The organism is Pseudomonas sp. KBW05, assembly GCF_003852405.1.
In the GTDB taxonomy this organism is placed as follows: domain Bacteria; phylum Pseudomonadota; class Gammaproteobacteria; order Pseudomonadales; family Pseudomonadaceae; genus Aquipseudomonas.
The window spans coordinates 285,191-326,461 of sequence record NZ_QAJM01000019.1; the positions used below are offsets into that span (position 1 = coordinate 285,191).

Annotated in this window: 41 protein-coding genes and 5 tRNA genes (1 of these 46 running past the window's edge); 14 read left to right on the plus strand and 32 right to left on the minus strand. The window is 61.3% G+C overall.

The features are described from left to right. Positions 1 to 2,095, minus strand: partial view of a phosphoenolpyruvate--protein phosphotransferase gene (gene ptsP, locus DBR46_RS19730; RefSeq protein WP_124527513.1) — the 5' portion only. 764 nt of this gene lie to the left of the window's left edge; the window shows 2,095 of its 2,859 coding nt (coding positions 1-2,095); the start codon lies at positions 2,093 to 2,095; its stop codon lies off the left edge, out of view. Positions 2,096 to 2,388: 293 nt separating this feature from the next. Between ptsP and cra the strand changes: the two genes are divergently transcribed. Then, complete coding sequence (cra, locus tag DBR46_RS19735; RefSeq protein WP_124527514.1) at positions 2,389 to 3,384, plus strand: catabolite repressor/activator; 996 nt, start codon at positions 2,389 to 2,391, stop codon at positions 3,382 to 3,384. 2 nt (positions 3,385 to 3,386) lie between these two features. Continuing rightward, a complete protein-coding gene (locus DBR46_RS19740; RefSeq protein WP_124527515.1) occupies positions 3,387 to 4,163 on the plus strand; it encodes a TatD family hydrolase in 777 nt (258 codons plus the stop codon). Here DBR46_RS19740 and DBR46_RS19745 read toward each other — a convergent pair. The 5 genes from DBR46_RS19745 to DBR46_RS19770 all read right to left on the minus strand — a co-directional run bounded on the left by DBR46_RS19745 (position 4,110) and on the right by DBR46_RS19770 (position 10,544). Then, a complete protein-coding gene (locus tag DBR46_RS19745; protein WP_124527516.1) occupies positions 4,110 to 4,538 on the minus strand; it encodes a hypothetical protein in 429 nt (142 codons plus the stop codon). The two genes, DBR46_RS19740 and DBR46_RS19745, sit on opposite strands and share 54 nt — an antisense overlap. Positions 4,539 to 4,663: 125 nt before the next feature. Next, positions 4,664 to 6,694: a methyl-accepting chemotaxis protein gene (locus DBR46_RS19750; protein ID WP_124527517.1), complete on the minus strand. Its 2,031-nt coding sequence runs from the start codon at positions 6,692 to 6,694 to the stop codon at positions 4,664 to 4,666. A 241-nt stretch (positions 6,695 to 6,935) separates the two neighbouring features. Continuing rightward, entirely contained in the window at positions 6,936 to 7,772 is an 837-nt protein-coding gene (gene ampE / locus DBR46_RS19760; protein WP_124527519.1) for a regulatory signaling modulator protein AmpE, read from the minus strand. Beyond that, positions 7,769 to 8,332: a 1,6-anhydro-N-acetylmuramyl-L-alanine amidase AmpD gene (gene ampD / locus DBR46_RS19765; RefSeq protein ID WP_124527520.1), complete on the minus strand. Its 564-nt coding sequence runs from the start codon at positions 8,330 to 8,332 to the stop codon at positions 7,769 to 7,771. Before ampD ends, ampE begins: the two co-directional genes overlap by 4 nt. A gap of 43 nt (positions 8,333 to 8,375) precedes the next feature. Beyond that, positions 8,376 to 10,544 carry a DUF1631 domain-containing protein gene (locus tag DBR46_RS19770; protein WP_124527521.1) on the minus strand — a complete coding sequence of 723 codons (2,169 nt, stop codon included), beginning with the start codon at positions 10,542 to 10,544 and terminating at the stop codon, positions 8,376 to 8,378. 234 nt (positions 10,545 to 10,778) lie between these two features. On the opposite strand from DBR46_RS19770, the gene nadC reads away from it, so the two are divergent. After that, complete coding sequence (nadC, locus tag DBR46_RS19775) at positions 10,779 to 11,627, plus strand: carboxylating nicotinate-nucleotide diphosphorylase (protein ID WP_124527522.1); 849 nt, start codon at positions 10,779 to 10,781, stop codon at positions 11,625 to 11,627. A gap of 135 nt (positions 11,628 to 11,762) precedes the next feature. Here nadC and DBR46_RS19780 read toward each other — a convergent pair whose 3' ends face one another. The 4 genes from DBR46_RS19780 to DBR46_RS19795 form a co-directional block, all read right to left on the minus strand. After that, positions 11,763 to 12,068, minus strand: a complete 306-nt coding sequence (locus DBR46_RS19780; RefSeq protein ID WP_017737933.1) for a DUF6388 family protein — start codon at positions 12,066 to 12,068, stop codon at positions 11,763 to 11,765. 136 nt (positions 12,069 to 12,204) lie between these two features. Continuing rightward, positions 12,205 to 12,277, minus strand: a tRNA-Thr gene (locus tag DBR46_RS19785). A gap of 39 nt (positions 12,278 to 12,316) precedes the next feature. Further along, positions 12,317 to 13,723, minus strand: a complete 1,407-nt coding sequence (locus tag DBR46_RS19790) for an O-antigen ligase (protein ID WP_124527523.1) — start codon at positions 13,721 to 13,723, stop codon at positions 12,317 to 12,319. 35 nt (positions 13,724 to 13,758) lie between these two features. Further along, positions 13,759 to 14,172: a pilin gene (locus tag DBR46_RS19795; RefSeq protein ID WP_124527545.1), complete on the minus strand. Its 414-nt coding sequence runs from the start codon at positions 14,170 to 14,172 to the stop codon at positions 13,759 to 13,761. A gap of 202 nt (positions 14,173 to 14,374) precedes the next feature. Here DBR46_RS19795 and DBR46_RS19800 point away from each other — a divergent pair, with 202 nt between their 5' ends. From DBR46_RS19800 to yacG, 4 genes are read left to right on the plus strand one after another with little or no spacing between them, the layout of a single operon-like run. Next, complete coding sequence (locus tag DBR46_RS19800; RefSeq protein WP_124527524.1) at positions 14,375 to 15,583, plus strand: type II secretion system F family protein; 1,209 nt, start codon at positions 14,375 to 14,377, stop codon at positions 15,581 to 15,583. Next, positions 15,580 to 16,446, plus strand: a complete 867-nt coding sequence (locus DBR46_RS19805; RefSeq protein ID WP_124527525.1) for an A24 family peptidase — start codon at positions 15,580 to 15,582, stop codon at positions 16,444 to 16,446. Before DBR46_RS19800 ends, DBR46_RS19805 begins: the two co-directional genes overlap by 4 nt. Then, the gene (gene coaE, locus DBR46_RS19810) at positions 16,443 to 17,066 is read left to right on the plus strand and encodes a dephospho-CoA kinase (RefSeq protein ID WP_124527526.1); all 624 of its coding nucleotides are present in this window, start codon (positions 16,443 to 16,445) and stop codon (positions 17,064 to 17,066) included. The genes DBR46_RS19805 and coaE overlap by 4 nt, the downstream gene beginning before the upstream one ends. After that, positions 17,063 to 17,263, plus strand: a complete 201-nt coding sequence (gene yacG, locus DBR46_RS19815) for a DNA gyrase inhibitor YacG (RefSeq protein WP_017737928.1) — start codon at positions 17,063 to 17,065, stop codon at positions 17,261 to 17,263. Before coaE ends, yacG begins: the two co-directional genes overlap by 4 nt. Here yacG and DBR46_RS19820 read toward each other — a convergent pair. Both DBR46_RS19820 and DBR46_RS19825 read right to left on the minus strand, forming a co-directional pair. Then, a complete protein-coding gene (locus tag DBR46_RS19820) occupies positions 17,260 to 17,475 on the minus strand; it encodes a hypothetical protein (RefSeq protein ID WP_003171680.1) in 216 nt (71 codons plus the stop codon). The genes yacG and DBR46_RS19820 overlap by 4 nt on opposite strands. 65 nt (positions 17,476 to 17,540) lie before the next feature. Continuing rightward, complete coding sequence (locus DBR46_RS19825) at positions 17,541 to 18,230, minus strand: energy-coupling factor ABC transporter permease (RefSeq protein ID WP_124527527.1); 690 nt, start codon at positions 18,228 to 18,230, stop codon at positions 17,541 to 17,543. A 98-nt stretch (positions 18,231 to 18,328) separates the two neighbouring features. Here DBR46_RS19825 and DBR46_RS19830 point away from each other — a divergent pair, with 98 nt between their 5' ends. From DBR46_RS19830 to DBR46_RS19840, 3 genes are read left to right on the plus strand one after another with little or no spacing between them, the layout of a single operon-like run. Then, positions 18,329 to 18,958, plus strand: coding sequence for a DUF1780 domain-containing protein (locus DBR46_RS19830; RefSeq protein ID WP_016971624.1), 630 nt, complete (start codon positions 18,329 to 18,331; stop codon positions 18,956 to 18,958). Positions 18,959 to 19,012: 54 nt separating this feature from the next. Continuing rightward, positions 19,013 to 19,186, plus strand: coding sequence for a DUF3094 family protein (locus tag DBR46_RS19835; protein ID WP_016976295.1), 174 nt, complete (start codon positions 19,013 to 19,015; stop codon positions 19,184 to 19,186). A 60-nt stretch (positions 19,187 to 19,246) separates the two neighbouring features. Continuing rightward, positions 19,247 to 20,545, plus strand: coding sequence for an NAD(P)/FAD-dependent oxidoreductase (locus DBR46_RS19840; protein WP_124527528.1), 1,299 nt, complete (start codon positions 19,247 to 19,249; stop codon positions 20,543 to 20,545). Between the two features lie 50 nt (positions 20,546 to 20,595). Here the strand turns inward: DBR46_RS19840 and DBR46_RS19845 are convergent, their stop codons facing one another. The 9 genes from DBR46_RS19845 to rluD all read right to left on the minus strand — a co-directional run bounded on the left by DBR46_RS19845 (position 20,596) and on the right by rluD (position 27,519). Next, a complete protein-coding gene (locus DBR46_RS19845; protein ID WP_177414096.1) occupies positions 20,596 to 21,483 on the minus strand; it encodes a LysR family transcriptional regulator in 888 nt (295 codons plus the stop codon). A gap of 30 nt (positions 21,484 to 21,513) precedes the next feature. Next, positions 21,514 to 22,173, minus strand: a complete 660-nt coding sequence (locus DBR46_RS19850) for a cysteine hydrolase family protein (protein WP_256659342.1) — start codon at positions 22,171 to 22,173, stop codon at positions 21,514 to 21,516. A 251-nt stretch (positions 22,174 to 22,424) separates the two neighbouring features. After that, a tRNA-Pro gene (locus tag DBR46_RS19855) sits at positions 22,425 to 22,501 on the minus strand. 94 nt (positions 22,502 to 22,595) lie between these two features. Beyond that, positions 22,596 to 22,671 (minus strand) — tRNA-Lys (locus DBR46_RS19860). Positions 22,672 to 22,676: 5 nt separating this feature from the next. Next, a tRNA-Pro gene (locus tag DBR46_RS19865) sits at positions 22,677 to 22,753 on the minus strand. 9 nt (positions 22,754 to 22,762) lie between these two features. Continuing rightward, positions 22,763 to 22,838, minus strand: a tRNA-Asn gene (locus DBR46_RS19870). A gap of 301 nt (positions 22,839 to 23,139) precedes the next feature. Next, positions 23,140 to 25,704 (minus strand): ATP-dependent chaperone ClpB, encoded by a 2,565-nt coding sequence (gene clpB / locus DBR46_RS19875; protein ID WP_017737922.1) that lies wholly within the window; start codon positions 25,702 to 25,704, stop codon positions 23,140 to 23,142. A 130-nt stretch (positions 25,705 to 25,834) separates the two neighbouring features. Continuing rightward, the gene (gene pgeF, locus DBR46_RS19880; protein ID WP_124527530.1) at positions 25,835 to 26,560 is read right to left on the minus strand and encodes a peptidoglycan editing factor PgeF; all 726 of its coding nucleotides are present in this window, start codon (positions 26,558 to 26,560) and stop codon (positions 25,835 to 25,837) included. After that, a complete protein-coding gene (gene rluD / locus DBR46_RS19885) occupies positions 26,557 to 27,519 on the minus strand; it encodes a 23S rRNA pseudouridine(1911/1915/1917) synthase RluD (protein WP_017737920.1) in 963 nt (320 codons plus the stop codon). The genes pgeF and rluD overlap by 4 nt, the downstream gene beginning before the upstream one ends. Positions 27,520 to 27,668: 149 nt before the next feature. On the opposite strand from rluD, the gene DBR46_RS19890 reads away from it, so the two are divergent. Next, entirely contained in the window at positions 27,669 to 28,694 is a 1,026-nt protein-coding gene (locus tag DBR46_RS19890; protein ID WP_124527531.1) for an outer membrane protein assembly factor BamD, read from the plus strand. Positions 28,695 to 28,820: 126 nt separating this feature from the next. Next, positions 28,821 to 29,054, plus strand: coding sequence for a PP0621 family protein (locus tag DBR46_RS19895; protein ID WP_124527532.1), 234 nt, complete (start codon positions 28,821 to 28,823; stop codon positions 29,052 to 29,054). Here DBR46_RS19895 and thiO read toward each other — a convergent pair. The 5 genes from thiO to pilV all read right to left on the minus strand — a co-directional run bounded on the left by thiO (position 29,041) and on the right by pilV (position 32,353). Then, positions 29,041 to 30,150, minus strand: a complete 1,110-nt coding sequence (thiO, locus tag DBR46_RS19900) for a glycine oxidase ThiO (RefSeq protein WP_124527533.1) — start codon at positions 30,148 to 30,150, stop codon at positions 29,041 to 29,043. The two genes, DBR46_RS19895 and thiO, sit on opposite strands and share 14 nt — an antisense overlap. Before the next feature lie 62 nt (positions 30,151 to 30,212). Beyond that, complete coding sequence (locus DBR46_RS19905) at positions 30,213 to 30,614, minus strand: type IV pilin protein (protein WP_124527534.1); 402 nt, start codon at positions 30,612 to 30,614, stop codon at positions 30,213 to 30,215. An 11-nt stretch (positions 30,615 to 30,625) separates the two neighbouring features. Next, positions 30,626 to 31,156 (minus strand): PilX N-terminal domain-containing pilus assembly protein, encoded by a 531-nt coding sequence (locus DBR46_RS19910; protein WP_256659341.1) that lies wholly within the window; start codon positions 31,154 to 31,156, stop codon positions 30,626 to 30,628. A gap of 7 nt (positions 31,157 to 31,163) precedes the next feature. Continuing rightward, a complete protein-coding gene (locus DBR46_RS19915; RefSeq protein WP_124527535.1) occupies positions 31,164 to 31,871 on the minus strand; it encodes a PilW family protein in 708 nt (235 codons plus the stop codon). Then, positions 31,868 to 32,353: a type IV pilus modification protein PilV gene (pilV, locus tag DBR46_RS19920; RefSeq protein WP_124527536.1), complete on the minus strand. Its 486-nt coding sequence runs from the start codon at positions 32,351 to 32,353 to the stop codon at positions 31,868 to 31,870. Before pilV ends, DBR46_RS19915 begins: the two co-directional genes overlap by 4 nt. A gap of 193 nt (positions 32,354 to 32,546) precedes the next feature. On the opposite strand from pilV, the gene DBR46_RS19925 reads away from it, so the two are divergent. After that, entirely contained in the window at positions 32,547 to 33,128 is a 582-nt protein-coding gene (locus DBR46_RS19925; protein WP_124527537.1) for a GspH/FimT family protein, read from the plus strand. On the opposite strand, the gene ispH is transcribed toward DBR46_RS19925, so the two are convergent. From ispH to murJ, 6 genes are all read right to left on the minus strand, one after another. After that, a complete protein-coding gene (gene ispH / locus DBR46_RS19930) occupies positions 33,082 to 34,029 on the minus strand; it encodes a 4-hydroxy-3-methylbut-2-enyl diphosphate reductase (protein WP_124527538.1) in 948 nt (315 codons plus the stop codon). The genes DBR46_RS19925 and ispH overlap by 47 nt on opposite strands. Positions 34,030 to 34,208: 179 nt before the next feature. Continuing rightward, positions 34,209 to 34,646 (minus strand): peptidylprolyl isomerase, encoded by a 438-nt coding sequence (locus tag DBR46_RS19935; RefSeq protein ID WP_177325344.1) that lies wholly within the window; start codon positions 34,644 to 34,646, stop codon positions 34,209 to 34,211. 7 nt (positions 34,647 to 34,653) lie between these two features. Then, complete coding sequence (gene lspA, locus DBR46_RS19940) at positions 34,654 to 35,166, minus strand: signal peptidase II (RefSeq protein ID WP_017737909.1); 513 nt, start codon at positions 35,164 to 35,166, stop codon at positions 34,654 to 34,656. Continuing rightward, the gene (ileS, locus tag DBR46_RS19945) at positions 35,159 to 37,990 is read right to left on the minus strand and encodes an isoleucine--tRNA ligase (protein WP_124527539.1); all 2,832 of its coding nucleotides are present in this window, start codon (positions 37,988 to 37,990) and stop codon (positions 35,159 to 35,161) included. Before ileS ends, lspA begins: the two co-directional genes overlap by 8 nt. A 14-nt stretch (positions 37,991 to 38,004) precedes the next feature. Continuing rightward, positions 38,005 to 38,943, minus strand: coding sequence for a bifunctional riboflavin kinase/FAD synthetase (ribF, locus tag DBR46_RS19950; RefSeq protein ID WP_177414097.1), 939 nt, complete (start codon positions 38,941 to 38,943; stop codon positions 38,005 to 38,007). Between the two features lie 119 nt (positions 38,944 to 39,062). Continuing rightward, positions 39,063 to 40,601: a murein biosynthesis integral membrane protein MurJ gene (gene murJ, locus DBR46_RS19955; RefSeq protein WP_124527541.1), complete on the minus strand. Its 1,539-nt coding sequence runs from the start codon at positions 40,599 to 40,601 to the stop codon at positions 39,063 to 39,065. A gap of 254 nt (positions 40,602 to 40,855) precedes the next feature. On the opposite strand from murJ, the gene rpsT reads away from it, so the two are divergent. Continuing rightward, entirely contained in the window at positions 40,856 to 41,134 is a 279-nt protein-coding gene (rpsT, locus tag DBR46_RS19960; protein ID WP_003171647.1) for a 30S ribosomal protein S20, read from the plus strand. Positions 41,135 to 41,271 lie beyond the last annotated feature (137 nt).

The following is a 41,271-nucleotide window of genomic DNA, read 5'->3' on the forward strand; positions in this document are numbered from 1 at the left end:
CCGGCGCTTGTGGGTGGGCCATGAAAATCAGTTCGGTGCGCAGCAAGCCAATGCCTTCGGCACCCTGCTCCACCGCACTGGCCACACCCGCGCTTTCGCCGATATTGGCGAACACTTCCACGGCGTGACCGTCACGGGTCAGCGCCGGTTCATGGCGCTGGGCCGAGGCAGCTTGCAGGCGTTGCTCGCGGGTGTCGCGCTCGACAGTGGCCCGTTGCAGGGTCGCCGCGTCGGCGTCCACATGCAGGCGGCCGCGCTGGCCGTCCAGCAGCAACGGCGTGCCGGAGGCCAGCAGCAACACGGCGGGGCCCGCGCCCACCAACGCCGGAATGCCGAGGGCACGGGCGACGATGGCGCTGTGGGCCGTCGCGCCGCCACGGGCAGTGAGGATGCCGGCGACGCGGGCCGGATCAAGGCGCGCCACGTCGGACGGGCCGACTTCGTCCATCACCAGGATGTACGGCTCGCTGGGCTCGCGGGGGGTTTCGACGCCGCACAGTTGCGCCAGCACGCGACGGCCAATATCCCGCAGGTCGGCGGCGCGCTCAGCGAGCAAGGCGTCCTGCAACGACTCCTGCTGCTTGGCAGCGGCTTCGATCACGCTCATCCACGCGGCTTCGGCGCTTTCGCCTTGTTTGAGGCGGGTGTCGACTTCGTCGCTGAGTTCCGGGTCGTCGAGCATTTCCTGGTGGGTGATGAAAATCTCGCGGATCGCCTTGGCCTGGCTGCGTTCGATCAGGCCCTGGATATCGCGGCGCACATCGGCCAGGGCGGCTTGCAGGCGCTGGCGCTCGATGGCCGAGGACTCGCCGCGCAGCGGGTAGTCGAACACCTGTTGAATCTGGATATGCGCCGGGCCGATGGCGATGCCCGGCGCGGCGGCGATGGCCTGGAGCTGGCTGCCGCTCAGCGGTGCACTGAGCAGCGGTTCGATATCGACCGTGGCCGGTTGCGCGCTGACGGTCGGCAGCGGCTCGACCTCTTCACCCAGGCCTTCTGCGACGGCGGCCAACAGCGCTGGCAGCGCGTCGCCGGCGATTGTCGGTTCGGCGACAAATTCCAGCACCTGGCCACGGCGGGCGCCGAGGCTCAGCAGTTTGCTCAAGCTCTTGACCGAGACGGCGCCCACCGGGCCATCGACGATGCGCACGCGCAAGTCGCCGTCAAAACTTTTTGCCAATTGCGCGAGGATCTTCGCCGGCCGCGCGTGCAGGCCGTGGGCGTTGGCCAAGGTGATGCGTGCGCTGGGCCAGTCGGGCGGCAGTTCGCCGCCGAGCACTTCGAGTACGGCGCGGCTGCTGGTGGCGCGGCCCAGTTCCTGGCCACGGCCTTCGATCAGCAGGGCGCACAGGCGCTCCAGCAAGGTTTGGTGGGCTTCGCCAAGGCTGGCCAGGCAGAACAGGCCGTTGAGCGGCTGACCGAGGTAGCGCATGGGTTTGTCCGGGGTGACAAACGCCAGGCCCGGGCGCTTGACCGTCTGCTCGCTGTGCAGCCACCACAGGCCATCGCCCAGGGGCAACGCATCAACCTGCTGCAACACGGCGGCGAAACCGTTGCTTACACAGTCGGCCTGGCGCAACAGGCGCGCACCTCTCCAGACAAGCTCTTCGAAATCATCGGCCGACACGCCCAGGCTGATCATCTGCGCATCCAGCGCCAGTTCCTGCGGCGCGCCTTGCAGCAGTTTGAGCAAGGCTTCGGCGCTACCGGCGCGGCGCAGTGCCTGGCCGAGGTCGGTCTCACCGAGGGCGCGGGTCAGCAGTTGCAGCAGGCGCAAGTGTTCATCGGATTTGGCCGCAATGCCAATCGCCAGGTAGACGATCTGGCCGTCGCCCCAGTCCACCCCTTCGGGGAACTGCAGCAGGCGCACGCCGGTGGCAAACACCTGGTCGCGGGTCTCGGGCGTGCCGTGGGGGATCGCAATACCTTGGCCGAGAAAGGTCGAGCCTTGGGCTTCACGGGCTTGCAAACCGCTGAGGTAACCCTCGGCGACCAGGCCGTCGGCCACCAGTTTTTCAGCGAGCAGGTGCAAGGCAGCAGACTTATCCACAGCCACCTGGCCCATGGAAATCTGCTCGTGGGTGAGCTCAAGCATGCCGTTCTCCTAGTTAGTGCGATGGGCGCACTAGGTATTGTTTTGAATAAACAGTGTAATGGCGTTGCGTAATAGCTGACTGAGTAGTCAATTGGCAGTGGCCACTCAGTAGCGAAGATCGTAAAAATACGCTTGCTGAAACGTTTAATCTAGAATTTATGGCAGATTACGCGTTAATTGAGCATCCTTGAAGGACCACTCGGCACTTGAGCTTGGACATTGGTCGTGTGCAGTAATCGGTTACGATTGGACAAAATGTCGGGGCAAGCTCCAAAAAACAAGGAAATCCCGGTTTGAAACTCAGTGATATTGCACGCTTGGCCGGTGTGTCAGTGACCACCGCCAGCTACGTCATCAATGGCAAGGCCGAACAACAACGGATCAGCAACGCCACCGTCGAACGGGTGCGTGCCGTGGTTGAAGCCCATGGGTTTACGCCCAACCCCCAAGCCGCTGGGCTGCGTAGTCGGCACACGCGCACCTTGGGTTTTATCCTGCCCGACCTGGAAAACCCCAGTTACGCACGCATCGCCAAGCTATTGGAGCAAGGCGCACGGGCACGCGGCTATCAGTTGCTGATCGCCAGCTCCGACGATGACGCCAACAGCGAGCGCCAGTTGCTGCAACTGTTTCGCGCGCGGCGCTGCGATGCGCTGTTTGTCGCCAGTTGCCTACCGGCCAGCGACGACAGCTACCGCGAACTGCAAGCCAAGGGCCTGCCGGTGATTGCCATCGACCGGGTGATGGAAACCGCGCAGTTCTGCTCGGTGGTCAGCGACGACCGCCAGGCCTGCCAGCAACTGACCAGCAGCCTGTTGCAACCGCTGCCCAAGCAGATCGTGCTGATCGGCGCACGGCCGGAACTGAGCATCAGCCAGGAGCGCGCGGCGGGTTTCCGTGACGCGCTGCAGGGGTTCAGCGGCGAGGTGATCGTCGAACAGGGCGAAGCATTCAGCCGTGACTGTGGCCGACAGTTGATGGAGCAACTGCTGCAACGCCTGGGGCATTTGCCTGACGCACTGGTAACGACGTCCTACGTGTTGCTGCAAGGCGTGTTTGATGCGCTGCATGACTTCCCGCTGAAGTCGCGGCCCCTGCGCCTGGGCACGTTTGGTGACACGCAACTGCTGGATTTCCTGCCGCTGCCGGTCAACGCCATGGCCCAGCAACATCAGTTGATCGCCGATACCGCGCTGAAACTGGCCCTGGCGGCGATTGAAGAACAGCACTACCAGCCGGGCGTGCATGCCATCGGCCGGACCTTCAAGCAGCGTATCCGCGAGGCCTGAACGTGGAGCTGATCGACACCCACACCCACCTGGACTTCGCGGACTTCAACAGCGACCGCGGCGAAGTCCTCGCCCACAGCCGTGCACTCGGTGTGCGGCGCATGGTGGTGCTGGGGGTGTATCAGCAGAATTGGCAGCGGTTGTGGGATCTGGTGCAAGCGGATGAAGGTTTGTTCGCAGCCTTTGGCCTGCACCCGGTGTATCTCGATGACCATCGCCCCGCCGACCTGGTGGAACTGGGGGATTGGCTGACCCGCCTGCACGGCCATCGGCAACTGTGTGCAGTGGGCGAGATCGGCCTGGATTACTTTCTCGAACACCTGGACCGCGAGCGCCAGCAAAACCTGTTTGAAGCCCAGCTGAAACTCGCCGCAGACTTCCAACTGCCGGCGCTGCTGCACGTACGCCGCAGCCACGCGGCCGTGATCGCCACCCTCAAGCGCATCCGCCTGCCACGGGGCGGCATCATCCATGCCTTCGCCGGCAGCTCGGAGGAAGCCCGCGAATACATCAAGCTGGGCTTCAAACTCGGCCTGGGCGGCGCGGCCACCTGGCCCCAGGCGTTGCGCATGCATAAGGTGCTGGCGCAGTTGCCGCTGGACAGCGTGGTGCTGGAGACCGACTCGCCGGATATGGCCCCCGCCATGTACCCCGGCCAGCGCAATAGCCCGCAGCACCTGCCGGATATTTGCCGCGCCCTCGCGGAGCGTATGGGCATCGAACCGTTATTGCTCGCGCAGGCGAGTACACGCAATGCGTGCGAGCTGTTCGATTGGTAGCCGGCTGACGCTATGCAGGTTGAGGGTCATGCGTTGCCGGTAGCGGGCATAACGCAATACCAGGAAATGAATCAGCACCGTTACCAGCGAGATATTGAACTGCCCGATCACGCTGACCAGCCCCACCCACTCGGCCACCAACGCCACCAGCAAGGCCGCGCAGGTCAGGATGATCATGCTCGGGCGCACCAAGGCCCACTGGTTCAAGGCGCGGAACTGACACAGCTGTTTTTGGCTGACCAGCCTGAGACACGACTGGCAATACGTGCATTCAAAGGGTTCGTCGATGGCGATGGAATTTAATTGCCAAGGCTTTAGTTCAAACGTCATGTTGCATTGGGCGCAATGGCCTCGAATGCCGATTATTGCGGTCATCGCCGAGTCTCCCGAGACCGTGGTTAGATGAAACAAAATCTCACCAACTCAGGTCGCAAGGAAAGATCAGCAAGCAAATCAAGACAAACGCCACGCCTATCAAGATTAAATCCTACTCTCGATTCCTACACTCGAAATGCCCCAATCAGTTGCTTCAACTCAATCACCTGCATCGACAACTGCCGGCTGGCCGCTTCGGTCTGATGCGCACCGTGGGCCGCATGCTCGCCAGCGCGATTGATTTCAACGATGTTCTGGTCGATATCGTGGGCGACCGCCGTTTGCTGCTCCACGGCGGCAGCAATCTGCTGGTTCTGATCGACGATCATGCCTACAGCGCCGAGGATGTTTTCCAAGGCCTGCTGGACTTTTTCCGACTGCCCCACCGTGCCATTCGCCATTTCATGACTGCTGCCCATGGCCTTCACCGCTGCGGCCACGCCGTTGTGCAAGCGGCTGATCATCTGCTCGATTTCTTCGGTGGAGTGTTGCGTGCGCCGGGCCAGGGTGCGCACCTCATCGGCCACCACTGCAAAGCCACGCCCCTGCTCGCCGGCACGCGCGGCCTCGATGGCGGCATTGAGCGCCAACAGGTTGGTTTGCTCGGCAATGCTTTTGATCACTTCCAACACGCTGCTGATGGACTGGCTGTCGGTGGCCAATTGGTTGATGACCCGCACCGATTGGTCGATCTCCGAGGCGAGCCGCGCGATGCTGCCCTGCTGGGATTGCACCAGGCTGCGCCCGCTGACGGTTTCATCGTTGACGCTGTGGGCGCTGCTGACCGCCGCCGCCGCGCTGCGCGCCACTTCCTGGGCGGTGGACGACATCTGGTTCATCGCCGTCGCCACTTGTTCGATCTGACTGCGCTGGCCGGACACCGCGTGGTTACTCTGGGCCGATACCGTCTCCACCTGGCCGGCCTGGACTTCGACCTGGCTGACGGTGTGGCCGACGCGTTCGATCAGGTCATGGATTTTCGCCACGGTGCCGTTGAACACCTGGCCCAGCTCGCCCAGTTCATCGCGGCTATGGGCAACGAAAGTGACCGTCATATCGCCCGCCGCGACTTTGTCCATCATCGCGCCCAGGCGGCGCAGGGTGGTGCGGGTGGACGCGTAGAAGCCTGCGTACAGATAGAAGATCAGCAAAAACACCGCCGAGAGGGCGCAAACCAGCCCGATCATGTGCGTGCGGTTTTGCGCCAGCCGCTGCTCCAACTGCTGCCCGAGGAAGGTCAGGGTCGCCTCGTCGAGTTGGTAGGTCTGGGCCATCAGTTGGCTGACGTGGTCGTAGAACCCTTTCCAAGGCGCGTCGAGGGTTTCGGCCATGACCACCTGTTCTTCAAACAGCTCGCTGCCTTGCTTGAGGCTGGCATTGCTCGCCTGGGCCAGGCCATCGAGCGCGGCGTGGGCGGCCTTGCTGGAACCCAGGGCATCCTGCAATTTCAGCGCGTATTCGCCGTGGAGTTTTTCCAGTTGCTGCAGGAGTTCGTCAAAGCGCGTGCTGGAGGATGAGTTGAGAAAACCCTGGCCCAGGGAATACGCGCCCATCGCCCGGCCTTCGCCGAGGGTCTGGGTGACTTGCGGGGTGATACTGGTGATCAGCTCGGTGAGTTGGCGCAAATCGCCCTGGGGGTCGCGGCTCAGGCCGGACTGACTGGCAATCACCTGGCTGAGCATTTGCGCCTTGTTGAGCAACTTGCCGATCAGCGCGCTTTTGCTCAGCAACGAGGTTTCCTGTTGCTGGGCCTTGAAGGCGGCAATCAACTCATCGCGCTTGGCGTCAAACGCAGCGATTTGCTCGGGCTCGGTGGCCATCGCATTGAGGCTTTGCAGGCGGCTCAGCACACTCTGTTCCAAGGCGCTAATCTTGCCCTCCAGGTCACCGGCCTTGCCGGACTGGCCGAGGGTCGCGTTGATCTGCACCTGGTTGTTCAAGGTTTCGAGGTCGCGGCGCAGGGCCAGGCTGCTGCCGAGCAAATCCAGGCTTTGCAATTCGATGCGCGTGCCCTGGAATTCGCGCCAGGAGTCGCGCACAAGGTAATAGTTGGTGGCCAGCATCGGCAGCAGGAACAACACGCTGATCAGGCTGAATTTCATGCCGAAGCTCAAGCGATTCATCAGCGCGACGGCGGGATAGAGCAAGCTCTTCACAGGTGAACTCCCTTTCTTTTATTTTTATTGAGGCGCAGGGCAGCGGCAGAACGCCATCACCTATATAGCTCAATTTGAAAGGGAGTTTTGTAACGTAAGGTTAACGACCGCCAAGACACCACAAAACAAATGTGGGAGCGGGCTTGCTCGCGAATGCGTTGGGTCAGTCAACATATCCTTCGACTGACCCACCGCATTCGCGAGCAAGCCCGCTCCCACATTTTTGACCGCGTTCACTTGATTAGGGCAACACGGTCCAGATCGCAAAGCCGGCATACCACAGCACCGCCGCACGCAGCAGCAGTTCCCACAGCCGGTCCAGGCTGTTGATGCCGTCGGCGCCTACCACCGGTGGTGGGATTTCGGCGGCGACCAGGCCAACTTTCTCCACCAACTGAGCCGCGCTGATATCCCAACTCAGCAGTTCGTGGAGCATCACGCGGCTGACCGCGACGAAGTTGCCCACCAGGGCAAAGCTGGCCGCCAGCAAGCGCACCGGCAGCCAGTCAAAGGCATGGCGCAGTTGCCCGGCGCGCTCGGCCACCAGCGGGTTTTTACTGTGCTCGCTAGCCAATGCCAACAGGCGATACGCCAGTGCAGCAACCGGGCCCAGCAGGAAGTACCAAAAGATCACCGCAAAAAAGCTCTGGTACGCCTGCCACAGCAAATGCCCTTGAACGCGTTCGAGCAGTTGTTCGCCACTGTCGGCGCCCAGGTTCAGGTCGCGCTCAGCCACGTGCTCGGCGGCTTGCAGGTCGCCACGCCGCCAGGCGTCACGAAACGGCCCGAGCCCGGCCAATAGATCGCCACGCCCCAGGCTGTAGATCACCACCAACAGGTGTACCGGCAGGGCCAGCAGGCCGTAGGCCACGGGTTCCAGCACCAGCAGCAACAGCGCCAGCAATGCCACGGGCAGCAACACCAGCAGCACCAGGATCAGCCAAGGCTGCTTGCCCATGCGCGGGCTCGATTCCAGCTTGGCCAGCTCGCGCAGCCATCCACCATCGCGCTGCAACCGCTGGCGCAAGGCCGAGAATTTCTCGATCCACACTGCCAGCACCAATACCAGGAAACTCATTGTGCGTGTCCTCCATCCTGCAGGGCGCCGCGAAAGCGCGCCCAATCAAAAGCCGGGCCGGGGTCGGTCTTGCGCCCCGGGGCGATATCGCTGTGACCACAAATACGCTGGCGGGTAATGCCGGGATAAGCCGCCAGCAATTGACGGGTCAGGTCGATCAGCGCCGTGTATTGGGCGTCGGTGAACGGCAAATCATCCGTGCCTTCCAACTCGATACCCAGGGAAAAGTCATTGCACGTCTCACGGCCCTCGAAACACGAGACCCCGGCATGCCAGGCCCGGTCGATGCAGGACACAAACTGCGTCACGGCGCCGTCGCGTTCAATCAGAAAATGCGCAGACACGCGTAGGTCGGCGATCCCTTCAAAGTAAGGGTGTTCCGTGACATCCAGGCGGTTCTGGAAAAATTCCTGCACCTTGCCGGTGGCAAACTGCGCCGGTGGCAGGCTGATGTTATGCACCACCAACAGCGAGATTTCGCCGGCGGGGCGCTCGTTGAAGTTGGGCGAAGGGCAATGACGGATGCCCTTGCACCAACCGCTGAGGGGGTCCAACTGCATACAGGGTCCTTGAGCGTGACAAAGTGTGACCAGTATGCCGCGTTCAGCCCTGTGGTTGCGATGGTTTGCCGCGATTGAGTTGGCGCAGGTTGCCCAACACCGAGGCCAGCGCCCGGTCAAACAACAGCCCGTCGTCAAGCCTGCGCAGGGCGCCACGCTTGAATGCCTGGGCCAATTGGCCGAGGTTTTTCTCAAGCACCTTGAGGCCGCTGTGGTTGATGAAAATGTAACGATTGGCCGGCGCCACAATCGCCGTCAACTTGCAGCGCAGCACGACGTCGGGGCCTTGCTGGAACTCTATCCAGTCACCGATGCGCATCTGCAGGGCACTGATCAGGTCGGGGTCATCACCCGGCAAGTCCTGGGCGGTGTCGGGCAACTCGGTGCCAAAGGTGAAAGGCTCACGAACAACGCTCAACACTTCGACGCCCGTCAGGGGCTGCACGTGCAATACCTGCAAGCGCACAAAAAATTCACGGGTGCTGAAAGGGTCAAACGCGGCGCTGGTCAAGCCGTCGCGCAACGCTTTGAGCAGCCCCGGCAGGCGCTCCAGCAGATGCCGCCCAGCCTCGGTGTCGCTTTGCAGGCCCACGCTCCAGATCAACTCATCCAGGGTGCGCAGCGCCGACTGCCACTGCACCGACTGCTCGCCATGCTTGAGGCTGGCCAGCAACATCACCTGGCTCCACGCCTGCTGTATAAATTGCACCACTGCGGGCGGCAATGCCTTGCCCAGCAGCCGTTGATTCAGCACCTGGGCAACCCGCTCGCGGGACGCGTCGTTCAGCACCCGCACTTGCTCAGCGTCACGGGTGTGCTGCTCGACCAGTTCGCTGCGGCGCTGCTCATCGGCAATAAATTCCGAGAACTGCGCGAGCAACAGGGAAAAAATCGCCGGATCTTCGACAAACTCATTCAGCAGACGCTGCACGACTTGCTCGATATGCAGGTACAGGCTGTCACGCTGATAATCTTCCCGTGGGCTCCACTTCGCGGCGGCACAACCGACTTCATTGAGCAGCCGCCGTACCGGGTGGCTGGGGCGGCTGAAAAAACTCTTATCCAGCACCGCGACTTTAAGCAGCGGAATCTGCAACCGGGCAATCAACGCCCTGAGCGCCCCCGGCAAGTTGCGGTCCTTGCGGATGAACTCGAACAGCATGGCCATCAGGTTGATCACGTCTTCGTCCGCAACCTCCACCACCCGGGACTTGCCGCTCTTGACGCTGACCCGGGTCAGCAACTGCCCAAGCTGGTTGCGCAGGTCAACATCGTCCTCGGTGTCTGGGGTGGGCACGTACTGCTGCAAATGGGACAGCAGCCGCAGCAGGTCGCGCGTGGCGATCGGCTGAAGTTCGGCGCTGGCTTCCAGGGTCGGCGCCACGCTGCCACGCACGGCCTTGAGCAGTTCCTGCAAGGCGCCGAACGCTTGTTGGCCGTTTGCGTCCAGCGGTGCATCGGTGGCCGGCACGCTGTCTTTACGCAAGTCTTCACGGGCAGCCCGCCCGCCGGGGCGCCGCGAGGGCGCCGCCTTGAGCTCAGGCAACACGCCGGTGGCGACCAACAGCTGATTGGCTTCGCCATACAGTTGATCGGCGTCGCTGAGCACGTACTTCTCAAACAGCTTGAGCATGATCAGCTTGACGCGGATTTCCACCCCCAGGCTGCGCCCCGCCCGCAGGAAGAACTCGCACAACAGTGCCGGCCCCAATGGGTTCTCGCGCTCATCCAGGCCCTTGACCAGCACGGCACTCAAGCGCGCCGTCAATTGCCCCAGGGCCAGGCCGTCGCGGTGTCGCACCCGCCCCAACATGGCCTCCAGCGCCACGGCTTTCTCCAACTCGTCGCGGGATGTGCCCGGCACCGCGTCGTAGGACACCACCGGCACCAACTGCCGCTCACCCTGCCCCGCCAGGCCCAGGTTGGCGAAGGCAGCGAACAGCTGCTCCATGAACACGCGCTCGAAATTCTTGCGCTTGAGGCGCAGGTCGCGCATGGCTTCAAAGAAAATATGGTGATCGAGGTTGTTGCGCGCCTTGTCGGCCATTTCGAAGAGGGTGTCGTCGGCGTTATCGAACAGTTCCTGCAGACCTTGCTGCAACTGCTGCGCGGCCTTGTCACGGACCTGCATCAACACCACCGGCAAGCGCGCGAGCGGCGATGGCATAGCCTGTGCCTTGTTGATTGGCACCACCTTTCCGTCATTGTGCATCCTGGCCTCCTGATACGGCGGTGTCTGTTGGGGAATGATGGCGCGGGCGCTGCGCGATTCCAGTCATCACCAGGACGTCAAAGCTATGACGCCAATTGCAAGGCGCGAGATTATCTTGCAAATGGGGGTAGTTGCGCCAGCAAACTCTGTCATTCGGCTGTAATTGAGCGGTGGGTTATGGGTTCGAACGCACACTGCCCCTATAATCCAGGCACTTTGTTTGTGGAGCCTGTTATGCCGAATCTCCGTCTTGCCGACCTCACCGCCGAAATCGAAGCCAACGTGCGCCGCGCGCTGCTCGAAGATATCGGCAGCGGCGATATCACCGCGCAATTGATCCCGGCCGAACGGCTGGCCAAGGCCACGATCATTACCCGCGATGCGGCGGTGATTGCCGGCACTGCCTGGGTAGATGCGGTATTCCGTCAGTTGGACCCACGGGTTGCCGTGCATTGGCAGGTGGCCGACGGTGAACGTGTCAGCCCCAACCAGGCGCTGTTCCACCTCGAAGGCCCGGCCCGCTCGCTGCTCAGTGGCGAGCGCAGCGCGCTGAACTTCCTGCAACTGCTCTCTGGCGTGGCGACCCGCGCCCAGTTCCTGGCGGACTTTGTCGCCAGCACCCAGGTCAAGCTGCTGGACACCCGCAAGACATTGCCGGGCCTGCGCCTGGCGCAGAAATATGCGGTCACTTGCGGCGGCTGTCACAACCACCGTATCGGTTTGTATGACGCCTTCCTGATCAAGGAAAACCATATTGCCGCCTGCGGTGGCATTGCCCAGGCCATTACGGCCGCCCACAAGATCGCGCCGGGCAAACCGGTGGAAATCGAAGTGGAAAGCCTGGAGGAGTTGCGTGAGGCGCTGGCGGCGGGCGCCGACATCATCATGCTCGACGAACTGAGCCTGGACGATATGCGTGAAGCGGTTCGCCTGAATGCGGGCAAAGCCAAGCTGGAAGCCAGCGGCGGGATCAATGAAAGCACGCTGCTGCCCATCGCTGAAACCGGCGTGGACTACATCTCCATCGGCGCGATGACCAAGGATGTGAAGGCGGTGGATTTGTCGATGCGCCTCAGTCTCTGAGGCAATGCACTAGCGCGCTGTTGTGGCGAGGGAGCTTGCTCCCGCTGGAGTGCGAAGCGCTCCCAAAATCTTGGGGCCGCTACGCAGCCCAGCGGGAGCAAGCTCCCTCACCACGGCAAACTCGCCGTGCCTGGCTTAGACCACCAGATTATTCATCTCGCAATACTCTTCCCACTCAACACCCAGCACTTCCGCTGCCTCCTTGTGCAAGGCCAGCCGTGCGGTGTCGAATTCGTCCGCTGTCGAGGTGTACTTGAGGGTCAGCTCCCAAGGCTGCAAGCCCTGGCTCTCTGCTTCATCCTCGAATGCCCACTGGATCTGGTCACGCTGGTCATCAGCGCTCAGGTCCTTGATCTCTTCTTTAAGCTGCGGCGTGCCTTCAAGGTATTTCTTGAGGGCTTCTGCGTGCCGAACTTCCTGGGTCATTTCAGTCGTGGTCATGTCGTTCTCTTAGATCGAGGAATGGGGATGCATCTGGGTCATCAAGGTTGCGCAGATACAAAAGAGCGGGCGTGAATACCGACTCGTCTGGCCTTCAGAACCATTCTGGGATCATCTGAAAACAGTGCTGCCTTTTTGCCCGAGACAGGAATCGAACCTGCGACCTTCGCGTTACGAGTGCGCTGCTCTACCAACTGAGCTACACGGGCGGTGGGCTAAAGCTAGCACCGCATCGGGTGTCCGGCAACTCACGACCCAGGCAGTGCAATCACCCCCTGGGCCCAGAAGCGCGGCTGGAGGCGGTTGTGGGTGTCGCCGACATAACGTTGCTGGGCCTGCGCGATGTGCGGCACATCACGAACGGCAACAACTATCAGCAGACCAACGGCCAACACGCTCAACAGTTTCCACAGGTGACTGACCGGTGCCGGTAATGCAGTTGGCGCCACCGCCCAGCAGTGCAACGCCATCAGCCAACCCACCACCAACGCCAACCACAGCTGGGAAATGGGCATCACGATCACGCCATCGACCATGGACTGCGTCAGCGCGCCGACTAATGCGGCAAACAGGCAAAGGCGCAATACGTCCGAACGCTGCGCCGACAACGCCCGCTCACGCAGCACGCTGAAGGTGGCCCAACCGCCGCGCCAGGCCAATACGGCTACGCACAGCGTCGAGGGCACGCCCCACTCACTGGCCCATTGGAGGATCGCCTGATGAGGATGGGTCGCCACGTCGTTAGGGATGTCGGCAAACTGCATCGGCCCAAAACCCAACCAAGGGCGCTCGACGATCATGTGCCAGGCCTGCCACCAGATCTCGGCACGCCCCGACAGTGAAGTGGTGAGGCGATCGCCGGCATCGCTGGAGGTCTCGATACCCAAATATCCCGCCAGCATCGTGAACAACAGCCAGTACAGCAATAGGCCACCGCCCACCGCCGCCAGTTGCCAGGCCAACCAACGTCGCCCAAAGGGCCCCAACGCCACCAGCAAGACACCCGCCGCGCCCATGCCGAGCCATGTGCCCCGTGTCCCCCCGCTGATGGCGATCAACCACCACACCGATAGCAAGGCAAACACACCAACGCGCAAGGAACGAGGGAGCTTGGGCATCAGCAGGGGCAGTGCCAGCAATGGCAGGGTGAAGGTCTGAAATTGACCGTAGAAACGCTTGTTGGAGAAACCCGACAGCAACAGATCGAGGTCCAGCACGCGCTGGCCACTGCTGAATGCCTGCATCACTGCATGCAGGTATTGGCTCGACTTGATCAGGCACAGCAGCACAACAACCAGCAGCAGGACACGGTCCAGCGGCTCGCCGCCATAGCGGCGAAGCGTGGCGAACGCCAGCGCAATCACGCCACAACTGACCAGCAACGCCACCTCGGTGAACGCCCAGAGCGGCCGGTGGGCCAGGGCCGAAGACAGCAGGCCCAGAGCGATCACCAGCCCCAGGCCGAGGGCGGTGGGCCGGTCCACCCACGCCGTGTTGGGGGCCGCCAGCCCATACAGCAGTGCGCCCAGCGCCAGGGCAATCTGCAGCGCGCGTTGCAGGTCGTGCCCACTGAAAGGGGCACAGACCCCTAGCACCAGCAAGCACACCGCCAGCACCAGGAACACATTACCGCGCTGCTGTATGGAAAACGCCATCAGCCACCTCTACGTCCGTGTGGATGGTTGGACCGTTACGCCCCGTTGGCGCCGCAGCCCTTGGCGACGTATTTTTCTTCGGCGTTGGTCGCACATTTCCAGCCCTTGGTCGCATCGCGGGTCAAGGTGATGGCCTTGCCCAGCACCGGTGCCGGGGCGTCGAGGATTTCGCAGCTGATGGAACCGACGCCCGTGGCCACATCCCCTGCCACGTCGATCTTGCAATTGGCGGTCGGGCTGGTGCCACCGATCAAGGCCACGGTGGGCACTGTGCCTTGGTTGAAAACGTCCTCGTAACCCGCCTTCAACGCCGTGATTTCAGCCAGCCCCGCCGTGAACTTGGCCTTGGCCTGGTGCGTGGTGTACATCGGCAAGCCGATGGTGGCCAAAATGCCGATGATTGCCACGACGATCAGCAACTCGATCAAGGTAAAGCCTTTCTGACGTATCACATTCACTCTCCAGAATAGAACCTATGACAAGGCGCGTCCTGCGCCCCGTAGTGTGCAGCGGCGCCAGTGTACTCATCCACAACGGGGCAAGCGCCTGCAAGACGCACATTCTGACATTTTATCGTGCGCGGCCAACCCGTCCGAATCCGTCACCTGACTAAGCTATAAATCTTCAACTCCCCGCATGCGGAACCGTGACATGGACAACGCTTCAACGATCTACGCCTGGGAAGGCACCAACCGCAAAGGGCGCAGGGTCTACGGGCAAACCGCTGGCCACAACCCCACGTTGATCAAGGCGCAGCTGCGCCAGCAAGGGATCTGCCCTGGGCGCGTGCGCAAGCGCACCAGTGCCTTGCCGAGCCTCACAGCACCGATCAAACCGCTGGATATCGCCCTCTTCACCCGCCAACTGGCCACATTGCTGAAAGCGGGAATCCCTCTGCTGCAAGCCCTCGACATTGTCAGCGAAGGCTTCGAAAACCCGCGCATGCAAGCACTGGTAAACGGCTTGAAACAAGAGATCGCCGCCGGCACCAACCTGGCTACGGCGTTGCGTAAACAGCCACGCTATTTCGATGAGTTGTACTGCAACCTGGTTGCGGCAGGCGAACAAGCTGGCGCCCTGGAAGCACTGCTGGAACGCGTGGCGATACACCTGGAGAAAACCCAGCAGCTCAAGGCGCGAGTCAAGCAGGCCATGACCTATCCCGCAGCGGTGCTGGTGGTCGCAGGCGTGGTCTGTACGCTGCTGCTGATGCACGTGGTGCCGCAATTCCAGAGCCTGTTCGCCGGCGTCGACGGTGAACTGCCCGGCTTTACCCTGGGGGTGATTGCCCTGTCCGAATGCCTGCAACGCGCCTGGTGGATCGTCGCGCTTTGCCTGGGTGTAGCAATGGCCACGCTGCGCCAGGCTTATCGCGTGTCCCCGGGGTTTCGTCACGGGTTGCAAGCCGGTTTATTGAAAGCGCCCCTGGCAGGCACACTGCTGAAAAAATCCGCCGTCGCCCGCTACGCTCGAACACTCTCGACTACGTTTACCGCAGGCGTTCCCCTGGTGCAGGCCCTGGACTCAGTGGCCGGGGCTGTCGGCAACGGGCCATTCAGACTCGCCATCGAGCGCATGCGCCATGATGTCGCCACCGGCATCCAGTTGAATCAAGCCATGAGCGGCAGCGGCCTGTTTCCCCGAATGGCGATCCAGATGACGATCATCGGCGAAGAGTCCGGTACGCTGGACCGTATGCTGGAAAAGGTCGCCAGCCACTACGAGGCTGACGTAGACAGCCTGGTGGATAGACTCACAAGCTTGATGGAGCCGCTGATCATGGTCGTGCTGGGAAGCATTGTCGGGGGACTGGTGATTGCGATGTATCTGCCGGTGTTTCAATTGGGGAGCGCATTTTGAGCTTGCTGCTGAGTGAACAACCGTGGCTTTTTGTTGGTATGGCGCTGGTGCTGGGCCTGATCGTCGGCAGCTTTCTCAACGTGCTGGTATGGCGCTTGCCGAAAATGCTCGAACGTGAATGGCGCACCCAGGCCCAGGAAGTCCTCGGCCTGCCGACCGAACCGGCCGGGCCGACCTACAACCTGATGTTTCCCAATTCCTGCTGCCCCCATTGCAGCCAGCCGATTCGCCCCTGGGAAAACATCCCCGTGCTCAGCTACCTGATGCTCCGGGGGCGCTGCGCCCACTGCCGTGGACCGATCAGTGGGCGTTACCCCTTCACCGAACTGGCCTGTGCGCTGATTTCGGCCATGGTCGCCTGGCATTTCGGTTTTGGCTGGCAAGGCGCGGCGATCATGCTGCTGAGTTGGGGGCTGCTGGCGATGAGCCTGATCGATGCAGATCACCAACTGTTGCCGGATGTATTGGTGCTGCCGCTGTTGTGGCTGGGGCTGATCCTCAACAGCTTCGACTTGCAGGTGACGCTGGCCGATGCCGTATGGGGCGCAGTGGCCGGTTACATGAGCCTGTGGTCGGTGTTCTGGCTATTCAAGCTGGCCACCGGCAAAGACGGCATGGGCCATGGCGACTTCAAGTTGCTGGCCATGCTCGGCGCCTGGGGCGGCTGGCAAATCCTGCCGATGACCTTGCTGATGTCATCGCTTCTCGGGGTGATGGGCGGGCTTATCCTGATGCGCCTGCGCAAGACCCAGGCGTCGGCCCCCATGCCGTTCGGCCCCTATCTGGCAATTGCCGGCTGGATTGCATTGCTCTGGGGTGGTCAAATAACCGACTTCTATTTGCAGTCTGTCGGTTTCAGATGACCACTTCTGTTGCAACACCCTGGATTCTTGGCCTCACCGGCGGCATCGGCAGCGGCAAAAGCGCGGCGGCCCAGCACTTTATCGACCTGGGCATCGACCTGGTGGACGCCGATCACGCCGCCCGCTGGGTCGTCGAACCTGGCCGGCCGGCACTGGCACGTATCGCTGAGCACTTTGGTGCGGGCGTGCTGCAACCTGACGGTCAACTGGACCGCGCCGCGTTGCGCAAGCTGATCTTTGAAGTCCCCGAACAGCGCCGCTGGCTGGAAGCCTTGCTGCACCCGTTGATTGGCGAAGAGATTCGCAGCCATCTGGCACGTGCGCAGTCGCCTTACGCGATTCTGGTGTCGCCGTTGCTGATCGAGTCCGGCCAGCACAGCATGACCCAGCGCATCCTGGTGATCGACGTGCCGCAATCGCTGCAGATTCAGCGTACCCTGCAGCGCGACGGCATCAGCGAACAGCAGGTGCAGGCGATCCTCAAGGCGCAATCAAGCCGTGAAGAGCGCCTGAAACATGCCGATGATGTGCTGGTCAATGACAAGGACCTCGCCTGGCTGCACAGCGAGGTCGAGCGACTGCACCACTTTTACCTTACTTTGCGTGGAGGCCGATCATGAGCCAACCCTTGACCGTCGATTGCCCAACCTGCGGTGCCCCCGTGGAATGGACTGCGACCAACCTCAACCGGCCGTTCTGCTCGGACCGTTGCAAACTCATCGACCTGGGTGCCTGGGCCGCAGAGGAACACAAGATCCCCGTGGCCCCGGACGCCGAAGATGAGCTGTTTTCCGAAGACCTGACGCCGCGCCACTAAGGCCGCATAAAGGCGTATTCCTGCTGGTCGTCGAGGTTCTCTGCAAGGTATTGCAGCTCGTCGGCCAGGTCTTCGAAACTGCGCACGCCCTTGCTCTGCTGCACCACCGCACTGAGCATGGCGCGCAGGGTCAAGCCTGGGTCAAAGCCGATTTCCTGTGCCGCGTCCTGACTTCTGCGCAACTCCTGCCGTGCCCACTCGTACACACTCATGATCCGTGCTCCTCGAAAATTTCGCAGAGCATGGGCCTGCGCGTGGGCGCGGGATTTGATCTGGATCAACGCGGCGAATCGTCGTCGTTCCAGGGTGCCGAGAGGTAGCGGGTGCGATTGAAGGTCTCCAGCCATTCCGGGCAGAACACCACCAACGCACTGATGACCATGCCGTTGATAAAGGCTTCGGGGAAGATGATCAGCCATAGGTAGCCGACGAAATCTTCCAGCCATTCCGGCATGGCAAACCGTCCGTCGAACCACAGCAGCCCCAGCCCCAGCAACAGACAAAGCAAGGCCGACAGCGCAGCGGCGAAAAAGCCCGAGCAGAAGATATACACAAAGGGATTGCGCGGTTGCGCGCGCTCCACCAGCAGCGCGCAGGTTTCGGTGACCAGCACCGGCAACACGACCAACAGCAGGCCGTTGATGCCGAGCGCTGCCAGGTCCTGGCGCCCCAACACCATCAAACCGAGCTGGGCGGCAAACCCGCCGACGATTGCCAAGGGCCAATCCAGCAGCAGGGTCACGGCGGTCATGCCGATAAAGTGGTAGGAGACCCCGGTATCAAAATCCCGCCGCACCAACCACAACATAAACAGCGCGAACACGGTGCCGAACAGCAAATGCTGGCGCCGTCGGTCGGCAAACAGCTCGACCCAGGGCGAACGCAGGATGGCCCATAGCACCACGGGCACAAACAGCAGCCAGCCGAGGCCCAAGGTTTGTGGTGCGAGCACTGCAGCACTGATCACGACGGCCCCCTGCTTGAATAACAGTCGAGTGAGCAGTCTACACCGACCTTTTGCAACGGGACTTCCTGCGGTCATCATTTGGACGCTAAGCTGCAAGCATGGATGACTCAGATTACTTGCGCCTGCTCACCGTAGCGGCCGAACAAGCCAATGCGTTCTTGTCCAATGCCCGCAAATGGGAGCGTGAGCGTTGGGTCTGCCAGCGCCTGCTGCAAGGCTTGAATGTGCCCTACCGGGCCGAAGAGTTTCACGCCGCCGGGCAAGAGCCGCCGGACGTGCTGTTTCGCGATGCCAGTTTCGAGGTTTTTTTTGTACTGGACGAGGGCCGGCGCCTGAACGACGAATGGCGCGACGAGTTGCTGCGCAGGCGCAGCGCCTTCTCCCTCAGCCAGTTGGTGCGGCGCGAAGCCAAGCCGCGACGCATCCCCGCCCATGAGTTCTTGCTGCGCCTGGCGCCGACGCTGCGCAAGAAGGCGCACAACTATAAAGAGCGCGGAATAGAGCTCGGGGAGCTGGACCTCATCGCCTTCACCAGCCTCAAGCGTGAAGTGCTCGACCTCAACAGCCATTTCCCGCCACCGACGGAATATCTGCGCCAGGGCTGGCGCTCGCTTTCACTGGTGGGGCCGACCTTTGCCCGCGTGCTGTTTGCCCACCCCGACGCACCGGATTTCTTGCGCAACAACCTGGGCCGCAGCATAGTGTTCGACGTGGGCATCAGCCTCTGAGCCCCCGGACTGTAACGTGGCGCCCTTTTGCAACGTCTACCTGACGAGGCCTTTATGACCAGCCGCCTGAACCCCGATGACCAACAGCATGTCGAAGAGTACCTGCAACTCTCCCAAAACCGAGTCGAGCGCAAGCCTTTCCGGCCTTGGCTGCTCCTTGGTGTGGTGCTGGTTGTGGTGATCGGCCTCGGCCTGCTGAGCCGCCTTTTGAGTTACCTGACGCTATGAGCTGCTTAGCGCTCGCGGGGGTAACTGCTCCGATTTCTTTTAGCCTTGCGAGATATCCCCATGACCCATCGTATTATTATCGTCGGCGGCGGCGCCGGCGGCCTGGAGTTGGCTACCCGCCTGGGTAAGACTCTGGGCAAGCGCGGCACCGCCAGCATCACGCTGGTAGACGCCAACCTGACCCACATCTGGAAGCCCTTGCTGCACGAAGTCGCTGCCGGTTCGCTGAATTCTTCGGAAGACGAACTCAACTATGTTGCCCAAGCCAAATGGAACCACTTCGAGTTCCAGCTGGGGCGCATGAGCGGATTGGACCGTGAACAGAAGAAAATCCAGCTGGCCGCCACCCTCGATGAAGAAGGCCGTGAGCTGGTGCCCGCGCGCGTGCTGGGTTATGACAGCCTGGTCATCGCTGTCGGCAGCACCACCAACGACTTCGGCACCGAGGGTGCGGCGCAGCACTGCCTGTTCCTCGACACGCGCAAGCAGGCCGAGCGCTTCCACCAGCAACTGCTCAACCACTATCTGCGCGCCCATGCCGGGCAAACCGATGCGGTCGAGCAGATCAGCGTCGCCATCGTCGGCGCCGGTGCCACGGGCGTCGAATTGGCCGCCGAGCTGCATAACGCCGCCCATGAACTGGCAGCCTACGGCCTGGACCGCATCAAGCCGGAAAACATGCACATCACCTTGATCGAAGCCGGACCACGGGTATTGCCCGCCCTGCCGGAGCGGATTGGCGGACCGGTGCATAAAACCCTGGAGAAGCTCGGTGTGACCGTGCTGACCAACTCGGCGGTCAGCGAAGTGACGGCCGACGCGCTGATCACCAGCAGTGGCCAGGTGATTCCCGCCAGTCTGAAGGTGTGGGCGGCGGGGATTCGCGCACCGGGTTTCCTCAAGGACATCGATGGCCTGGAAACCAACCGCATCAACCAATTGCAGGTGTTGCCGACGCTGCAAACCACCCGTGACGAGAACATTTTTGCCTTCGGCGACTGCGCGGCCTGCCCGCAACCGGGCACAGACCGCAACGTGCCGCCACGGGCCCAGGCCGCTCACCAGCAGGCTTCGCTGTTGGCCAAGTCGCTGAAGCTGCGCATCGAAGGCAAGGACTTGCCGACCTACAAATACACCGACTACGGCTCGCTGATCTCGCTGTCGCGCTTCTCGGCGGTGGGCAATCTGATGGGCAACCTGACCGGTAGCGTGATGCTGGAAGGCTGGCTGGCGCGGATGTTCTACGTGTCGCTGTACCGCATGCACCAGATGGCCCTGTACGGCTTTTTCCGCACGGCGATGCTGATGCTCGGCAGCAAGATCGGACGCGGGACTGAGCCAAGGCTCAAACTGCACTGATCGACTGCGCAGTGACAAAAAATCCCCCTATCAAACGATAGGGGGATTTTTTATTGGGCCGAATAAAACTCCGCCATATGGTCGACAAACGCCCGGACCTTCGGCGCCAGGTGCCGGGACTGCGGATAGAGGGCGTAGTAGTGGCGCTCGCCCAATGAGTAGTTGGGCAGTATCGGCACAAGCAGGCCCTGCGCCAGCTCATTACGCACCGTGGCCAGGGTGAAACAGGCAATGCCCGCCCCCGCCAATGTCGCCGCGTGCAGCGCACTGATGGTATTGCTCCTGAACCGCCCCGCCGGGGTGACCTTGACCAAGCCACCCCGCGCCGCACTCAGTTGCCAATCCGACGAGGCACCGATAAACGTCAGCAAGCGATGTTTGTCCAGTTCCTGCGCCGAACGGGGCAAGCCATGCCGGCCGATATAGCCCGGCGACGCCACCAGCACCTGCCTGGAGACTGCCAATGTGCGCGCCATCAAGGTGGTGTCCGCTAGCGCGCTGGCGATGCGTATCGCCACGTCAAACCCAGCGGCGACCAGGTCGACAAATTGATCGTCGCAATGCAGCTCAAGCTCGATATCGGGGTAACGCCGCTGAAAGCCCGGCAGCCAGTGCGGCAAGTCCAGCGTGCCCACCACCAGCGGCACACTGACCCTGAGCAAACCTTCCGGACGCTGGTGGCCCTGGGCGATGGCCTGGGAAGCCGCCCCGATACGATCGAGGATATCGACGCATGCGGCGTAGTATTGCTCCCCGGCCGAGGTCAGGCTGAAACGCCTGGTATTGCGGTTGATCAGCTGGGCGCCCAGTTCAATTTCCAGCTGTTGCAACTGCCGTGAAATCGTCGAATGCGTGGTATCCAGGCGTTCTGCGGCGGCAGAAAAACCCTTGGCCTCAACGATGCACCGAAAGGCGCGCATGGCAGATAACTGGTTCATGAAGCAGGCGATCCCTGGCTGGTCGGGGAATCAGTTAACCGGCAAGGCAATGATCTGCGACGTGCTCAGCACCGAGCCGAACGTGTCTTCGATCTCAGCCAGCGCCGAGTTGTGCAGTTCATCCTTGCTCACCGAACGGCCATCGGCGCGGGTAATCGCCCGAGTGGCGGTGGCATCGGATGCTACCACAACGTCATAGCCCAACGGCGCGGCGTCCCGGGCGGCGCCGGCGACGCAGGCGTGGGTCATCAGGCCGCTGATGATCAGGGTCTTGATGCCTGCCTGCTTCAATTGCGCATCCAGATCCGTGCTGGCAAAAACGCTGACGGAGGTTTTCTGCACAAGCTTGTCTTGTGGGCGCGGCTTCATCAGCGGGTGGAAATCGACGGTCTTGCCATTGGTGGCAAATACGGCGGCACCGTCTGGGGCGATATGCTGCACGTGAATGACTTGGATATGCTCCTTGTCGGCAAACTTGATCAGGCGCTGGGTGTTTTCCAGGGCTTTCATGCCATCGGGGATCGGCATGCGACCAGTGAAGTATTCATTCTGGAAGTCGATCACCAGCAAGGCAGTGGTTTTCGGGTCTAGACGACCAATGGCTTCGGCGCCCGACATGGCGCGGATGGTCGGGTGCGGATTCGTCGCGGTTTCGGCTGCCACGGCAAATTGACCGAGGCCCATCATCATGCCCAAGCCAACAAGCGTGGACTTGACCAGCGCAGGCAATGAACGGGCAGGCTGAACAGCAAAGAAAGGAGCGGTACGGGTCATGGTGCGAATTCCTGTTGGGTTGATTGACTGACGAGGCCCAGTCTAGGAGGACAGGCTCGCCGCACCAACGCACCAATCAGCACAATATCTGTTTGGAAACTGCACAAGTGTTGCTGAAAAAAAGGCAAAAAAAATCCCCGTATCTTTCGATACGAGGATTTTTAATATGGTCGGGGTAAGGGGATTCGAACTCCTGACATCCTGCTCCCAAAGCAGGCGCGCTACCGGACTGCGCTATACCCCGGTAAAAAAAAGGCGACCTTTCAGTCGCCTTCTTCGATCAGTGCTTTTGGCCTCTGATCTTAAGATCTGATCCCAGCGTTAACTGGTTTCAAAAATGGTGGGTCGTGTGGGATTCGAACCTACGACCAATTGGTTAAAAGCCAACTGCTCTACCAACTGAGCTAACGACCCAAAAATGGTCGGGGTAGGGGGATTCGAACTCCCGACATCCTGCTCCCAAAGCAGGCGCGCTACCGGACTGCGCTATACCCCGGTTTGAAATTGGCTCCGTGACCAGGACTCGAACCTGGGACCCAATGATTAACAGTCATTTGCTCTACCGACTGAGCTATCACGGAACTACATATTTCAAAGTACAACTTCTACTGCGGTGTAACCTTCTCTTCGAGTCTTCCGTATCGCTACGTTGTCATGTCTGAGGCGCGCTATTCTACAATCTTAAAAACCCCTGTCAACCCTTTAAATTGCTTTTAAGACAATGATTTGCGCTTGTTTCTGATTTCTTCTTGGGGAGAAGAAACCCGTGGGCTGACGTTGTTGCGGGGCGCACTTTACTAGCCTTTTCCTTACAGTTCAACGCCCTATCGAAAAAAAAGGCCCCGCGATGCGGGGCCTCCTTTATTACGCCAGTGGCTGGGCTCAGTGGAAGACGATTTCGTCGTTCTCCACCGTCGCCGCGACGCTGGTGCCAGGCATAAAGCTGCCCGACAGGATCAGCTGCGCCAGCGGGTTTTCGATCCAGCGCTGGATCGCACGTTTCAGAGGCCGTGCGCCATACACCGGGTCGTAGCCAACCGCGATCAGCTTGTCCAACGCCTCGCTGCTCAGCTCCAGGGCCAGCTCGCGCTCGGCCAGTCGGCTGCGCAGGCGACCCAGTTGGATCTCGGTGATGCCTGCGATCTGATCCCGTGCCAGAGGCTCGAAGATCACCACTTCATCGACCCGGTTGATAAATTCCGGGCGGAAGTGGCTGGTCAGCGCATCCATCACCGCAGCACGCTGGCCTTCACGATCACCGACCAATTCCTGGATCTGTGCCGAGCCCAGGTTAGAGGTCATCACGATCACCGTGTTGCGGAAGTCCACGGTACGCCCGTGGCTGTCCGTCAGCCGGCCATCTTCCAACACCTGCAGCAACACGTTGAACACATCCGGGTGAGCCTTCTCGACTTCATCCAGCAGGATCACCGAGTAAGGCTTACGCCGCACAGCTTCGGTCAGGTAGCCACCTTCCTCGTAGCCCACATAGCCTGGTGGTGCGCCGATCAAGCGAGCCACCGAGTGTTTCTCCATGAATTCGGACATATCGATCCGCACCATGGCCTCTTCAGTATCAAAGAGGAACTCGGCCAAGGCCTTGCACAGCTCGGTCTTACCCACGCCGGTCGGGCCGAGGAACATAAACGAGCCGCTCGGACGGTTCGGGTCGGACAACCCGGCCCGCGAACGCCGCACCGCGTTGGACACGGCCACCACGGCTTCTTCCTGGCCAATCACACGTTGGTGCAACAGGCTTTCCATCTTCAGCAGCTTGTCGCGCTCGCCTTCGAGCATTTTCGACACCGGAATGCCGGTCCACTTCGAGACGACTTCGGCAATTTCTTCCTCGGTCACCTTGCTGCGCAGCAACTGGTTCTCGGCCTTGCCGTGTTGGTCGACCATTTGCAGGCTGCGTTCCAGGTCCGGGATCACCCCATACTGCAACTCGGCCATGCGGTTCAGGTCGCCTTTACGGCGTGCAGCTTCCAGTTCCTGGCGGGACTGCTCGATTTTCTGCTGGATCTGCGCAGAGCCCTGCACTTCGGCTTTTTCCGAGGTCCAGATTTCTTCCAGGTCCGAATACTCGCGTTCCAGACGGACGATTTCTTCCTGGAGTTTTTCCAGGCGTTTTTTCGCCGCGTCGTCTTCTTCTTTCTTCAGGGCCTGGGATTCAACTTTCAGCTGAATCAGGCGCCGATCCAGGCGGTCGAGCACTTCCGGCTTGGAGTCGATCTCCATGCGAATGCGGCTGGCCGCTTCGTCGATCAAGTCGATGGCCTTGTCAGGCAACTGACGATCAGTGATATAGCGATGGCTCAATTTCGCCGCCGCAATGATCGCACCGTCAGTGATCGCCACCTTATGGTGGACCTCATAACGCTCTTTCAGGCCACGCAGGATCGCGATGGTGTCCTCTTCGCTCGGCTCTTCCACCAGCACCTTCTGGAAGCGACGCTCAAGGGCCGCATCCTTTTCAATGTACTGGCGATACTCGTTGAGCGTCGTGGCACCGACGCAGTGCAACTCACCCCGCGCCAACGCTGGCTTGAGCATGTTGCCCGCATCCATGGAGCCTTCGCCTTTACCGGCGCCGACCATGGTGTGCAGTTCGTCGATAAACAGAATGATCTGCCCTTCCTGCTTCGACAGTTCATTGAGCAGGGATTTCAGGCGCTCTTCGAACTCGCCACGGAACTTGGCACCGGCGATCAACGCCCCCATGTCCAGGGACAGCAGGCGCTTGCCTTTCAGGCCGTCCGGCACTTCACCATTGATGATGCGCTGAGCCAAACCTTCGGCAATCGCGGTTTTACCCACGCCAGGCTCACCGATGAGCACCGGGTTGTTCTTGGTGCGACGTTGCAACACCTGGATGGTGCGACGAATTTCATCGTCACGACCGATCACCGGGTCAAGCTTGCCGTCTTCGGCGCGCTTGGTCAGGTCGACGGTGTATTTATCCAGGGCCTGGCGCGACTCCTCATGGTTGGGGTCGTTCACCGCGTCGCCGCCACGCAGGTTGTTGATGGCATTTTCCAGGGCTTTCTTGCTCACGCCCTGGCCCAGCAACAACTTGCCGAGCTTGCTGTTTTCGTCCATGGCGGCGAGCAGCACCAGTTCGCTGGAGATGAACTGGTCGCCCTTTTGCTGGGCCAGGCGGTCCGCTTGGTTAAGCAGGCGCGCCAAGTCCTGGGACATATTCACGTCGCCGGTCGGATTTTGGATTTTCGGCAGTTGGTCGAGCTCTTTGCTCAACTCCTTGCGCAGGCTGTTCACGTCGAAGCCCACCTGCATCAGCAAGGGCTTGATAGAACCACCTTGCTGCTCCAGAAGCGCCTGCATCAAGTGCGCAGGTTCAATGGCCGGGTGGTCGAGGCCCACCGCCAGGGATTGAGAGTCAGATAATGCCAACTGCAATTTGCTGGTTAAACGATCAATACGCATTAGTCACCTTCCTTTTGAGCAGGCCGGAGATATAAAACATCCTGAATGAAGAAACCTGCCAGATACCCTTATAGATGGGGTGGATTCTGGGAGTTTCAAGCGCCGGGCAGTTGACGCAAGTCAGAAGAGTCTAGCGGTCAAGCCAGATAAGGGAGGCAAACCGGCCGGTACGAGGGCTGCGGCGGTAAGAAAAGAAGCGCGGATCGGTCACGGTACAGAAGCCGCCACCATAGACAGCGGTGACGCCGCGTGCGGCAAGGCGCAGGCGAGCGAGCTTATAGATGTCGGCCATGTACTTGCCGGGGTTGCGACTTGGCACGAAGGCTTCAGCGGTGATCGGCAGTTGCTGCATGAAGGCTTCACGCACTTCCGGGCCGACTTCGAAGGCTTGCGGGCCAATGGCCGGGCCGAGCCAGACCAGAACTTCGCCGGGCTCGGTATCCAGGCTTTCAAAAGCGGCTTCCAGCACGCCCGCCGCCAAGCCACGCCAACCGGCATGGGCTGCGGCGACGCGAGTGCCAGCACGGTTGCAGAACAGTGCGGGCAGGCAATCGGCAGTCATCGAGGTGCAAGCGATGCCAGGCGTGCTGGTCCAACTGCCATCGGCTTCAGCGGTGCGGGTTGGGTCAGCTTCGACCACAGTCACACCATGAACCTGACGCAGCCAGGCCGGCTGGATAGCAAAGGCATCACTTAAACGACGGCGATTCTCAAGGACGGCCTCCAGGCTGTCCTCGACGTGATCGCCCAGGTTGAGGCTGTCGAACGGCGCCAGGCTGACGCCGCCCGCACGGGTGGTAACGCAGGCTTTTACCCGAGCCGGCGCGGGCCAGTCAGGAATCAGCCAGTCACTCATCCGATAAACGCCTCGCGATCCTGCTTGAGCAGCGACAGCAACCAGACCAAATCGTCTGGCAGAGGCGATTCCCAGCTCATGCGCTTACCGCTCGTCGGATGATCCAGCTCCAGGAAACGTGCATGCAGTGCCTGGCGCGGGAACGACTTCAGCGATTCGACCATGGTCTGACTCGCCGCCGGCGGAATACGGAAGCGGCCGCCGTAGGCCGGATCTCCGACCAACGGGAAGTTGATGTGGGCCATGTGCACGCGAATCTGGTGGGTACGACCGGTTTCCAGCTTGACCCGCACGTGGGTGTGGGAACGGAAACGCTCCAGCACACGGTAGTGGCTGACGGCCTGCTTGCCGCCTTCCATCACCGCCATACGCTGGCGCTGCTGGCCGTGACGACCGATCGGCGCGTTAATCTTGCCACCGGCCACCACGACACCGATCACGATGCACTCGTAGATGCGGCTGACGCTGCGGCTCTGCAATTGTGTGACCAACTGCGTCTGCGCCTGAATGGTCTTGGCCACCACCATCAAGCCGGTGGTGTCCTTGTCCAGACGGTGCACGATGCCGCAGCGCGGGACATTGACGATGTCCGGCACGTGGTGCAGCAGGGCATTGAGCAAGGTGCCATCAGCGTGCCCGGCCGCCGGGTGTACCACCAGGCCTGCGGGTTTGTTGATGACCAGGATGTCGTCGTCTTCATAGACGATGTCCAGCTCAATGTCCTGGGCGATCCATTCTCCCTGGGCTTCCTGCTCGGCAGTCAGCTCAAGAATCGCACCGCCATGGACTATGTCTCGCGGGCGGATAACCGCTCCATCCACAGTCAGGCGGCCGTCTTTGATCCAGGCGGAAAGGCGCGAGCGCGAGTGCTCAGCGAATAATTGTGCGGCGACTTGATCGAGGCGTTGGCCGCCCAATTCGGACGGCACCTCTGCGCGAAGTTCAATTTTATCGGACATGCTCAGACTAGGCGTGGCACAGCCTTTGGTTTCGGCTGCGCGCTTGTGGTTAAATACGGCGTCTTTTGCCCCGAGGCTTTCAACGGGGCGCTCATCATAACAGGACGGCCCCGCCCAAGACAGCGGCCGTCATAGGGACGCAAGCCGCCATGCAAGTGAAACACCTGCTGCTGATCGCCATCCTCGCCATGACTGCTGCTTGCTCGTCAACAAAGGACGTCGTCGACGAAAACCTGAGCGAAGTCGAGTTGTACCAGCTGGCTCAGAAAGACTTGGACAATAATAGCTACACCAGCGCCACAGCCAAGCTGAAGGCACTGGAGTCGCGTTATCCGTTCGGCCGCTACGCCGACCAGGCGCAGCTTGAGCTGATCTACGCCAACTACAAGAACGCCGAGCCGGAAGCTGCCAAGTCCGCCGCCGAGCGTTTTATCCGCCTGCACCCGCAGCACCCGAACGTGGACTACGCCTACTACCTCAAGGGCCTGACCTCGTTTGACCAGGACGTTGGCCTGCTGGCGCGCTTCCTGCCGCTGGATATGACCAAGCGTGACCCGGGCGCTGCCCGCGACTCCTACAACGAGTTCGCCCAGCTGACCAGCCGCTACCCGAACAGCCGCTACGCGCCGGACGCCAAGCAGCGCATGATCTACCTGCGCAACCTGCTGGCCTCCTACGAGATCCACGTTGCCCACTACTACCTGACCCGCCAGGCCTATGTCGCTGCCGCCAACCGTGGCCGCTATGTAGTGGAAAACTTCCAGGAAACCCCATCCGTGGGTGACGGCCTGGCCGTGATGACCGAGGCTTACCAGCGCCTGCACCTGGACGACCTGGCCAGCACCAGCCTGGAAACCCTGAAGCTGAACTACCCCGATCACCCAAGCCTGAAAGACGGCCAGTTCGTGCCTCAGGTCGCCGAAGCGGACAACCGCTCGTGGCTGAGCAAGTACACCCTGGGCCTGATCGAATCCCGTCCACCGCTGCCGCCGGGCGAAACCCGCGCCAACCAGGACGTGATGAAGCAGTTCCAGGACGCCAAGGAAGCCATTCCTTCGGAGCTCAAGCCCCACGACGAGAACGGCGACGTAATCGAAGAAGAAGCCCCGCAAGCCCTGGGCAACAACCAGGACCGCTCGTGGTTCAGCTACATGACCTTCGGTGTGTTCGACTGATCCGTTGACGCAACGCAAAAAGGGAGCCCCTCGGGGCTCCCTTTTTTATGGGCAAGAATTATTGCGCTGTGCGCTTGCCATGTCCTTGGCTAAACTGGCGCATTCCTCGTCGAGAAGCTGCCCACCATGGTTCGTCTACTGTTCTGGATTGCCATCATTGCCGCCGCAGTATGGTTCTGGCGTAAATTCAAAAGCCCGGCTGCCAAACAGCAGCGCTCCGCACAACCCGACGCTGCACTGATGGTGCGCTGCGCCCACTGCGGCGTGCATTTGCCGCAAAATCACGCCCTGAGCTCAGGCCAGGCGTGGTATTGCAGCCAACCCCACCTGGAACAAGGGCCGAAGTCTATCCAGCGCTGATTCGACCTTGCGGGGCATACGGCGCCGGATCGATGATCGGCGCACGTCCCAGCAACAAATCGGCAAACAACTGGCAGGACGCCGGCGCAAGCACCAGGCCATTGCGGTAATGCCCGCAGTTAAGCCACAAGCCATTGAACCCCGGCACTTGGCCGATATACGGAATGCCTTCCGGCGACCCCGGACGCAAGCCCGCCCAATGCCCGACCACTTCGGCCTCGGCCAAGGCCGGAATCAGCTCGACCGCCGACGCCTTCAAGCTTTCCAACGCAGTGACGGTCGGCGTCTTGTCGAAACCCTCATGTTCCAGGGTGCTGCCAATCAAGATATGTCCGTCACGCCGCGGGATCGCATAACGCCCCTTGGCCAGGACCATGCTCGACAGGAAGTGCGCAGCACACTTGTACAAGATCATCTGGCCTTTGACCGGCTCCACCGGTAGCGACAAGCCCAGCGTGCCCAGCAACTCACCGCTCCACGCCCCCGCGGCCAATACCACGTGATCGCCGAGGATCGGGCCACCAGTGGTGCTCACCCCCACGACATTGCCGGCGTCCTGTACAAAACCGGTCACCTCGCATTGCTCATGCAGGATCACACCCGGCAACGCCAACAGCGCGGCCTTGAGGGACTTGACCAGCCGGGGGTTGCGCACATTGGCGACATTGGCCATGAAGATCGCCTGAGAATAGCCGCCGCCCAGCACCGGCACCGCATCATGGGCGGCCGAAACATCCACCTTGCTCAAGGGGCGGCCTTCCCGTGCCGCCCAGGCCAACGCTTCGGCCTCATCTTCCAGATCGAGCCAATACAAGCCGGTGGTGTGAACCTCAGGATCGACACCCGTGGCAGCAAACAAGCGCTCGGCCAGTTGTGGATAGAAATCCTGAGACCAATGGGCCAGCGCCGTGACCGCCGGGCTGTAGCGCCACGGGTACAACGGCGAAACAATCCCGCCGCCAGCCCAGGAAGACTCCTGCCCCACGCCAGCACGCTCCAGCAGCACCACCGCCTGCCCCTGGGTCGCCAGGTTGAACGCCGTCAACAAGCCGATTACGCCACCGCCGACCACCACCACTCGCTGTTGCTTAGCCATTATTCGATCCAGCCGATAAATAGGGACAAGCGCACCCGGCGCCCAATCATCCAGCACTGTCATCATTGCCCCCAGCACAGCGTGCGCGACATGTCCGGTGCTGCGCCAGGGTTGGCCCGCGCGCCGGTGCTGGTCAGGCTGAAGCCGCCGCAAGGGTCAGCGGCCATCACCGAATCAGCAATGGGCGTGGCCAGCAGGCGGAAATCCTGAGGGTTCAATACAGCGGTGATTCTATAGCGATCATTGCCCGCACTGACGCCGCTGGCGTCAATAAAACTGCCATTGCGTGCATAAAACCGCTCCAGGTGCTGCGCCTGCTCGGTCAACAGCGCGACAATTTGCCCGCGATAGACCTTTTTGACCTGGCCGCTATACCCGGGGTAAGCAATCCCGGCCAGCACCCCGATGATTGCCACGGCAACCAGTAACTCGATCAGGGTAAAACCCCGGCTGTCCTTGTCCATCCCACCGCTCCTTATTGAAGTTGCCGCCAGGCCACCCGCCGAAACCGCGAGCCGCCCTCCCCGTCTACCCGCGCGTACACGCTCTCCAAGACGGTACGGGATTGGCCGCTTAGCCCAACCGCAGTCACTCGATACACGGCGGCCGATACTTTCGGCGGTAAATGAGCCAGCCCCACGGCAGGCCCCAAGGACTGAATGCCGTAGAAGCCGCCCTTGAGCGCGACCCAGGTGACACCAGAAATCGGATTCGCGCCGGCGACATTCAATGAAAATGCTTCACCCGGCGGCGCGCAGGTGACGACGGACCGGCACAGCGGCAAGGCCGCCGATACCCGCTGTACGACCGACTCTCCCAACCTCAGGCCACTTTCGGCACTTTGCAGCGACTGGTTGCGATGCCACAGGCTCGCGGCGGCCTTCTGTTGGGACACCGCGCCCTGCATCGACGCCAAGCCGATCAGCGACAACAACAGCAGAAACACCAAGCTGATCAGCAGCACCATGCCCGCCTGCCGCACATCCGTACGTTGATAAATGCCCATGTCCGCCCTACCCCAGTCGGTTTCGCAGCGCGGCCACGACGCTGTAGGTTTGATCCTTGACCCGGCCCGTGGGGTCCTGCAGCGTCATCAGGATGCGTACGCTGCGGACCAGGGATTCATCCCCGGGACGGGCGTCATAACGCACCACTTCCAGCGAGTCAGGCTTGGCGGCCATGCCGAAGCTGATAGCGAATGCCTGCACGTTATCCACCAGCACCGCCTTGGCCGGTGCCGCAGGCGTACTGACCTTCAACTGGCCCGCTTCGAAGGTGTAGGTGATCTGGCGTAACGCAAAGCCAATCTGCCCAGGCAAAGGCATTGGCGCGCTGCCGGTAAACGCCTCGGCGATCCCCGTGCAATCGGAAAGCACCGTCCAGTCGGGTTTGCCGCCACCCTCGCCGATATCCGCCGTCACCAACGTCAGCGACGCTGAACCGTTCCCGGCACTCCAACGCACAGGCTGATCAAAGGCCGCCGGGGCATTCTCGATAAACGCCAGGCCCAGGCAGCCAAACATGCCCGCCTGGCGGATGTCCTGAATCATCTTGCCAAGGACAAACCGCGCATCATCCTGCAACAGCATCGCCGCCTGCTGGCTGGCCTGTGTCGCACGGGAGCTGATCACCACCTGGCTACCCCCAGCCACCAGTACCAGCCCGATGGCCAGCGCCAGCAGCAACTCAATCAGGCTGAAACCGCGAAGACGCAAGGTCATGGCAGCACTCCGGGCTCATGACCGATTCGGCTGGTCAGGGTAAAGGTCTCGCGTGCGTCGCTGGTGCTTGTGGCTCGCCGGTCATCCCAACTGATAGTGACGGTCACTTCATTGGCGCTGACCGCCACCGAGCCTTTGGCGCTCGGCCCGGCAAACCCGAGGATATTGGCTTCGAAATCATGCAGGTCCAGGTCACGCACACTGGCGCTGGCACTGCTGGCCGGTGCACGTTCTGCACGGCCCCACGCGTAGTCGGCAGCGGCGTTGGCGCGGATGCGGTCGAGCATGTCGTAGGCAATGAAACTGGCCTGGCTGACCATCCTGGAACTGTCGGTGTACTTGAGCGCATTGAGCTGGATAGCGGCCGCGCCCAACAGGCCAACGGCGAGAATCAACAGGGCGACCAGCACTTCGATCAGTGTCATGCCGGTTTGGCGCCGGGGCAAGGCGCTGGAAAAAAACGTGTCCGGGTAGGCAAGCATTACCATCGTCATCCGTGTCGAAGGCCAAAAAAGAAGCAGGAAAACCCGCTGTGCAGCCCAAGACTAGCGCCGGTTTTTCATCCGAGCTGCTACCGGAACAAAGGGAAATACTTTGGACAAAAAGGCCATCATCCAGGGTCAAGGCGCAGGCGCTATACCTAGGACTGCACCCACATCCACGGAGGGATGACCTATGCAACAACGCGGTTTCACCCTGATTGAACTGCTGCTCGGGCTGATCCTGAGCGGCATCCTGGCCAACCTGGCAGTACCCAGTTTCAGGAACCTGCTCGAATCACAGCAACGACATACCGCCGCACAATCCCTGGCGGGAGGGCTGCGCTACGCGCGTACCGAAGCCATCGCGCGCAACCGGGCCGTAGTCATTCATGCGCAGGACGAAGACTGGAGCCGAGGTTGGCGGGTGATCGTGGATGTAAGCGGGCGTGGCCACCTGGACGAGGGCAATCCAGTGTTGCTGGAGCACCAGGACAGCGGGCGCGTGGCGATTGTCGGCAATGGCCCGGTCAAGAGCCAGGTACGCTTCAGCGGGCTGGGCGAACCGGTATTTTCAGGCGGGGGGTTTCGGGCGGGCACTGTGCATGTGTGCGCCACCGACCAGGCGCAAAGCCAGTACCAAGTGGTACTGGCGCCCAGCGGGCGCATCAGCCTGCGCAGCGACAGGGCCGAGCAGGCGTTGTGCCGGAGCTACTCCGGCACCCTGGCGCTCAGAGCAACGAGCGAACCCGCAGCTCCTTGGGCATGGAGAAAGTGATGTTTTCTTCACGACCGGCCAACTCATCGGCACCAGTGGCGCCCCAGGCGTGCAACTGCTGGATCACACCGCGCACCAGCACTTCCGGGGCCGAGGCACCGGCGGTGATGCCGATACGTTCGACGCCATCGAACCAGCTGCGTTGCATGTCTTCCGCGCCGTCGATCAGGTACGCCGGTGTAGCCATGCGCTCGGCCAGCTCGCGCAGGCGGTTGGAGTTGGAGCTGTTAGGGCTGCCGACCACCAGGACCACATCGCACTCGTTGGCCAGTTGCTTGACCGCATCCTGGCGGTTTTGCGTGGCGTAGCAGATGTCGTCCTTGCGCGGACCACCGATGGCCGGGAAGCGACTGCGCAGGGCGTCGATCACGCGGCTGGTATCGTCCATGGACAACGTTGTCTGGGTCACGAATGCCAGGCGCTCGGGATTGCGCACCTGCAGGTTGGCGACGTCTTTTTCATCTTCGACCAGGTAGATGGCGCCACCATTGCTGGCGTCGTACTGGCCCATGGTGCCTTCTACTTCTGGGTGCCCGGCGTGGCCGATCAGGATGCACTCACGGCCATCACGGCTGTAGCGTGCGACTTCGATGTGCACCTTGGTCACCAGCGGACAGGTGGCGTCGAAGACTTTCAGGCCACGGCCTGCGGCCTCGGTGCGCACCGCCTGGGAAACACCGTGGGCGCTGAAGATGACGATCACGTCGTCCGGCACCTGGTCGAGTTCTTCGACGAAAATGGCGCCGCGGGCGCGCAGGTCTTCGACCACGAATTTGTTGTGGACGACTTCATGGCGCACGTAGATCGGCGGCCCGAAGACTTCCAGGGCGCGGTTGACGATTTCGATCGCACGGTCCACGCCGGCGCAGAAGCCACGGGGGTTGGCGAGTTTGATGTGCATGCTGTGCCTCGTGTCTTGCAGCCACTTGGGTTCAAGCTAGACGCTAACCCACCTGACAATAGAGATCAAAGGTGGGAGCGGGCTTGCTCGCGAATGCGGTGGGTCAGTAAATACATCTGTTGACTGACACTCAGCATTCGCGAGCAAGCCCGCTCCCACATTTTTAACCGCGTCGTTGATCAGAGCGCTTTAACGTCGATGATTTCAACGTCAAAGGTCAAGGTTTTACCGGCCAACGGGTGGTTGAAGTCGATGGTCACTTGCGTGTCATCGAAGGTTTTCACCACGCCAGGCAATTCGGTATTCGCCGCATCATTGAAGATCACCAGCAAGCCTTCCGACAGGTCCATGCCTTCGAACTGCGAACGCGGGATGATCTGCACGTTTTGCGGGTTGGGCTGGCCAAAGGCGTTTTCCGGCAGGATCTGCAGGTTGCGCTTGTCGCCCGCCTTGAAGCCGAACAGGGCTGCTTCGAAACCCGGCAGCAGGTTGCCGTCGCCGACCTTGAAGGTCGCCGGGGCTTTGTCGAACGTGCTGTCGACCGTGTCGCCATTCTCCAGGCGCAGTGCGAAATGCAAGGTGACTTCCGTGTTCTGGCCGATGCGTTGCTCAGCCAATACCTGATCAGTCATTGACGGTCTCTCCGGTTTTCTTACTTTTGAACATGTCCAACGCCAGCATGATCGCACCGACGGTGATGGCGCTGTCGGCAAAGTTGAACGCTGGGAAGTACCAGCGGTTCTGCCAATGCACGAGGATAAAGTCGATCACATGGCCCAGGGCAATGCGGTCGTACAGGTTGCCCAGCGCGCCGCCCAGCACCAGGGCCAGCGCGATGGCCAGCCAGGTGTCGTCGCGGCCCAGGCGCTTGAGCCAGACCACCAGCACCGCACTGACCACCACGGCGATCAGGGCGAACAGCCAGCGCTGCCAGCCGCCACCGTCGGCGAGGAAGCTGAACGCCGCGCCGGTGTTGTAGGCCAGGGTCCAGCTGAAGTAGTCGGGAATGACCACAATCTGCTGGTACATCTGCAAGGCGCCTTCGAAGTGAGCCTTGCTGACCTGGTCGATGACCAGGACCAGCACGCTCAGTACGAGCCAGCCCAGGCGTCCAAAACGACTGGCTGCATTAGGCATAGTGACGAACCTCGCCCGCACCGCTGATGTTGTCGACGCAACGACCACAGATTTCCGGGTGCTCAGGGTTCACGCCGACGTCTTCACGGCAGTGCCAGCAACGGGCGCACTTGGCGAAGGCCGACTTGACCACTTTGAGCTTCAGGCCTGGGACTTCGGTAGCGACCGCGTCCGCCGGGGCCTGGGCGAATGGCGCCAGGCTCGCGGTGGAGGTGATCAGCACGAAGCGCAGTTCGTTGCTCAGCTTGGCCAGGTCGGCTGTCAGGCCTTCCTCGGCAAACAGGGTGACTTCGGCTTGCAGGTTGCCACCGACGGCCTTGGCCGCACGCTGCACTTCCAGCTCCTTGTTCACCGCAACCTTGACGGCCATCACGCCTTCCCAGTACTCGCGGCCCAGTTCGAAGTCGGCCGGCAGTTCGGTCAGGCCTTCGTACCAGGTATTGAGCATCACGGATTCGTTGCGCTCGCCCGGCAGGTATTCCCACAGTTCGTCGGCGGTGAAGGCCAGGATCGGTGCGATCCAGCGCACCAACGCTTCCGAGATGTGGAACAGCGCGGTCTGCGCCGAACGGCGTGCCTTGCTGTTGGCGCCGGTGGTGTACTGGCGGTCCTTGATGATGTCGAGGTAGAAACCACCCAGCTCCTGCACGCAGAAGTTGTGGATCTTCGAGTAGACGTTCCAGAAGCGGTATTCGCCGTAGTTCTCCTGCAACTCGCGCTGCAGCAACAGGGTACGGTCCACGGCCCAACGGTCCAGGGCGAGCATGTCCTCGGCCGGCAGGATGTCGGTGGCCGGGTTGAAACCGGTCAGGTTCGACAGCAGGAAGCGTGCGGTATTACGGATGCGACGGTAGGCATCGGCGCTGCGGGCCAGGATCTGGTCCGACACGGCGATCTCGCCGGAGTAGTCGGTCGACGCCACCCACAGACGCATGATGTCGGCGCCCAGGGTGTCGTTGATCTTCTTCGGCTCGATCACGTTTTTCAGCGACTTGGACATCTTGCGGCCCGTCTCGTCGACGGTGAAGCCGTGGGTCAGCAGTTCGCGGTACGGCGCGTGGTTGTCGATGGCGCAACCGGTCAGCAGGGACGAGTGGAACCAGCCACGGTGTTGGTCCGAACCTTCCAGGTACAGGTCGGCACGCGGGCCGCTCTCGTGGCCCATCGGGTGCGAGCCACGCAGGACGTGCCAGTGGGTGGTGCCCGAGTCGAACCACACGTCGAGGGTGTCGCTGATCTTGTCGTACTGCGGCGCTTCGTCGCCCAGCAGTTCGGCAGCATCCATCTTGAACCAGGCTTCGATGCCTTCCTGTTCAACGCGCTGGGCCACGACTTCCATCAACTCGACGGTGCGTGGGTGCAGCTCGCCGCTTTCCTTGTTCAGGAAGAACGGGATCGGCACGCCCCAGTTACGCTGGCGCGAGATGCACCAGTCCGGGCGGTTGGCGATCATCGAGTGCAGGCGCGCCTGGCCCCAGGCCGGGACGAACTGGGTCTCTTCGATAGCCTTGATCGCGCGGTTACGCAGGGTGTCGCCGCTGGTGGGCTCTTTGTCCATGCCGATGAACCACTGCGCGGTGGCGCGGTAGATCAGCGGGGTCTTGTGGCGCCAGCAGTGCATGTAGCTGTGCTGGATGGTGGCGGTTTGCATCAGCGCACCGACTTCACGCAGCTTTTCGATGATCGGCTGGTCGGCCTTGAAGATGAACTGGCCGCCGAAGAATTCCAGCGACGTCGCGTAGACGCCGTTGCTTTGCACCGGGTTGATGATGTCATCGTTGACCAGGCCGTACTTCTTGCAGATCACAAAGTCGTCTACGCCGTAGGCCGGGGAGCAGTGAACGATGCCAGTACCCGAACCCAGCTCAACGTAGTCAGCCAGGTACACCGGCGACAGGCGGTCATAGAACGGGTGACGGAAGTTGATCAGTTCCAGCGCGGTGCCGGTGGTGGTGGCGATGACCGAACCTTGCAGCTCGTAGCGTGCCAGGCAGGCTTCGACCATTTCTTCGGCCAGCACCAGCAGGCGATCACCGACGTCTACCAGGGCGTAGGTGAATTCCGGGTGCACGTTCAGCGCCTGGTTGGCCGGGATGGTCCACGGGGTGGTGGTCCAGATCACGATGGCGGCAGGCTTGGCCAGCGATGCCAGGCCAAAGGCCTCGGCCAGCTTGGCGTCGTCGGCGATCGGGAAGGCCACGTCGATGGTCGAGGACTTCTTGTCTTCGTACTCGACTTCGGCTTCGGCCAGGGCCGAACCGCAGTCAAAGCACCAGTTCACGGGTTTGAGGCCCTTGAACACGAAACCGCCCTTGACGATTTCGGCCAAGGCACGGATTTCACCGGCCTCGTTCTTGAAGTTCATGGTCTTGTACGGGTTGTCCCACTCGCCAAGCACACCCAGGCGGATGAATTCGGACTTCTGCCCTTCGATCTGTTCGGTGGCATAGGCACGGCACAGTTCGCGGGTTTTATCCGCGCCCAGGTTCTTGCCGTGGGTCACTTCGACCTTGTGTTCGATCGGCAGGCCATGGCAGTCCCAGCCCGGGACATACGGCGCATCGAAGCCCGACAGGGTTTTCGAGCGCAGGATCATGTCCTTGAGAATCTTGTTCAGCGCATGACCGATGTGAATCGTGCCGTTGGCATAAGGAGGGCCGTCGTGCAGGACGAATTTCGGACGTTCCTTGCCAATCTCGCGCAACTTTCCGTACAGGCCAATACTGTCCCAGCGCTGCAGGATCTGCGGTTCGCGCTGTGGCAGGCCGGCCTTCATTGGGAAGGCGGTGTCCGGAAGGTTTAGCGTGGCTTTATAGTCGGTCATTTAAGGCTCTTCGGTTAGCGATGGGCGCTAGGTGCGGCTAGTGCACGGGCGGCGGCGACATCCGCATTGATCGCCGTTTTCAACGCCTCAAGGGAGGCGAAACGCTGCTCTTCACGCAGCTTTTGGTGGAAAACCACCGTCAAACGCCGGTCATACAAATCACCGGCAAAATCCAAAAGGTGAACTTCCAGGTGGGCCTTGCCATCACCTGCAACCGTGGGCCTGACGCCTATGTTGGCGACTCCCGGCCACGGTTGGCCGTCGATATCGACGCTGACCAGGTAAACCCCGGTGAGCGGCACACGACGGCGCTTGAGCTGCACGTTGGCGGTTGGCGTGCCCAGTTGGCGCGCCAGCTTCTGGCCGTGCAGGACCCGCCCGGCAATGCGGAACGGGCGACCGAGCAAACGCTCGGCCAACGCGAAGTCGGCAGCGGCCAGGGCGTTACGCACCTGGGTACTGCTCACGCGCAGGCCGTCCAGTTCGACGGTTTGCGCGGCTTCGACGGTAAAACCTTGGTTAGCGCCAGCCTTCTGCAGGAAATCGAAATCGCCGACGCGGTCGCAGCCAAAACGGAAGTCGTCGCCGACCTCCAGGTGCTGCACGCCCAGGCCGTCCACCAGGATTCGGTCAACGAACTCGGCGGCGCTGAGGCTTTGCAAACGCTGGTTGAAGGCCAGGCAGAGGACACGGTCCACGCCTTCTTCGGCCAGCAGTTGCAGCTTGTCCCGCAAGCGGGCCAGACGTGCCGGCGCCGTCTCGGGGCTGAAATATTCCCGCGGCTGTGGCTCAAATATCACCACGCAGCTGGGCACGCCCAACTCGACCGCACGCTCGCGCAGCCTGGCCAGGATAGCCTGGTGGCCACGGTGAACACCGTCAAAGTTGCCAATAGTGGCGACGCAGCCCCGATGCTGGGGGCGCAGGTTGTGGAGACCTCGAACCAGCTGCATAACGCGCTTCTTGCTCATAAAGTGGTCGATTATAACCACACCCAGCCCCGGACGACAGGCAACAGAACAGGCCAAATGGGTCGAATCGATAAAACAACGGTTTTATCGCGGCAAACGCTCTAGCCAATCGACTTGCGATTGAAATCCCGCAGGCGGAAGCCCTGCAACAGCAACATCCCGAAGTACACCACCACACCGGCCACGACCAGCACGCCAAGCCGCAAGAAACGCTCCAGCATATGGCCTTCGTCCCAGGCCGGCATAAAGTGCATCAGGCCGAGCAATACCGCCGACATTGCCGTCACCGCCACCACCAGTTTGAGGGCAAAAAGGCCCCAGCCTGGCTGCGGCTGGAACATCTGCTGCTTGCGCAGTTGGTAGAACAGCAGCCCGGCGTTGATGCACGCACCGGCGCTGATGGCCAGGGCCAGGCCGGCATGGGCCAGCGGGCCGATGAATACCAGGTTGAGCAGTTGCGTGACGATCAGCGTGAAGATCGCGATTTTCACCGGCGTACGGACGTTTTGCTGGGCGTAGAAGCCCGGCGCCAGCACTTTGATCACGATAATGCCGAGCAAACCGACCGAGTAGGCCACCAGCGCGTGCTGCGTCATCAGGGCGTCATGGGCATCGAACTGACCGTACTGGAACAACGACACGGTCAGCGGCTCGGCCAGAATCCCCAGTGCCAGCGCGCACGGCAACACCAGCACAAAACACAGGCGCAGGCCCCAGTCGAGGATGCGCGAGTATTCCTGGCGGTCCTTGCTGGCGTAGGTGCGGGCCAGGGTCGGCAGCAGGATGGTGCCCAAGGCCACGCCGAGCACGCCGGACGGCAATTCCATCAGGCGATCCGCGTAGTACATCCACGATACCGAACCCGAGACCAGCAGCGAGGCGAACGCGGTGTTGATGATCAGGGAAATCTGACTGACGGACACACCGAGGATCGCCGGCAACATATTGCGCATCACGCGCCAGACGCCGGTGTCCTTCAGATTGAGGCGCGGCAGCACCAGCATGCCGATCTTTTTCAGGTGCGGCAGTTGGTAGAGCAACTGTGCCAGGCCACCAGCCAGCACGGCCCAGCCCAGGGCCATGACCGGTGGATCGAAGTACGGCGTGAGGAACAGCGCGAAGAGGATCATGCTGACATTCAGCAGGGTCGGCACGAAGGCCGGCACCGAAAAACGGTTCCACGTATTGAGGATCGCCCCGGCCAGGGATGACAGCGAAATCAGCAATATATAAGGAAAGGTCACCCGCAGCAGGTCAGTGGTCAGCGCGAATTTTTCCGGGGTATTGGCAAAACCGGGGGCCGTCGCCCAGATCACCCAGGGTGCGGCGAGCATGCCGAGGACGGTTACCAGCATCAGCACCAGGGTCAGCAGGCCCGACACGTAGGCAATAAAGGTGCGCGTCGCTTCCTCGCCCTGCTGGGTCTTGTATTCGGCCAGGATCGGCACGAACGCCTGGGAAAATGCGCCCTCGGCGAAGATTCGCCGCAGCAGGTTGGGCAGTTTGAACGCGATAAAGAAGGCGTCCGTGGCCATGCTGGCACCAAAAATACGCGCCAGCAGGGTGTCGCGCACGAAGCCCAAAACCCGCGAGATCATCGTGATAGAACTGACGGCGGCCAACGATTTGAGGAGGTTCATTGAAAGAGTTTGCGCCTATTAGATAAACAGCAGGCGAACAACGCGCCTACTTATGCGATACTGCGCGCCTGCAACAGCACAGAGCCAAAGCTCGCGAGTTTACAGGTCAAGCGCCGGAAATAAATCACCCGCCTCTTCAGATCGACCACTCAGCAGTTCGCATCAGCCGCCCTTGACAACACATCAAGTCATCGGCATGATTCGCGGCCTATTTTGTTTGCTATTTCCTAAAAAGTCTTTCGAGGAGCTCGACGGTGGCCAACACACCTTCCGCCAAAAAACGTGCAAAACAGGCTGAGAAGCGTCGCAGCCACAACGCCAGCCTGCGTTCCATGGTTCGTACCTACATCAAGAATGTAGTTAAAGCCATCGACACCAAAGACGCTGAAAAAGCTCAAGCAGCTTACGTTCTGGCTGTGCCTGTTATCGACCGTATGGCCGATAAAGGCATCATCCACAAGAACAAGGCCGCTCGTCATAAGAGCCGTCTGAATGGCCACATCAAGGCTCTGAACGTCGCTGCAGCAGCCTAAGTGGTAACAACTGCCGCGTAACTCAGGTTGCGCAACAGTTAAGAAATGCCCCGTACCGAAAGGTTCGGGGCATTTTTGTTTGTGCCCGGAATCACCACAGCTCTCCTTGTAGGAGCGGCTTGTGTGGGAGCGGGCTT

Coding starts and splice junctions, on each gene's coding strand:
- DBR46_RS19745 (WP_124527516.1), bottom strand. CDS start 4,538: ATGACCGCAATAATCGGCATTCGAGGCCATTGCGCCCAATGCAACATG.
- ampE (WP_124527519.1), bottom strand. CDS start 7,772: ATGAGTTTCCTGGTATTGGTGCTGGCAGTGTGGATCGAGAAATTCTCG.
- ampD (WP_124527520.1), bottom strand. CDS start 8,332: ATGCAGTTGGACCCCCTCAGCGGTTGGTGCAAGGGCATCCGTCATTGC.
- DBR46_RS19770 (WP_124527521.1), bottom strand. CDS start 10,544: ATGCACAATGACGGAAAGGTGGTGCCAATCAACAAGGCACAGGCTATG.
- nadC (WP_124527522.1), top strand. CDS start 10,779: ATGCCGAATCTCCGTCTTGCCGACCTCACCGCCGAAATCGAAGCCAAC.
- DBR46_RS19780 (WP_017737933.1), bottom strand. CDS start 12,068: ATGACCACGACTGAAATGACCCAGGAAGTTCGGCACGCAGAAGCCCTC.
- DBR46_RS19790 (WP_124527523.1), bottom strand. CDS start 13,723: ATGGCGTTTTCCATACAGCAGCGCGGTAATGTGTTCCTGGTGCTGGCG.
- DBR46_RS19800 (WP_124527524.1), top strand. CDS start 14,375: ATGGACAACGCTTCAACGATCTACGCCTGGGAAGGCACCAACCGCAAA.
- coaE (WP_124527526.1), top strand. CDS start 16,443: ATGACCACTTCTGTTGCAACACCCTGGATTCTTGGCCTCACCGGCGGC.
- yacG (WP_017737928.1), top strand. CDS start 17,063: ATGAGCCAACCCTTGACCGTCGATTGCCCAACCTGCGGTGCCCCCGTG.
- DBR46_RS19820 (WP_003171680.1), bottom strand. CDS start 17,475: ATGAGTGTGTACGAGTGGGCACGGCAGGAGTTGCGCAGAAGTCAGGAC.
- DBR46_RS19830 (WP_016971624.1), top strand. CDS start 18,329: ATGGATGACTCAGATTACTTGCGCCTGCTCACCGTAGCGGCCGAACAA.
- DBR46_RS19835 (WP_016976295.1), top strand. CDS start 19,013: ATGACCAGCCGCCTGAACCCCGATGACCAACAGCATGTCGAAGAGTAC.
- DBR46_RS19840 (WP_124527528.1), top strand. CDS start 19,247: ATGACCCATCGTATTATTATCGTCGGCGGCGGCGCCGGCGGCCTGGAG.
- DBR46_RS19845 (WP_177414096.1), bottom strand. CDS start 21,483: ATGAACCAGTTATCTGCCATGCGCGCCTTTCGGTGCATCGTTGAGGCC.
- DBR46_RS19850 (WP_256659342.1), bottom strand. CDS start 22,173: ATGATGATGGGCCTCGGTCAATTTGCCGTGGCAGCCGAAACCGCGACG.
- clpB (WP_017737922.1), bottom strand. CDS start 25,704: ATGCGTATTGATCGTTTAACCAGCAAATTGCAGTTGGCATTATCTGAC.
- pgeF (WP_124527530.1), bottom strand. CDS start 26,560: ATGAGTGACTGGCTGATTCCTGACTGGCCCGCGCCGGCTCGGGTAAAA.
- rluD (WP_017737920.1), bottom strand. CDS start 27,519: ATGTCCGATAAAATTGAACTTCGCGCAGAGGTGCCGTCCGAATTGGGC.
- DBR46_RS19890 (WP_124527531.1), top strand. CDS start 27,669: ATGCAAGTGAAACACCTGCTGCTGATCGCCATCCTCGCCATGACTGCT.
- DBR46_RS19895 (WP_124527532.1), top strand. CDS start 28,821: ATGGTTCGTCTACTGTTCTGGATTGCCATCATTGCCGCCGCAGTATGG.
- thiO (WP_124527533.1), bottom strand. CDS start 30,150: ATGGCTAAGCAACAGCGAGTGGTGGTGGTCGGCGGTGGCGTAATCGGC.
- DBR46_RS19905 (WP_124527534.1), bottom strand. CDS start 30,614: ATGGACAAGGACAGCCGGGGTTTTACCCTGATCGAGTTACTGGTTGCC.
- DBR46_RS19910 (WP_256659341.1), bottom strand. CDS start 31,156: ATGGGCATTTATCAACGTACGGATGTGCGGCAGGCGGGCATGGTGCTG.
- DBR46_RS19915 (WP_124527535.1), bottom strand. CDS start 31,871: ATGACCTTGCGTCTTCGCGGTTTCAGCCTGATTGAGTTGCTGCTGGCG.
- pilV (WP_124527536.1), bottom strand. CDS start 32,353: ATGCTTGCCTACCCGGACACGTTTTTTTCCAGCGCCTTGCCCCGGCGC.
- DBR46_RS19925 (WP_124527537.1), top strand. CDS start 32,547: ATGCAACAACGCGGTTTCACCCTGATTGAACTGCTGCTCGGGCTGATC.
- ispH (WP_124527538.1), bottom strand. CDS start 34,029: ATGCACATCAAACTCGCCAACCCCCGTGGCTTCTGCGCCGGCGTGGAC.
- lspA (WP_017737909.1), bottom strand. CDS start 35,166: ATGCCTAATGCAGCCAGTCGTTTTGGACGCCTGGGCTGGCTCGTACTG.
- ileS (WP_124527539.1), bottom strand. CDS start 37,990: ATGACCGACTATAAAGCCACGCTAAACCTTCCGGACACCGCCTTCCCA.
- ribF (WP_177414097.1), bottom strand. CDS start 38,943: ATGCAGCTGGTTCGAGGTCTCCACAACCTGCGCCCCCAGCATCGGGGC.
- murJ (WP_124527541.1), bottom strand. CDS start 40,601: ATGAACCTCCTCAAATCGTTGGCCGCCGTCAGTTCTATCACGATGATC.